The sequence below is a fragment of the Rheinheimera sp. genome (genome assembly GCF_037442345.1).
Classification (GTDB): domain Bacteria; phylum Pseudomonadota; class Gammaproteobacteria; order Enterobacterales; family Alteromonadaceae; genus Pararheinheimera.
In genome coordinates this window covers 114292-171962 of record NZ_JBBIQL010000004.1, presented here as the reverse complement: position 1 = coordinate 171962, position 57671 = coordinate 114292, and the positions used below count along the sequence as shown (strand labels likewise).

The window sequence follows — 57671 nt, the reverse complement described above, 5'->3', positions numbered from 1 at the left end:
GCGGCCATAGCCATGGCACTGACGCTGGCCTCGTGCGCTGGCACCAAAGACCCAGAAGAGCAACTGGTCAATACCAACCAAAGCGCCCAGCAACTTTATGATGAAGCCAAAAACGTGCTGGACTCCGGGTTATACAGCAGGGCCATTGAGCTGCTCAAAGCGATGGAGAGCCGTTATCCCTTTGGACCTTTGTCACGCCAGGTGCAGTTGGATCTGATTTACGCTTATTACCAGAGTGGCGACACCAAACAGGCGCTGGCCAGTATTGACCGTTTTATCCGCCTGAACCCGAATCACCCGGATCTGGATTATGTCTATTACATGCGGGGCCTGAGCAACTTAAAGGCTGATGAAAATTCGTTCCACGAGTTTGTCGGTATCGACAGAGCCGACCGTGATATGGCCAGTACCCGTCAGGCTTTTGATGATTTAAAAATTCTGGTCAGCACCTACCCCACCAGCAAATACGCTCAGGATGCCAAGCTGCGTATGCAGAGCATTAAAGAGAAACTGGTGCGGCATGAATTGATTATCGCTGATTATTACACCCGTCGTGGCGCCCACCTGGCTGCGGCCAACCGCGCCAAGTATGTGGTGGAATATTACCGGGATTCCCCTCAGGTCGAGCAGGCATTGCGGCTGATGGTGCAAAGTTACGATGAGCTGGGCCTGACGAAGCTGCGGGATGACGCCAAAGCCGTGCTGATGCTGAATTTCCCCAATACCGCTGAATTTTAAGCCTTGGGGTCAGAGTCAAGCTCTGACCCCATCCTTTTGTGGCTATAAAGCGTCCAGCGCTTCCGATAATTTCGTCACGCCAATCACTGTCATACCGGCAATAGGCTCTTTGGGGGCGTTGCCATGCGGCACTATAGCGCGCTTAAAGCCATGTTTGGCCGCTTCTTTCAAACGCTCCTGACCACTGGGCACAGGGCGGATTTCACCGGAAAGCCCGACTTCACCAAATACCACCAACTCATTGGGCAAGGCTTTGTTTTTAAAGCTGGAGACCAGTGCCAGCAGGGTTGCCAAATCTGCACCTGTTTCATTGACCCTGACGCCCCCCACCACATTGACAAAGACATCCTGGTCTACCATCTGAATACCAGCGTGACGGTGCATCACCGCCAGCAGCATGGAAATGCGGTTTTGTTCCATGCCCAAGGTAACGCGTCGCGGGTTGTTCAGGGGTGAATAATCCACCAGCCCCTGTATTTCCACCAACAAAGGCCGGGTGCCTTCCCAAAGCACCATCACAATGGAACCCGGAGTGTCTTCTTTACCGCGGCTTAAAAATATGGCTGAAGGGTTTTTCACTTCTTTCATGCCCTGCCCTGTCATCGCAAAAACCCCCAGCTCATTGACAGCACCAAAGCGGTTTTTATGGCTGCGCAGTGTGCGGTATCTGTTATCTGAATCACCGTCCAGCAACACTGAGCAGTCAATACAGTGCTCCAGCACCTTGGGCCCCGCCAGTGACCCGTCTTTGGTGACATGCCCCACCATAATGACGGCAATGTGGTTTTGTTTGGCAAAACGGGTCAGGTAAGCCGCACTTTCCCGCACCTGTGACACAGAGCCCGGTGCCGACTGAATGTCTGCCATCTGCATCACCTGAATGGAGTCAATCACCATAATGCGAGGCTTTTCCTGCTGTGCCAGCTGGCAGATAGTCTCAACACTGGTTTCCGCCAGCATCAGCAGTTGCTGGGTAGGTAAACCTAAACGGTGTGCCCGCATCGCCACTTGCTGCAGTGATTCCTCACCAGTGACATAAAGTGCTTTTCCTGATTGCGCCAGGCCACACATGATCTGCAACAACAAGGTACTTTTTCCGGCTCCGGGGCTGCCGCCAATCAGAATGGCTGAGCCTGGCACTATGCCGCCCCCCAAGACGCGGTCAAATTCCGCAAAACCCGAGCTGAACCGCGGGACTTCCTGCAAGTCCACTTGATCCAGCCGCACTACTTTAGCCACAGTGGCGCCGGCGTAGCCATCAAACCGGGCTGATTTGGTGGCGCTCGCCAGCCGCACTTCGCTGATGGTATTCCAGGCTCCGCACTCGGTACATTGTCCCTGCCAGCGCACAAAGTCTGCACCACAATCATTACAGACATAGGCGGTTTTGGTTTTTGCCATTTTTCTCTCTTTGCTATGAAGGCATGAATATTGCTTTTAAGCTTTAATATTCATAATGTACAACACTTTATTGACGAAGTGACATTCGAAACACGGATCAGAATACAGATGACAACTTCCGATTTAGCTGAACACTTAGGGGTGATCGAACGCTTAAAACCCCTGATCAACACACCTGATTTTGACCAGGTGTTTAAGCTATTGACCGAAGAGTTGCCAAAGTCCAAACAGTTTCTGATCAAAATGGAACTCAAACGCCTGGGTCAGCCTTGTTCTTATTATATTGATCTGCGAGGCCGGGTGGATGGTGAAGTCCGTCCTTACGAGTTTAACGGACAGACCCACTACATGGACGATGTAGCCATCCGGACCTTCGAAAAAGGTATAAAACAATACAGCCGTTACACTGTGGGTGTATTCGAAGACGTCAGTAACACCAGCAACAATCACCGGGTCCGTTACCAACAAGAGCAGGCACAACGCAAACAAAACCGGGGCCCGGCTGTCTCTCCTCTGCTGGCAACGGACGAAGAGGAAGAGACAGAACAGACAGAACAGAAAACCGTTCAGTTGATTAAGTTTGCTGAATATCAGAGCCGCGCTGAAGAGCGGATGAATTTTTCCATTGATATCGAGTTGGTGCTGGACAACCAGGACCGGCTTTTTGCCACCACCAGCGATTTATCAGTCTCAGGCTGCAAAATCAAGGTGCAAAGAGAACTCATCTTCCAGCCGGGGCAAAAAGTAGCCATCTTTTTCCGGGGCCTCGAGCAGGAATTTGCCTTGGGCCTGACCGAAGGTATTCCTTATCAGGTGATAGAACAGGAACCGGCCGATAAAGGGGTGTACCTGAGGTTAAAACGTTTACCGCTGGAGCATGAAAAAGGTTTTACCGACTTTCTGCAAAACTTTATCCATGGCAACAAACGCCGTTATAAAGTGAATCTCGACAACACTTACCAGGCCGTTTATGTCAAAGGCTACGAGCAGTTTTTTTTACCCCGGATGACCACATTACCGGTTTTTCTGGCTGTCAATGACGGCAAAGCGACACCACTCTGCGCTTTGACAACAGAAAACAACCGATCGGTCCTGCATTATTTTCAGGATGAACAACGTCAGAATGTGTTGTCCCAGTTGCTGTCAGCCCGGCGCCTGAAACAGTGTTTATCCAGTGCTGAACAAAGTACTGTTTTGTATACATTTACTCATGCGGCCAAAGGGCGGTTGTTTTTTTATTCAGCGACAGCAGATGAACTGGCGCAGTCCGCTGCGTTGCGTCAGGTATTTATTGGTTTTGGTTCACAAAAGCCCAGCTGGCGCGTCTTTCATTTGCATATCAGCCGAACCAATCCGGCTCATGCACACAGCAAACTGTCCTTACCCAGCAGCGCCAGTCAGGAAATTCAGAAGCTGAACCAACCACCCAGCCCCCTGATCGCCAATTTCATTAAAGAGCTGCGTTACGTCGCCAGCCTGACTGAACTCAACACCACCGAAAGTACCGCTCAGTACCAACGCACGGCCCTGGACCAAAGTTTGCTGAATCAGCTGAAAATCTTCGGCCATGCCAAGCTGGACAGCCTGCCCGCCATTGAAGCGGCGGCAGTACATTATGTCAATCTGCGTTCAGAAAGCCGCTTTCTGTACCGGACTGACGTGTTGGTTGGTGACGGAGAAATGGCCGATGTGCGGGGGTTCACCCGGGATTTCTCCAGTAAAGGCCTGCAAATTGAGTGTGTTGAGCCCGTTGATTTTGAACGCGGCGACCAGGTAGAAATTACCCTGCCACAAATGCAGAAAATTACCAATAAACACAAGCTGACCCAACTGCCTTATGAGGTGATGGCCGTCAGCAAAAATAAACTGATTATGAACCTGCGCATTATTGATAAAACGAATGACCATCAGGGCAAACAGTTTTTCCAGCAACTGATCGCCAATAATCGCAGCAAACTGACCATGGCAGAAGAAACACCTAAATTCCCTGGTTTAGGGCCTGCGCTGCGCAATATGTACCTCAAAGCCCTGAATTGCTTTGTGTTTTACATACATCGCCAGGGTATCCGCTACCATATGGATGTGGTGGCGCAAGGCGCAACGCCAAGCACCTTGCATCGGCTGTTGCAGCGTTTTACGCCAGCTGACGGTGAGCTTAACCTGCAACCTTTGCTAAAAAACAATGCAACAAACCTGCAGTTTGCCAACCAGTTGAAAAAGATGAAACGGCAGGAACTGCCTTTCCGCTACGAAGTGTATTTGCGTTACCTTCCTGAACAAGGCACAACAGAGCAGAGTCTGCTAACCGAATTTGACTTTGATTTGCCGACAGCCAATCAGCGTAAACTCTTTATTGAAGAAAGCCTGCAACAAGGCCTGCTGTTCGCCTACCGGATATTTTTGTCCCGCACAGGCCGACCTGACACAGAGCATATTGCCAAAGAACTGGGCTATGTCAGTACCTACGCCATTCACAAAGCCAAAGTGCTGGAAGAAGAGCTCTGGAGTGTGGTGGGTGTAGGTGAAGTGCAGGACATCACTGAAGAAGTCATGACACGTTATCAGGTGCCCACTGAGCTTGTTGAAAAGCAACGCCAGCAGCGCCAGCTGTTACTGGCGTCCAAGCCAGTCGGCTAACTGCACAAAGTGGTCCTCACGGGCTGTGGCCGCCGTCAACATTGAAATATGATCATAATCCATCTTATAGCCGGTCGCTTTGCCCAGCAGCGTAAAGCGGCCTGCATCCAGGCCTGTTTCAGCCAAAAACGCCAGCACATCCTGCGGATGCCCCAACAGCCGGTCATTCACCGCAGCCAAATGCCAGCTCGGCGGCCAGTTCAGATGTTTGCAGGCATTGGCATAATTGAAGCCATCACTGATATCTGTAAAGGCCTCACCACGGATCCAGGGAATAGTATCCAGCAAATACTGGGCCGGTTCATTGTCTGCACCAAAGCGCCATTGCCGGGCGGGCAAATACCCATAAACTTTGCATAACAGAGGCCCAAGCCGGTTCCAGACCCAGTCAATATGCAGCCGCCTTTGCCAGCCCTGTACGCTGATGCAACGTTTGCTGCCAAAGGTCAGCACAGAGCGTACCAAAGGCAGCAACTCAGGCTGACGCGCTAATGCCGCCGCCAGCACCACACCGGCCCAGGAGTGGGCGATCAGATGCACAGGCTCTGCCTGCGTCAGGTGACGGATCAAAGCCGGAATATCAGCTGTGATTAATTGATTCTGACTATGGTTAAAGTGGCGGCTGGCGACAGGAATGGACTGGCCACGTCCGGCGAAATCAGCACAATAGACTTCAAACCCCATATCTGCCAGAAAACAAGCGAAACCCCGGCCTTTTTCGTTGTAAAAAATCCGGCTGTTTTCGATAGCACCGTGCAGCATCAGCACTCTATGCCCGTTGGGCTGGGCAGGAATAAGCTGGCGCAGATGGAGCTGATAATGGCTGACCTTGAGCCAAAGGGACTGTTGCCTGTGCTGCATCTGTTAATCCAGTAAATACAGCAACTGCAGTAACGAGCCGTGCCGGATAGCGGCTTTGGCCTGCGCCTGCACTTTGGGTTTGGCATGAAACGCGACGCCCAATGCAGCTTGAGCCAGCATAGGTAAGTCGTTGGCACCGTCCCCAATAGCCACGGTCTGCTCAGGGGCAATGTCATATTGCTGCCGGATCAGTTCAACCACCCTGGCTTTGTACTGAGCATCCACTATGTCTCCCAGTACCAGGCCAGTTAAATGCCCATCCACAATGTCCAGTTGGTTGGCAAAAGTGGCGGTTAACTGCAGACGCTGTTTTAAGGCTTCGGTAAAAAAGGTAAAGCCACCCGAAGCGATCACCACCTGCCACTGTTGTTGCTGCAATTTGGTCACCAGAGTCTCCAACCCCGGCATCAGCGGAAGCGCATCCAGTACCTGCTGCAAAATACCGGATGACGCACCGGCTAAGGTCGCCACCCGCTCCCGTAAGCTTTGGGCGAAATCCAGCTCGCCGTTCATCGCGCGGGCTGTGACTGCGGCCACTTGTTCACCTGTGCCTGCCAATTTGGCAATCTCATCAATGCATTCAATCTGGATAGCGGTCGAATCCATATCCATAACCAGCACACCAGGCTTGCGTAAGGTGGGGAAGGTCGTTTGGCAGACCAATTCCAGCCCTGCAGCCAGTGCCCAATCCGACAAATGCTGCAGAAATTCTGGCGTTGGTATGCTGCTCAGGCTGAACTGATAAGCGGGTGTTAAATCCGGATGGGGTTGAACCAGGCTCAATACAACACTTTGCTCGCCCAACAAAACACCGAGTTCCGACAAATGACTGATGGTTATTGAACCACCAAAGAGCCGGATACGGGCCACCGCCTTGGTGGCAGCTGCTGCCGTACCAGTGACCCCGCCCAGTTGCAATTGTAAAGGGCCTTGCGAAAGCAACTGCACTAACTCATTGATAGACATCGCACTTACTTGTTTTGATTCTGAAAAGCTCAAACTGCCACCTGTACTTCAATCTGTTGCCATGGCATTCTACCGACATTTTTCGGCAGATGTCAGCGCAAAACTTAAGCCTACTTATGCAATTTCAGTTCGGTAATCAGGAAAAAAAATCCCGTTTGTACCGCCTGGCCCAGGTGGTGCTGGTGGCTTTGGGTATTCTGGTGCTGAGCCAGTGGTGGTGGACCAGCCATAAACAAGGGGAGCAGTTGTTTCAGCAGCAAAGTGAAGAGTTGATGCGCTCTACGCTGGTGGCCTTATCCCATACAGCGGCTTATTTAATAGTCAACGATCAGCTGGAAAGCCTGAACCAACTGACCACCCATATTGCCAATACCCCCTATTTGCAGGACGTCGTAGTATACGACGCCAACGGCGCCAAGTTATCCGCCTCAAAGTCCGCCTCTCCGGCTTTGGTGATGTATGCACCGCAGTTTCAACCCGAACTGCTGGCGTTGGTGCAGGAAATTGAGCAGGACGGCCGGGTCATTGGTTACATTAAGATCAGTATGAAACTGGATGCCAGCCTGCTGCCTGTCACTCAGGCCTGGCAACAACTGATGCAACAAGTGGTCTGGATGTTATGGGTAGCCGGCCTGGTTGCTTTTGTGGTCCGGGGCTTGTGGAGCCGCTTTTTGCACCTGCTGCAGCGGCTGTGGAAAAAGCGTCAGGCTGAACCCAGCAACCTGCTTTGAGCGTTCAACCGAAGCACCTGACAACTGTTTTGCCACAGCTGTGCGGCCAGCTGCGTGGCTGGCTCAGAACGTAACTCAAGCAATGCCTGAAACACCAACCGCAGCTGAGCCGGTGTATTCACCTGCCCCTGAAAACCAGATAGTGGCATCGCCGGTGCATCGGTTTCCAGCACCAGCGCATCTAACGGGAATTTCTTCACCGCCTTTTTCGTTTTTTCAGCTCTCTGATAACTGATGGTGCCGCCAATACCCAACTTAAAGCCTAAATCAATAAAGGCTTTGCCTTGCTGATAACTGCCAGAAAAGGCGTGTAATATGCCGCCTTCATTAAACTGCTGCAGTTTAATTTCCGCCAGTAACTGCACCATGGATTTGCGGTGATGCAACACCACTGGTTTTTTCAGTGCTTTGGCAATCGCCAGTTGCTGACTGAAAAACAGCGCTTGCGCAGCAAACGTCGCTTCGTCCAGTGCATAATCCAGCCCAATTTCACCAATAGCACAGACCTCTGGCTGCGCAGCCAGCTGCGGCAATTGCTCCAAGGCGTTCAGCTGTGCACTGGCCGCCCACCAGGGGTGAACCCCCAAGGCGACATCAAACTTAAACTGCTGCTGCAAGGCGAGCAGCGGGAGCCAGTTTTTTTGCTCTACAGCGGGCACCAGTACGGCCTGCACGCCAAGGGCGCATGCCTGCTGCAGATGAAACTCAAGCTGAGGCAGCAGCTCTGGCAAATCCAGATGACAATGGGTATCAAACAACAAAGGCAGGGTTGGGCCTGCCTCTGACGCTATTTTTATGGACATAACCTGTCGATGCTCCAATTCTGGCCATCGGTTTTGTTGTACATAAAACGGTCATGCAGCCTGTGTTCGCCTCCCTGCCAAAATTCAATCTGATGCGGACGTACCAGAAAGCCGCCCCAAAAGGATGGCAGTGGCACTTCGCCTTGTTCGAATTTGTGTTTTATCTCGGCAAACTTTTGCAACAAGGCCTGACGGGTTGACACAGGGCGGCTCTGTTCAGACGCCCAGGCTGCCAGTTGACTTTCTTTGGGCCTGGACAAAAAGTAGCTGAGCACCTGACTGGTTGGCACCTGCTCAGCCCTGCCATATACAATGACCTGCCGCTCCAGCGGATGCCAGGGGAAATGCAGACAGACTTTGGGGTTATGCGATAACTCTGTGGCTTTACGGCTGCCCAGGTTAGTGTAAAACACAAAACCTTCAGAGCTGACGTCTTTGAGCAGTACGAGGCGCTGCGATGGCTGGCCATCCGGGCTGACCGTTGCCACACACATAGCGGTCGGGTCCGGCAATTCGGCGGCGATCGCGTCTTTAAGCCACAACTCAAACTGAGCAATAGGATCCGGGTTCAGCTGCTCTGCATCCAGTTTATTTAAGGTGTAACTGCGACGGATATCATCAATTTTCATGGCCAGCTCCCAACTAGTGGGGTCAGAGTAGTACTCTGACCCCAGGTTTTGTTACATCTTCTCCATGACTTCAATGCCAAGCAGCTCCAGCCCCTGCTTTAAGGTCAGGGCTACCAGAATGCTCAGCATTAAGCGGCTTTGTTTCTGCTCTGGTGCAACGCCCTCTTTCAAAATAGGGCAAGCTTCATAGAAGCTCATAAACTGGCTGGCCAGTTCATACAGGTAGTTACACAGCAGGTTGGGCACTGCATCTTTCATCACCGCCTGCAGCGTTTCTTCAAAACGCAGCAGTTTCACCGCCAGTTGTTTTTCCTGCTCTTCCACCAACACCAGCGCCGCATCAAAGCTCAGATCCACGCCGGCTTTACGCAGAATACTGCTGATCCTGGTATAGGCATATTGCAGGTAAGGCGCGGTCGCGCCTTCAAAACTCAGCATGGCGTCCCAGCTGAACATGTAATCGCTGGTACGGTTTTTCGATAAATCGGCAAACTTTACTGCGCCAATACCGACTTTACGCGCCACTTCCGCCATTTCGTCCGATGTCAGTTCAGACGACTTCTGTTTCACCACCTCGGCGGCACGACTGACCGCTTCTTCCAGCAACTCAGCCAGTTTCACAGTGCCACCGGTACGGGTTTTAAACGGCTTGCCGTCCTCGCCCATCATGGTGCCAAAAGGCGCATGTTCATACGCCGTTTCATCCCGCAGCAAGCCAGCTTTACGGGCGACCAGCTCCACTTGTTTAAAATGCAAGGCCTGGCGGGCGTCGGTGAAAATCACAATACGGTCAACACCTAAGCCATGGCTGCGGTACTGGCAGGCCGCCAGGTCGGTGGTGGCATACAGGAAACCACCGCCGGTTTTCTGGATAATAAAAGGCGAAGGGTTGCCTTCTTTGTCTGCCAGCTCCTGCAAAAACACCACCAGCGCGCCTTGATCTTCCACCGCCAGACCTTTGGTTTTAAGATCATCAACAATAGGCTGCAGCATGTCGTTATATGCACTTTCCGGCTTAATATGCTCATGCCCCAGGGTCACATTCAGCGTGCGGTACACTTCTTCGCTGTGCTTGACCGAGGTGTCAATAAATAACTGCCACAACTTTTTACAGTGCGCATCACCACTTTGTAATTTCACCACATAATCACGGGATTTATCGGCAAAACCAGCTTCGTCATCAAAACGTTTTTTCGCTTCGCGATAGAACTCTTCCAGGTCAGCCAACGCCACCTGCTCTAAATCGACACCCGCCGCCAGTTTGTCTTCCAGATGCGCTATCAGCATGCCAAATTGCGTGCCCCAATCGCCCATATGGTTCTGACGAATGACCTTGTCGCCCCAGAACTCCAGGCAGCGTACTAAGGCGTCCCCAATAATGGTGGAGCGCAAGTGACCGACGTGCATCTCTTTGGCCAGGTTTGGCGCCGAATAATCCACCACCACTTTCTGTGGTGCCGGATTGCTGCTGACGGTTAAACGCGGATTTTGTGCAGCCCCCGCCAGTTGCCGGGCCAGCCAGTCTTTGTTTAACGTCACATTGATAAAACCCGGGCCGGCAATGTCCACTTTTTCGGCCATCTCGCCCAAATCGAGCAGCTCCACCAACTGCTGTGCTAACGCACGCGGATTGGTTTTCAGCAATTTAGCGGCTGCCATGGCGCCATTGATCTGGTAATCCCCAAACTCCACTTTCGTGCTTTGCGTCACCGCCGTATTGGTGTCGGCCGGCAAACCGACAGCCATCATGGCTGCCTGAGTTTTTGCCGATAATAATTCTTTGATATTCATAAAATTCTTAACCTGTTACGACTGCGTCGCCTGTTAATGTTCGCGGGTCTTATGGAACTTGATTTTCGGATAGCGTTCCATGGCCAGATTCAGGTTCACCATAGTGGGGGCTATATAAGCCAGCGCATCCCCACCGTCCAGCGCCAGGTTGGCACTGGCCTTATTTTTAAACTCATCCAGCGCTTTGGCATCATCTGAATAGACCCAGCGGGCCGTGTTGACGTTCACCGCTTCATAGATGGCGTCCACTCCGTATTCAGATTTTAAGCGGTGCACCACCACATCAAACTGCAGCACACCGACAGCACCGACAATCAAGTCGTTGTTATCCAGCGGACGGAATACCTGCACAGCGCCTTCTTCCGACAACTGCACCAGGCCTTTAAGCAATTGTTTTTGCTTTAACGGGTCACGCAGGCGGATACGGCGGAACAGCTCAGGCGCAAAGTTCGGAATACCGGTAAAACTGAATTTCTCGCCTGAACTGAAGGTGTCGCCAATTTTAATGGTGCCGTGGTTATGTAAACCAATGATGTCGCCTGGGTAAGCTTCTTCGACATGCTCACGATCGCCCGCCAGGAACGTCAGCGCCTGTGGCACCAGAATATCTTTCCCAATGCGTACATGGTGCATCTTCATGCCTTTTTCATACTTGCCGGAGCAAATACGCAAGAAGGCAACGCGGTCACGGTGTTTCGGGTCCATATTGGCCTGAATTTTAAAGACAAAACCAGTAAAGCCCGGCTCGTCCGGCTGCACGGTGCGGCTGGTGGTGGCACGGGGTTGTGGTGCCGGCGCCCAGTCGGTCAGGCCGTCCAGCATATGATCCACCCCAAAGTTACCCAACGCAGTACCGAAGAACACGGGTGTCAGTTCACCTTTAATAAAGGCGTCCTGATCAAACTCATGGCTGGCACCTTTCACCAGCTCCATCTGCTCCCGTAAATCGGCCGCAAAATAACCAATACGCGCATCCAGTTCCGGGTTGTCGATACCTTTAATAATATCGACTTCCTGAATGGTATGGCCCATACCCGACTGATAGAAAATCACTTCGTCACGCAAAATGTGGTACACGCCCTTAAACTCTTTGCCTGAACCTATAGGCCAGGTAATAGGCGCACAGGCGATTTTCAGTACACTTTCCACTTCGTCCAGCAGGTCGATTGGGTCGCGGATATCGCGGTCCATTTTGTTCATAAAGGTGACGATTGGGGTGTCGCGCAGCCGGGTGACTTCCATCAGTTTGATGGTGCGCTCTTCAACACCTTTAGCGCCATCGATCACCATCAGGCAGCTGTCTACGGCGGTCAGTGTGCGGTAGGTATCTTCCGAGAAGTCTTCGTGGCCTGGTGTATCCAGCAGGTTCACCAGACAATTGGCATAAGGAAATTGCATTACCGAGGTAGTGACCGAGATGCCCCGTTCTTTTTCCATTTCCATCCAGTCGGAGGTGGCAAACTGACCGGACTTTTTACCTTTGACGGTACCGGCTTTTTGGATCAATTGTCCGAACAACAACACCTTTTCGGTGATGGTGGTTTTACCGGCATCCGGGTGCGAAATAATCGCAAAAGTACGGCGCTTATTAATTTCCTGCAAAAACTGTTCAGTGCTCATAGATGGCTGTCTTCAATAGCAAAACCCCGCTTCCACACAGCGTGGCCGGGATAAATTGCAGAGTTAAAAAATTGGGCGGGATTATAGCAGCTTACCAACAGCAGGCCCAGAATTTCGCCATCTGAACCTGTGGCAACCTTAACCCAAAGGCAGCGCCATCAGGATAGCGTCTTCGCGACCTTGTTTGGTCGGGTAATAATTGGGCCTTAAGCCTGTTTGGATAAAACCGGCCGATTCATAAAGCGCAATGGCCGCTGTATTGGACTGGCGTACTTCCAACCAGACATCCAGCACAGATTGACTCTGGGCCTGCGCTAAAAAATGTTGCAGCAATAAACGACCATAGCCTTTCCCTTGCGCTGAAGGCATCACACCTATATCAAACAATGAGGCTTCGACGGCCACTTTCTCACCGACGTAAAACCCCAGGACTTCACCTTCCAGCTCCAGCACCGCATTAAAATAACGTTCGGAAAAGCAACTATTGAAATTGCCCTGGGTCCAGGGGTAAGCATTGGCGGCCTGTTCAACCGCCAACATGGCCGGAATATCGGCTTCAGTTGCGCTGCGGATCTGTGCTGTCATTGTGGTCCTCGTGATACTGGGTAATGAGCTGCCAGAGCTGGCGCTTTTGCCCGGCATCAAGCTTTGCCGGAGTCAGCAGCAGGCCGGAGTTTAATTGCATATCGGTTTCAGCAATACGCCACGTCAGGCTGGGCGCATAACACTGCAATGCTGTCTGAATATCCTGCGTCAGCCAAGATATCGTATCGGGCTCTGCAACAGCTAACTCAGCCACCAGTGGTGTTTCGGATGTTGCTGCCGCTGATGGCTGCTCATGGAGTCGTTGAGGCTGTAAATGTAAAAAATCAGCATGCAACTTCAATGGCAGAATACTGTTGTGCTGTAAGAACTGATGCTGTAGTGGTGATAACTTCATAGTGAAGTCTGTTTAGAAGTGGCAGGGGCAGAGGGATTCGAACCCCCAACCATCGGTTTTGGAGACCGCTGTTCTACCAATTGGAACTATGCCCCTAGCGTTGAGGCCGCCATTATACAAAACAGCTATGAAAGGTAAAGCAAAAACAACCTGCCTTTGCACTGACTGCACAGAATTCCGCCGTTTTCCTCTATTCACTCAGGACGCCTCGCTGTTTATTCACAATTCCAGATGCACACAAGCACTTTAATTCGTTTTAATTAATAACACTCGTTGCTTTACTCTGCCGCTATTCACAACGGGAGAAATTTTATGAGCTTAGTCAAAGACATCTATCAAACTGAACTGGTTCGCCTGCAACAAGACGATACGATAGTGCATGCTGTTGAGCAACTGCAAAAAGCCGGTGCCAGTGGTGCTACCGTATTTCATCAACAGCAATTAGTCGGCTTTTTGTCTGAACAGGATTGTCTGGGTTCCATGTTGCATGCCAGCTACTTTTGCAGCACTGAAAATAAAATTCAGGAGGTAATGACGAAAAAAGTCATCAGCGTCAAACTGACAGATAGCCTGATTGATGCCGCGATGATTTTTAACAACCTGGCGCTGCACCAATTGCCCGTGTTGGATCATGACGGCCAGGTTGTCGGCATGCTCTACCGCCATCAGGTGGTGAAAGCTCTGGTTGGGCAATTGCAGCAATGTTACCAGACAGCGTCCTGAGCTATGCCAAAGGACGAGGAACTCGAAGCTGCCTGCTCTTTAAGCAACCATCTGATAGCAAAAGGAAACACAAAAACGTCTGGAACGTTTTTGGACAGCCGGAGGCTGGTCCCGAAGGGATTTTTCGCAGGATGCGAAAAACAAAAAAACCTGCACTAAGCAGGTTTAATGGGTGAAAACAGAAACAGCTGAGCCAACAATCTGGCTCAGCTCGTTTTCACGCCTTTTGCTGCGCAAAAGGCCGGAGGACGCGGGAGGGTGATGTCGGGATCTCAGCATGCCAGCAATTTGGCATGCTGCCGACTGAACGCCCTGAGCTCTGCGAAGGGCCGGAGTCACGGGAGTATTGCGTTTGGCGTCTTGCCAATTGAACCCGACGAGCTCTGCGAGCAGGTAGGAGCGTCTCACCGCCCGCGTCTTCAGAGATCTTTTTTGCTGAATGCGAAAAACAAAAAAACCTGCACTAAGCAGGTTTAATGGCGGACGCGGGAGGATTCGAACCTCCGACCGCTCGGTTCGTAGCCGAGTACTCTATCCAGCTGAGCTACGCGTCCATAAACTTTGCATCTTACAATAACAGCGCTTCTTCTCTCGGATGGCGGACGCGGGAGGATTCGAACCTCCGACCGCTCGGTTCGTAGCCGAGTACTCTATCCAGCTGAGCTACGCGTCCAGCATGACACAAAATGGCGGAGAAGGAGGGATTCGAACCCTCGATACCCTTTTGAGGTATACACCCTTAGCAGGGGTGCGCCTTCAGCCTCTCGGCCACTTCTCCGCGCTACGTTGCGGTGCGTATATTAATGTTTCAGGAAAATAAGTCAAACAATTTTTGGGGCTGGAATTCTTGTTTGCTGAGCTTTTAAGCAATTCGCACAAATATTGACTCAAACTCGTTAAAAATCACAAAAAACCCGGCAAACCCCTGAATTTTCTTTATTCTGCGTCGTTGCCGCTATAACCGCCAGGAGTTCCCTTTTCGGCCTGAATTCGCATGTAAATTTCTTCTCTGTGCACAGAGACTTCTTTTGGCGCATTGACACCAATACGGACCTGGTTGCCTTTTACACCCAATACAGTCACAGTGACTTCGTCACCGATCATTAAAGTTTCACCCACACGACGCGTTAAAATAAGCATATTAAGCTCCTTTCCTGTGATTCCAGCTTCCCATGGCCGCCAGGGCGGACCTGTCGGTTAAATGATAACCCAGAGAACAAATTTATGAAAATCTTACACTTAATTTTCTGTAATTAATAAAAGCCGGTGCAGTTCATTCGCCAGACTGACCAAATGACGTTCCAGCAGCAACACCGACAATTTAATTTCACTGCATTGGATAGCCACAGGCTCTGCAGCAAGAAGTTGTAACTGTTCCAGAACCACCGCCATCACCTCAGGGTTGGCTTTCACACCCACCCCAACAACAGAGAGTTTCGCCAGCCCCGTGAACACCAGCCAGTCAAAGCGTTGTTTTTCTGCCAATTCACCACACAGGTCTTCGACCACTGTCAGGTCCGCACGGTTCAGGCTGAAACCAATTTGTTGTGGACCCAGCAAACTAAAAAGATCGGTTTCCACCGACTGCCGGGCAAACTCTTTAAATAACTGGGTTTGTTGTGCCGTGCTGATCCCACTCAGCTGCAACCAGACTTCATCTTTCTGACAAGCAATGCCGGTCAGTTTGGGTAAGCTCATACCTGCTCCCTGATAACAGATCAGACTGCCCTGATCCGGTTTAAAACTGGACAAGACCCGCAGTGGCACCTGATGAGTAGTGGCATATTCAATAGAACGGGAATGTAAAACTTTAGCCCCTAAACTCGCCAGCTCCAGCATACTGTCGCTGTCAACCACAGGTAAACGGTATGCTGCAGCACAAATTCTAGGGTCTATGCTGTAAATGCCATCAACATCAGTAAAAATCTGACATTCATCAGCCTTCAGTGCAGCCGCCAGCGCCACAGCCGTGGTATCCGAGCCCCCTCGGCCAAGGGTGGTGATATTGCCTTCGATATCCCGGCCCTGAAAGCCAGCAACAATCACAATATGGCCCTGCTCCAGTTCCTGCCACAACCGTTCTGTCGCCACCGACAAAATACGGGCCCGGCTGAATTTATTGTCGGTCAGAATGCCCACCTGATCGGCCAGCAATGACACAGCCGGGTAACCCCGTTTAATCAGTGCTATCGCCAGCAGCGCAATGCTGGCCTGCTCACCGCTGGCGGCCAGCATATCCAGTTCACGGGTCGAAGGCCGGCTGTCAATCTGATGCGCCAGCCCCAGCAGTCGGTTGGTTTCACCCGCCATCGCAGACACCACCACCACCACTTTATGACCGGCGCGTACAGTTTCCGTCAACTGCTCTGCCACCGCTTCGATACGCTCGGGGGTACCTACTGAGGTACCCCCGAATTTTTGCACATAAAGCGCCACTGAGAATTACAGCTTGGCAACGATCTGGGTTTTGGCTTCTGCCAGTACCCGAGGCAGTGCCGCTACATCGGTACCACCGGCCTGAGCCAGATCCGGCTTACCGCCACCTTTACCACCCAGTTCAGCAGCGGCCCAGCCAATCAACTGGCCGGCATTCACTTTGTCGGTTAAGTCTTTGGTCACACCGGCAATCAGGCTGACTTTATCATCAGCGGCAGTGGCCAGTAACACTACACCTGAACCAATTTTTACTTTCAGTTCATCCACTAACGTACGGAAGCCTTTCGGGTCAGCTCCAGGCAGTTCTGCTATCAATACTTTGACACCATTGACCTGCTCGGCTTTATCCAACAAGGACGCACCAGCGGCGCTGGCCAGTTTGGCTTTGGCCTGCTCCAGTTCTTTTTCGGTGGCTTTGCTCTTGTCCAGTGCTTGCTGCACTTTGTCTGCAATAGACAGCACATCACCTTTGAGCAGCGCAGCCACAGTTTGCGCCTGCTGCTCTAACTGATGCAGATAAGCCAAAGCGCCACTGGCAGTAACCGCCTCAATGCGGCGCACACCAGCGGCAATACCACCTTCAGCCACCACTTTAAACAAACCTATGTCGCCGGTACGGCTGACATGGGTCCCACCACACAATTCAATGCTGAACTCCCCCATCGACAATACGCGCACTTCGTCGTCGTATTTCTCGCCAAAAAGCGCCATAGCACCAGCGGCTTTGGCATCGTCAATTTTCATCAGACGGGTCAGCACTTCGTGGTTTTGCTGAATTTGTTCATTGACCAGCTGTTCAATACGACGGATTTCATCGGCTTTCACTGCTTCAAAATGCGAAAAGTCAAAACGCAGCCGGTCTGGCCCGACCAACGAGCCTTTTTGGGTGACATGCTCACCTAACACAGTTCGCAGTGCCGCATGCAATAAGTGAGTGGCGGAGTGGTTTTTACGAATGGCATCCCGACGGGCATGGTCGATGGCCGCATCGACCATGTCGCCAACGGCCAAAGCCCCTTTTAAGGTGCCTTTATGGGCAAAAGCTTTGCCCACTTTAATAGTGTCTGTCACTTCAAACACGGCACCATTGCTTAAGGTTAAACGGCCGGTATCCCCCGTCTGACCACCCGACTCGGCATAAAATGGTGTCTGATCCAACACCACCAGTGCTTCAGTAGCGTCAGTTAATGACTGCACCTGCTCGCCACCAAGCAAAATTTCCACCACTTTGGCCTGTGCTTTGACCTCGGTATAACCTTTGAAATCGGTGCACTGCGCCGAGCTCAGCGCCTGGTTGTAATCCGCGCCAAAGTTAGAGGCCTGCTGAGCCCGTTTACGCTGTTCTTCCATCGCCGCTTCAAAGCCTGCCTGATCAACAGTGAAACCGCGTTCGCGCGCCACGTCATTGGTTAAATCCAATGGGAAACCGTAGGTGTCGTACAACTTAAAGGCAACGTCGCCCGGGATCTCTGTATTGGAACCTAAAGCCGCCAGCGCGTCTTCCAGAATCACCAGACCACGTTCCAGCGTCTTGCCAAACTGTTCTTCCTCCAGGCGCAGCACTTTTTCAATCACGGCCTGACGTTCCACCAGCTCTGGGTACGCTTCCCCCATTTGTTCCACCAGGGCTGCGACCAGTTTGCTGAAGAACACGCCTTTGGCACCCAGCTTATTCCCATGACGCACAGCGCGGCGGATAATACGGCGCAGCACATAACCGCGGCCTTCATTGGATGGCATCACACCATCCGCCACCAGGAAAGAGCAGCTGCGGATATGGTCCGCCACGACGCGCAGCGATTTGTCCGTTAAGTCGGTCGCACCTGTCACTTGCGCTGTGGCTTTAATCAGCGCAGCAAAGGTATCAATTTCATAGTTGCTGTGTACGTTTTGCAAAATAGCAGCAATACGTTCCAGGCCCATGCCTGTATCAACACTGGGTTTTGGCAATGGGTCCATCCGGCCATCGGCATGGCGGTTGAACTGCATAAAAACGTTATTCCAGATCTCAATAAAACGGTCGCCGTCTTCTTCCGGCGAACCTGGCGGGCCCCCCCAGATATGGTCGCCGTGATCATAAAAAATTTCGGTACAAGGACCACAAGGGCCGGTATCGCCCATAGCCCAGAAGTTATCTGACGCGTAAGGCGCGCCTTTATTGTCACCGATACGGATAGCCCGCTCAGCCGGCACCCCAATTTCTTTGGTCCAGATATCAAAAGCTTCATCGTCTGTGGCGTACACAGTGATCCACAGTTTTTCTTTGGGCAGTTTCACCACTTCGGTTAAAAACTCCCAGGCAAAACGAATGGCGTCCTGCTTGAAGTAATCGCCAAAGCTAAAGTTGCCCAGCATTTCAAAGAAGGTATGGTGGCGGGCGGTGTAACCGACGTTTTCCAGGTCGTTGTGTTTGCCACCGGCCCGCACACAACGCTGCGCAGTCACGGCACGGCTGTACGGACGTTTATCCTGGCCTAAAAACACATCCTTAAACTGCACCATACCTGCGTTGGTGAACAGCAGCGTTGGGTCGTTGCCCGGAATAAGTGAGCTGCTTGGCACAATTTGGTGCCCTTTGCTGGCGAAAAAGTCCAGAAAAGCCCGGCGAAGTTGGGCAGACGTCATGTACATAACCACATCCTACTGTTAAAGCTGTTTAAATAACTGCTGTATCACCTGGCCGTCAAAACCACGGCTTTGCAGGTATCTCATGCGTTTTTGTTTGTCCTGATAATCCACTATGGGTTTATCTGCGTATTTTTTTTGGTAAGCGTCCAAAGCGATACTCAACCAGTCGACATTTAATTCGTCCAGCACGGCCTGGACCAGGCTTTTTTCCAGCCCCTGTTCGGCACAAAGCTGGTTAATGTAAAACCAGCCATAACCTTTATGCAACTTTGCCTGGATGAGCTGACGGGCATAACGGCCGTTGCTCTGGTAACCGCGCCCCTTTAACCACCGCAATAAAGCCTCGGCCTGTTCGGCCGCAACCTGCTTTTGCCGCAGTTTTTGTGTCAGCTCGCGTTCGCTGTAATCGCGCCTCGCTAACAGGCCCAGCAGATAACTTTTCAGTTCTGCGTCTGTCAGTTCAGTACCAGAAGGCTGCATTTACACCTCCAGCGTGCTTTGCTCCTGAGTAGGCCCGACCTGCAAGGCAAAAATACTGCTGAACGACAGAAAAAACGCCACTTGCAGCACAGGTAACACCACCACAAAACCAATAAAAAAGGTCACCACACCAAACATACCGAGCGCCACAGCCAAAAGCCCGAATAAGCTCAAGGCGGCCACATTGCGCCAGCAGGCGGTCAGGCTGGCATTTAAAATCACCAGCAGACGCTGTTCATTTAAGAAGTAGGCTATAGCCACAGCGTAAGCGAACAGCATAAAAATCAGACTGACCATGGCCACAGTGCCAAACATCAGCATGGGCTCAATCTGCCCCTGTTTCATCTGCTCAACCAGTTCGGTTGCCAGCAGTGTCAGGGGGATATTCATCAGGACATTGGCTGATGCCAGACGGAGAAATACCCGACGGTATTGCGCCTGGCTGAATACAATAAATAAATCGCTGAACCGCACCTGCTGTTCTTTCTGCAATTGCACTATGGCCCGGTAAAAACCTGCAGTTAAAAATGGATTGGCCAGCAGTAGCACAATCAGCAAAATGGGGCTGATATTGGCGGCAAGACTTAAACCAGCCATAAACATCACCATGCTGATTAACACGGCGTAATGGCGTTTGAATAATTGCCAGGCCTGAGAGATCCAGTCGATCCCGGATTGCAAGCTGACTCGGCGAATCACCAGTTGCAATTGTAATTTTGGTTCCACGTTTCACTACCTTCAGCACCGGCGGGCTTTGAAGCCCTCAGACCGGACCATAAAATGGCGATAGTGTACTGCAAACACCAGCCTGCCTGAATAGCTTTGCCTGAGACAGCCATAAAAAAGCCGGCCAAAGGCCGGCATTTTCACAAATTTCGCCTGATTTACTCAGTCACTATCGTCATTTCCTGCAGCAGATTCGCAGCGCCATCCACTTTTTCCATCTGCCACAGCATATAACGGCTGTCGACATGGATAGAGCGGTTGGTCGCCGGGTCATAATCCCAGTTGGCGATAATGCCTTCAATAACACCGTCAAACAACAAGCCCACCAGCTCCGCTTTGCCATTCAGGGTGGGTGAGCCTGAGTTGCCCCCTGTGGTGTCCACAGTGCTTAAGAAGTTCACCGGCAACTGACCTGCCGCATTTTTATAACTGCCAAAGTCGCCTTCTTTGATGGCTTCAAGCTGGGCTTTCGGTGCATCAAAAGGGTCCACCCCCGTGGCTTTTTGCAGAATACCTGCGGTGGTTGTGAACGGCTGGTAGGTCACAGCGTCTTTTGGTGAATAGCCTTGCACTGAGCCGTAAGTCACCCGAAGTGTGCTGTTCGCATCGGCGTACACAGGTTTGCCCTGGCTCTTGTTAAAGGCAATCACCGCTTCCATCACCAAAGGACGGGCGACCGCCATTAACCCCGCCTGTTCTTTTTGCTGTTGCTCTAAGGCCATCCGGCTGTCGTACATGGCCACGGCGAACTGGATTAACGGGTCGGTGCTGGCTTTAAACTCCTCCACCGATTTACCCATCCAGGCCAGGCGCTCTGCTTCGTCGCTTAATTGACTGCCCTGATAAATACCAGCCAGCTTTTGCCTGAGTGCAGCTTCATCCACCACACCATTGAGGCCAAAATACCCATCAAAAGCCTCCAGGCGCTGCGCCTGAGGTAAAGCGGCGTATTGCTTCAGGAAATGCAGTGCCAGCTCCTGCTCCACTGTGACATCGAAGCTGCGGCTTAAGCGTTTCATCGAGGCAGCAAAACGCTCCAGGTCACGCTGCTGATAACCAGTTTCACGTTCTGCATCCGGCTTTTGTTGTTCCTGCGCCAGCCGGTACAGCCGCTCGGCCGTGCTGAACAGCTGAGCATAACCGAAGTAATTCAGCACCAGGTCACGCTGCTGAGTTTCGGCCTGTTGTGCGACCAGTTGATTCAGCTGGCGCACCGCAGGGGCGTATTTCGCCTGACGGGCCGGGCTGGATTTAATCCAGCGGTTCAGTACTTTCTCAAACTCATCTTTACGCTGTTGCGTGCTGCCTGTCTGGTAGCTTTGGATCATGCCTTCAAAGTTTTTCGCATAGTTGGCCAAACCAGCCAGAATGCTTTCGTATTTGATCCGTGCTTCAGAGCCTTCAGGCGCATGTTGTTTAATCACCGCCATGGCTTGCTCGCGGTAAGCTTTGGACTGAGGTAACACTTGCGTAAACTGATTCCGTACATCTGCCGCACTGTTGTACCTGTTGGTACGGCCAGGGTAACCAATCACCATCACAAAATCGTTTTCCTGCACACCTTTGGCCGACACTTTCAGGTACGAAGGAGGCGTAAAAGGCACATTGTCCTGGCTGAAATCGGCCGGCTGACCGTCTTTGCCGACATAAGCCCGGTAGAACGAATAATCCCCGGTGTGGCGTGGCCACATCCAGTTATCGATATCACCACCAAACTTGCCCACACCACTGGCCGGGGCATGCACCAGCCGCACGTCACGGATTTCCATTTGTTTGATCAGGTAATACTCCAGACCGCCATGGAAGCTGTAGACGTCACAGCGGTAACCCGGAGTCTCGCAATCCGCGACCAGGCTTTTACGCAGTTCATCAATTTTGTCGAACCGGGCTTTGCCTTTTAATTGCGGGCTCAGTTCCTGATTAATGGCCGGCGTGACATTGGTCACTTCCTGAGTGACAAAAATCTTCGAACCAGGCGCAGCCGGTAATTCCTGTTCCAGCGATTGCGCTAAAAAGCCATTGGCCAGCAGGTTGTTGTCCGCTGTGCTGTTATGCTGAATACTGCCATATGCGCAGTGATGGTTGGTGACCACCAGGCCCTGAGGCGACACAAAAGAGGCAGTACAGCCGCCAAGGCTAATCACAGCATTCATCGGAAATGCCGTCAGCTGGGCAATACTTTTTGCGTCAATCTGCAAACCTTTGGCTTTTAATACAGCTTCCAGCTCAGGAAGCTGATGAGGTTGCCACATGCCTTCATCAGCCTGAACCACAGCGGCCAGGCTCAGTGCGAGAGTCAGAATAGTTTTTTTCATTGGGTATCCTTGGCTAGCGCCGGAATAAAGCGTATGTCACGCGGTTAACGTGCCCCATTCTGCGGTTTTTCTGCCAAAAGTAAACCCGGACTCTGCTTGAATTTCAGGGCTTTGACCTCATAATGCCCAAAGCTTTACCTGACAGGACAACCGCATGGAACCCGTACTGGAAAAATTGATCTACGCAACCCGCTGGCTGATGGCGCCGATTTACCTTGGTTTAAGCCTGGCCTCGCTGGCACTTGGCCTGAAGTTTTTTCAGGAGGTGTTCCATATTCTGCCGATCATCTTCAGTATGAAAGAGGTGGATTTAATTCTGGTGGTGTTGTCGCTGATTGACATTTCCCTGGTGGGTGGCCTGATTGTGATGGTGATGTTTTCCGGTTATGAAAACTTCGTGTCACGGCTGGATGTGGACGGCGACAGCGACAAACTGAGCTGGCTGGGCAAACTGGACTCCAACTCGCTGAAAAACAAGGTGGCCGCCTCTATTGTCGCCATCAGCTCCATTCATCTGTTGAAAATTTTTATGGACACCCAAAATATCGATAACGACAAAATCATGTGGTACCTGCTGATCCATATGACCTTTGTGGTGTCTGCCTTTGCGATGGGGTATCTGGACAAAATTACCAAAGAGTCTGGCCGTAAGGATAACTTCTGATCTGACTGAACGCAGGCACGAGCCCATCCGGCGCCTTGTCTGCATCCATCAGCCAATTGCAGCCAGGCCTGTTGCCAGCCAGTCCTGTACTTCAGGTGCCGCCCGCCTGAGCTCAATACGCTGGCACTGGTTAAAATCCGCATACTGTTTCAGTGCTTTTAACAACGCTTGTCTGAACCCCTCCGTCAGGCGGGTACCGGGCTCCAGCTGCAGATGTTGCAGTAATAACAGCCCTTCTTTTCGTTCTGCTTTCACATCCACCTGACCAACAAAGCGATCCCGGTACAAGACGGGCAAGCTGTAATAACCCACCTTACGTTGAGCCGCCGGCACATACACTTCCATCTGGTAATCAAAGCCAAATAACTGGCGCAACCGTTCGCGCTGGATCACCAGGTTGTCAAAAGGCGACAACAACCAGACTTTATCCGGTACTTTGTCAGTAAGCGCTAACTGGGGGGAATAAAAGTAAACCTGACCGTCTTTTGCGAAACTGCAGAGCCGCCCTTCTTGTACTGCACTGAACAGCTGCTGCTGAACTTGGGTTTTGCAGTTCTTTCGTAAGTAACAAATTTGCCCTACGGTGGCCACCGCCTGGCTTTGCAAAGTCCGTTCAATTAAATGGCGGGCAAATTCGGCAGCGGAAGGTGCTGTCAACTCAGTGCACTGCGGGTACAGTCGTTCCGTCAGCTCATAGAGTTTCTGAAAGTTGCCCTGACGCAACACCGACAAATGCCCTTGCATAAACAGCTGTTCCAGCGCCTGCTTGGCTGGCTGCCAGTTCCACCAGCCGCCCTGATTGCTGCCCGCTTCCGTAAAAAACCGGCCTGGCAAAGGCCCTTGTTGGCGAATTTGCTCCAGTACCTGCTGCATCAGTGGCTGCTCAGGGCTGAACCAATGGGTCTCGCCAGCCCGCAGTGGCAGTTTGCGCTGCAGACTGAAGCGAAAATCTTCCATAGGCAAAAATGCCGCCGCATGCGCCCAGTACTCAAACAGCTGCTGCTGTGCGACGGCTTGCTGCAGTAAATCAGGCTGGTAGCGCCGTACTCTGTTAAACAACACATGGTGATGGGCGCGTTCCACCACATTGATGGAATCCACCTGCACATAACCCAGTTGGCGGACCACCCGGGCCACAGCCCCCTGACCTTGTTGGGGCTTTAACAAGCCCTGTTGCTGCAACACCAGCTGGCGTAATTGAGTTGGGCTGAATGGGCTGGATTGCTGTTTCATTTAAAATTTCAGGTAAAAGTCGGCTAATAAACGTCGGTAGGCCTGACTGTACTGGCCTTGGGCATCCCGGATCAACAGCTCATTGCTTTCGCAAGGCCCGGGTTCGCGATTCAATTGCATCAGCCATAAGCGGGCGGCTTTGCCCTCCCGCTCGCTGACCCGGCATAACCGCTGCAAATGCCAGCCCTGCTGCAGAGCCTCCGGCACTAAGGTTTCAGCCACTGAGGCTGGCAATACCAGGGCGAGCGACGCTGAAGCCGTGGCTAAGCGGGCACTGACCTGCAGCAAAGACCCTAAAGGCAAGCTGTCGGTATGACGGGCCTGTGCCCGTCTGCTCTCTTCAGATTTAAGGCTGTTCTCAAAATAAGGTGGGTTGGAAACCAACAGCTGATACGCCGCAACATGGTGATCCGCTGTGGCATAGGTTAGAATATCCGCCTGAATCACCTGGATCTGAGGTGCCCAGGGGCTGGCCTGCACATTCTGCCCGGCCTGCATTGCCGCCATGCTGTCAATTTCAACCGCATCAATCTGATACTGCATTTGGGCTGCAGCCAGGCGCTGCGCCAGCATCAGCGACAGCAAACCGCTGCCACAGCCGATATCAAGCAGACGCAGGGATGGTGCGCTGGCGGGCAGCCGCAGCCAGGCGCCCAGCAGCAGTGAGTCTGTACTCACTTTCATGGCACACAGATCATGGGCAACAAAAAACTCTTTACAACGAAATCCCTGGTTCATCACAGGCCCTGCGCCGGAAAACGGCCAGTGTAAAAGAATCCGTAACGGCTGTCAGCTGACAGTCTGACACAGAAGGAACAGAGCTTGACTGATACACTTCCCACGCAGGAAAAAGTGCTTTTTTCTGCCTTTGATTTAGCACCCGAACTGGAGCTGGCCCTGCAAAAAGCCGGCTTTAAAGAAGCCACCAGTATTCAGCAACTGGCCATTCCCGGTGCTCTGGAAGGCCGGGATTTATTGGCCAGCGCACCAACAGGCACAGGCAAAACCCTGGCGTTTTTATTACCTGCTATTCAGTACCTGCTGGACTTTCCGCGCCGTGACCCAGGCTTTGCCCGGGTGCTTGTGATGACCCCAACCCGTGAGCTGGCTTATCAGGTGTTTGAACAGGCGCAGCAGCTGATTGCGGGGACCGACCTGCACGCCGGGGTAATCACAGGTGGCGTGAACTACGGCAGCCATAAAGAAACCCTGACCAAAAACAATGACATTCTGGTCGCCACCCCAGGGCGTTTGATTGAGTATCTCGACAACGAAACCTTTATGGCGGACGAAGTCGAAGTGCTGATCCTCGACGAAGCCGACCGGATGCTGGATATGGGTTTTGTTGGTGAAATGAACCGCATCATCGACGAAGCCAAACGCCGCCGTCAGACCTTATTATTTTCCGCCACCCTTGAAGGCATTGGCATTCGTCGTTTTGCCGAACGGGCACTGAAAGAACCACTGCAGTTGGAAGCCGACCCGCCACGCCGGGAGCGCGGTAAAATCACCCAGTGGATCCATCTGGCCGACGACGCCGCCCACAAGCTGGCCCTGTTAATCCATATTCTGCGGCAGGACGATGTGAAAAAAGCCATTGTCTTTGTGAAAACCCGCGAACGGCTGGCCACCTTAACAGGCCAGCTGCAAAGTGCAGAGCTGCGCTGTAACTGGCTGCAGGGCGAGATGCCACAAGACAAACGCCAGGCGGCCGTTGCGGCCTTCAGTGCCGGTAAAGTACGGATACTGGTCGCCACAGACGTGGCCGCACGGGGTCTGGATATCGACGATATTACCCATGTGATTAACTACGATATGCCCAGAACGGCCGATGTCTATGTGCATCGTATTGGCCGCACTGGCCGCGCCGGTAAAAAAGGCACCGCCATTTCACTGGTGGAAGCACACGATATTGCTGCTGTTGGTAAAATAGAACGTTACACCGAACAGGCGCTGAAGCGCCGGGTGATTGAAGGCTTACGACCCAAACACAAAGAAGCCAGCCCGCCGACCAAAAAGAAAAAGCCGAAAACAGCGGCCAAGAAAAAAGCGCTGAAAAAAGCGGCCAAAACCAACGCTTAACCGCTGAAAGAACAACGCAGCCAACAGGCTGCGTTGTTCTTTACTCCTCAGAGTAAAAAGGCGTAACTGAATTTCATAAAGACCGAACGGCTGTCCCGTTCCAGACTCGTCAGTTGGTCATCCTGCACCGCATTGTCACTGTAGCCGGCATACAATAAGGTCTGAGGATTTAACTTGTAGGAATACAGCAGCTGCGAGCCCAGACTGCGGTCGCGCTGTTGGGTTAAGCCTGGGTTGGTCTCCGGGTTTTGCTGCAGATCGTTGTAGATCAGGGTCAGACGCAACTGGCTCTGCACCGAAAACTGATAGCTGAACCGCAGGTCGGTCAGATTGGCGGTAAAGATTTCCGCACCGCCCGTTGTCATGGCTCTGTAGGTGTGACGTAAATCGATACGTAAGTGTGTACTGGCATTCCAGCCCAGCTCAGGCGCGATTTCACGCAAAGACGCCAGCCGGTTATTGCGGTAGTCAATGGCGTCGCCACCTTCCAGCCAGACACCACTGAACAGACTGGGCCAGGGTCTGAATTCCAGCCAGAGCCCCAGCAACTGTTCATTAAACAGGGTGGTATTGCCATCTATCGCCAAGGAATCTGCATTATGACGAGGACCTGCCTTGTCGCGGTCTATCAGTGACAGCTCCAGATAACTTTGTTGTGGCCCCCATAGTTCTGCCGCCATTTCCAGTTCTTTTTCCAGCAACTCGCCCTGGCTGTTATGGCTGATATCCCAGTCGCCCGCCAGACTGGCCCGGTTCCACCAGTGCTCAGCAGAGAACCAGTTGTAGCCAAGCCCCTGCACCGCCTTGCGATAATCAGTCTGCGGCATATAGCCCATATCGGCGCGGAACTCATTGTCCAGTTGTAACAGTTCGGTATACCAGAACCAGGCGCCATCGTCGTGTTCATAGTTCAGAAAAAATGCCGGATCGGATAACTCGTCCTGCAGACGCAAGCCGGCTTCAGAGCCGGCGTAACTGTCCCTGAGCACCTGCGGGTACGCAGAGTCGGCATGCAAATACTGCAGCTGGAGTTTGTCCTGCTCACTGAACTGATACTTCAGGTCAACCCCATGCAAATAGTTATGGTAATTGTCACTCTGACGCAGCGTGCTGATCCAGCCCAGCGACAATTCAGGGCTCAGGTCCTGTCGGTAGCGCAACACGGCATTTTTACTTTGCTCAGCCAGAATAGCCACATCAGAGCCCAAATTGCCGGGCACAAAAAAGGTGGTCTGACTGTCGTCTGTGGCAAAAAAGGCAAACGAATGTTGCCCCGCCCGGCCCGTTAATCGCGCCCCCAAATCCGGCGCTGCGATATTGCGGGTGTAGACCAAGTCCAGTGGCGAACTGAAATAATCCTGGTTGTCCAGAAAAAACGCCCGCTTTTCGGCATAAAACAATGCAAAAGGATCGTTGGCGGACAGCTGTGCCACGTCCGCCTCCACTTGGGAGAAATCAGGATTGAGGGTGGCGTTCAGGTTGATGTCCGGTGTAATCCCCCACTTCAAATCCAGGCTGGCCGCAGTATCCGATTCTCCTTGCCAGTCAGAGCGGCCCGCTGGGTCGCGCTGCTCAGACCGGCCCGTCACCAGCGACGGCACCAATGCCAGGTGATTGCCTTGTTTGGCACCGGCAAAACCTGAAGCCGGTGTCATCTGACAAATCCAGCAGGGGTTGCTGCGTTCAATCCTGTTGGTCGACAACCTGTGCTTCAGGTCACGTGGGTAATAACGCACCAGCTCAATCCGCCAGTTTTGCACCGCCAACTGGTCGTTAAAGTTCAGTAAGCGCAACGGTATGGCAATTTCTACCTGATACCCCTGCGTTGTCGCGTGACCCGCGCTGTACCAAATCGCATCCCAGCTGTCGCTTTCACTGCGGGTCATTTCGTTTTCGATGGCGTCGGCCTGCACCCCAAGCGGGTTGACAAAAAACTGGTAGGCCAGCTTGGAATCGTTGTAGGTATCTATTTTGACGCCAACCAGATCATGCTCCCACACTTTGTCCCTGTCGGTTAAATAGGCGCGGATTTGGCTGGGATCCGGGTCATTGGCGATAAAGGCCAGATAAAAATACTCCCCGTTTTCAATCAGCAGGGCATCTGTCTGCACAGGTGCAGGGCTGTTTTCAGAGGGCCAGCTGTTGATAGTAAGCTGCACTCTGTTGGCCTGTTGCCAGAGTGCTTCATCCAGCACACCATCGACCTGAACTTGTGCTGTTGTTTTCGGAATAGCCCACTGCGCCCAGACAGCGGCAGAACAGCACAAAGCCAAAACACAGGCGGAAATTTTTAACAACATAGGTCCTATCCTTCTGATTCTGCGGCCGATAGTAAAGAAAAAGGCCGGGAGTACCAGCCTTTTCTGCAGATTTTTTGTTACAGGAATTAACTGAACTTAACGCTCCCAGTAACTTTCTTCCAGACTGTCTTCTTTCTCCGGCAAACCTTTGGACAGCCGAGGTGCGTTTTGCACCAGAATTTCGTAGCTGACCCTGTTGGCATATTTGCAGATCTGTGCAAAAGACGAGTAGGCCAGATAAGGCAGCTCGTGTTTGCTGGACAAAGGTAAGGTCTGACGATGAAAATGATTGGCCGCAATATCATGCAGAATAGCGGCCAAAGCACCATCGCCGGCACCATTGGTGTTTTTAATACGCTCAGGCCCGCCAAGGTAAGGGTCTATATGTGAATACACCTTCACAGGTTCGACACAGTCTTTTTTCTGCATAGGGCGGCTGAATTCAAACTGGTTATAGTCCGCCAAAGCACCGGATTTAATCGGGTTGCTGGTTTCACGTTTCGACTGCACATCGGTGTAACCACAGAGATATAACCCTTCAGGGCCTGCGGTCAGCAGCACCATATCCACATAATCCAGCGCGGCTTCGGCCGCCAGCAGCGGGTCGGCAAACCCCGTCAGGGCTTCGGCTTCCTGTTCATTCATCGCCAGCATATTGACGTAGTTGGTCAGAGTGTCCAGGAGCAGTGTTTTATGTTCCTGCACCAGGTGTTTGGTGCCGAGGCTCATCACCACGGGCACATCAGCCGCTTTGGCATCCTTGAGCATTTTCAACATAGCCTGCTGAATAGGTTTGGCGGTGGCGCGCAGCGGATAAGCGCTGGCGACCACAGCAGCAGCTTTGCGGATAATGTCAGTTGGGATATGGCTGGGCGCCAGCTCATCCATATCACTGGGGTCAATCACAAAGGTGCGTTCACCATCAGGCGTGACCATGGTAATGCCACGGCCGACATCACCGGGAACCCCCTGCAAATGGTTCATATCCACTTTGCTGGAGGTATGGCAAAGGTAGTGGTAAGCCGGTGACCCCAGCCTGATATTGGCGGACATCACGCCCAACAATACCGATTTGTCGTCGGCCAGTACCGAATAGTTATGAATGGTATTGCCTATGGTACCACCGGCAAAATGATCCGAAATGGCATTGGACGCCACCAGCTCCTGATAAATCAGGTCGGCTTTGCCATGTTCAACCAGATTGGACAGGCCTTTGCCTATGCCGTATTTCTGCAGAAAGTCGTCGCTGACATTGGCTATGACATCCACTATGGTCTGGTCCAGACCCACTACATATGTATCCAGTTCAGGCCGGACTTCGTAGCTGGGCAACGTCAGCTTTGGCTGGGAGACAGGAAAATAGTGTTTAAGTTTACGACGACCCGGAAATTTCATAATGAACACGCTCTGATTCGAAGCCGCGCATTTTAGCAAAAAAACACCACAGAACTAGGCATTTTTATCTGCCCATTTTTCTGTGGTGTTTTCCGCTTTGCGGATTAAGCGGCGGGCATCTGTCGGGTAAACACAAACTGCTCAGGCGTCGATTGTTCAGCACTGAACCGATAGCCTTCGACATCAAAGTCTTTCATGCCTGCCACGCTGGTCAGTCGCTGCTCTGTGACAAAACGCGCCATCAGACCACGGGCCTTTTTGGCATAGAAGCTGATCACTTTATACTGGCCATTTTTAAAGTCCTTGAATTCCACATTGACCACACGGGCTTTCAGGGCTTTTTTATCCACCGCTTTAAAGTACTCCTGCGACGCCAGGTTCAGCAGGGTGTCACTTTGCAGCTGTTCCAGTTGCAGGTTCAAGGCCTCGCTAATCCGGCTGCCCCAGAACTGATACAGGTTTTTACCACGAGGATTGGCCAGACTGGTGCCCATTTCCAGCCGGTAAGGCTGCATCAGATCCAAGGGCCTTAACACACCATACAAACCACTTAAAATACGTAAATGCTGCTGCGCAAATGCCAGATCCTCTTTGCTCAGACTCTGGGCCTGCAAGCCCTGGTATACATCACCATTAAAGGCAAACACCGCCTGGCGGGCATTGTCCGGTGTAAAAGGTGTGGACCACTGGGCAAATCGGGCGGCATTCAGTCCGGCCAGCTTGTCGCTGATTCCCATCAGGCTGCTCAGCTGCTGCGGGCTTAAATCGCGGCACACCGGCATCAGGGCCTGTGCCTCGGCCAGCAAGGCCGGCTGGCTGTACTCTGACACAGCCACCGGGCTTTGGTAATCCAGGTCTTTGGCTGGTGAAATCACCATTAACATAACAACTTTCCTGTACTGCAAAAACGCGCCTAGTGTACCAAGTTACACCTGCCTGTGCAGACTGGTTCTGTGTTATAGCAAAAAGTTCAGACAGATTGCGGAGTTGCGGCCGCTTTTGGCTTTAAATCAAGCCACCTTATGGGTACCATGGAATTCTGTGGTCTTGCCCTGACTGACGCCGCCAGACCCAGCTGAATTCCAGGGTAGGAAAGTCACTGCATCAACCGGTTTTATGTTGTAATTTTCCTACATTTTATTAGTATGAATCACCCTCCAAGCCGGATGTGATCTAAATAACGGTAAGAAAACAATATGAGCAGCTTACTTGACCAGTTAAAACAAGTGACCACAGTGGTGGTCGACAGTGGCGACTTAGGTGCCATTGAACAATTTCGCCCTGTAGACGCCACCACCAACCCATCGCTGTTGCTGAACGCCAGTCAACTGGAGTTTGCCAAGCCATTATTGGCCACCGCCGCTTCTTATGCCAAAGCAAGAAGTAGCGACCTGGCCGAACAAATCAGTATTGCTGGTGACAAGTTTGCCGTCGATATCGGCACTAAAATCAGCCAATTGATCCCAGGCCGCATCTCAACCGAAGTGGATGCCCGTTTGTCTTTCGATAAAGCAGCCACTGTGGCCAAAGCCAAACAGCTGGTGGCGCTTTATCAAGAAAATGGCCTGGGTACAGACCGCATCCTGATCAAAATTGCATCCACCTGGGAAGGTATTCAGGCAGCGCGTGAGCTGGAGCAACAAGGTATTCAGTGTAACCTGACCCTGTTATTTCATATGGCACAGGCCCGTGCCTGTGCAGAAGCCGGCGTCTTTCTGATTTCGCCTTTCGTCGGCCGGATCCTCGACTGGTATAAAGCCAATACCAAACAGGATTACGATGCAGAAACAGACCCAGGCGTGGTGTCTGTGCGTGAAATCTACCGTTACTTCAAAGCCCATGGCCATAAAACTGTAGTGATGGGTGCCAGCTTCCGTAACACAGGTGAAGTGCTGGCGTTGGCAGGCTGCGACCGCCTGACTATCAGTCCGGCGTTGTTGCAGGAGCTGAGCGAGGCTCAGGGCCAGCTGCAGGTGCATCTGCAGGACCAGGGCGTGACTGAAAGCGCCAAAGCGGCCATGACAGAAACTGAATTCCGCTGGGCACTGAACGAAGATGCGATGGCCACTGAAAAACTGGCCGAAGGCATCCGCAAGTTTGCAGTCGATCAGCGCAAATTAGAAACATTGATCCAGGCGCAACTGCAGGCCTGAGGCTATTAAAGGGAGAAACTGAATGTCATCTAAGGTGTGGGCTTCGCTGAAGCAGCAAGCCAGTACAGCCATTTCGTTACGGCAGGAATTTGCTCAGGACCCGAAACGGGCCGAAAAATTCCAGGCCAGGGCTTGTGGTATTCATCTGGATTTTTCTAAAAATCTGATCACCGACAGTATCTGGCAAAGCCTGCTGGAGCTGGCAGGCGAAAGTGACATTCAGCGCAAAGCGCAGCAAATGCAACAAGGGGACAAAATCAACAACACCGAACAGCGAGCCGTCTGGCATATGGCGTTACGCGCCGAAGCCGGCCAGCCGCTGCGGCTGGATGGGGTTGATTTAGCACCGGACATTGCACAGTGCCGCACCCAAATGGCCAACCTGATAGAGCAACTGCACCAGGGGGAGTACCTGGGTTATCAGGGCCAGGCTATTACTGACCTCGTCTGGATTGGTATTGGTGGCTCTTTATTAGGCCCACAGATGGCCTGTGAAGCCTTGTTGCCTTATAACCAGAGCCCGGTGCGTATTCATTTTGCCGGCAACATTGACGGCGCTGTGGTCAGTGATGTGGTCAAAGGCTTAAACCCAGCCACCACCCTGGTCTTTGTTGCTTCCAAATCTTTTGGCACCGAAGAGACCAAACAGAATGCGCTGGCTGTGCGTCAGTGGTTTACCGACCAGGGCGCCGACAAAGCCGCTATTGCACTGCATTTCTGGGCCACCTCCTCCAATATCAAAGCGGCGGCTGAGTTTGGCATCAGCGCCGAACACATTCTGCCGATGTGGGATTGGGTCGGTGGTCGTTACTCCTTGTGGTCCGCCATCGGCTTTCCGGTGGCCCTGCAGCTGGGTATGGCACAGTTTGAACAGTTGCTGGCCGGTGCCCGCGCGATGGACCAGCATTTTTACGCCGCTCCTTTTGAGCAAAACCTGCCGGTGATTCTGGCGCTGTTAGGTGTCTGGTACATCAACGCCAAAGGCTGTCAGGCTCAGGCGTTATTGCCATACAGCCACTACCTGCGCCTGCTGCCATCCTATGTGCAGCAGTTGGATATGGAAAGTAATGGCAAAAGCGTCGATGCTGAGGGGAATCCACTGCAACTGGCCACAGCGCCGGTGATTTGGGGCGACGCTGGCACCAACGGCCAGCATGCCTATCACCAGTTGCTGCACCAAAGCGCTTTGGCCGTGCCATGCGACTTTATTCTGCCGGCCAGGGTCAGTCACAGCTTGACCGACCATCACCATCGTCTGGCGGCGCATTGCTTCGCTCAGACCCAGGCCTTGATGCAAGGCAAAACCTTTGACGAGGCCAAAGCCGAAGTACTGGCCAGCGGCGCCTCTGAGGCTGAAGCTATCGCCCTGGCGCCGCACAAGGTATCTCCAGGCAATAAACCAAGTAATACCCTGTTGCTGCCCGAGTTGTCCCCTTACTACTTAGGTGCACTGATCGCATTGTATGAACACAAGGTGTTTTGCCAGGGTGTACTGTGGAATATTAATTCCTTCGATCAGTGGGGTGTCGAGCTTGGCAAACAACTGTCCACACCTATTTATCAGGTACTGTCAGGGCAGAAAGAAAGCCGGTTTGACGCGTCTACAGAGGCACTCATCGCTCAATTTAACCAGTTCAGGAACAAGTAGCCGACAAAAAACATTCATTTTTCGTTCATTTTTGTGTCAAAAGGTTATTTTATTTTCATTCAGACTGTGGTACTAATTTGTTGAAAATAACAACAACTCAGAGGGGCAAAAATGGAAAGCTTCGAAGATTTACTGAACCTGTTGGAGCGTCCTGCAACGAAAAGCCGTGCGGTAAAACGTAAATGGCGTGAAATCGAAGCAGTAAAAGAACGTCAACGTCTGAAACGTGAACTGGAAGACATTGACTGGACCATCGAACCTGAGTTGAACGATTTGGAATTTAGTTAAGAAAAAGCCCCGTCCTGCTGGACGGGGCTTTTTTTCATTCCACAATTCAGGCCCCAAACCATCGCTTTCGCGATGGTTTGTTTTAGCTGACTTCTAAACCTGCCAACAGATTGGCGCCTTGCCCTGTTCTGTCAAGAGTGCATTGGCTTTGACAAAATGACCACATCCCAAAAAACCGCGATGTGCAGAAAGAGGCGATGGGTGAGGTGCGGTCAGAATATGGTGTTTTTGTTTATCCACCAGCTGACCCTTCTTAATTGCATGACTGCCCCAGAGCAAAAACACTATACCTTGTGCTTGTGCACTGATAGCCCGGATCACCTGGTCGGTAAATTGTTCCCAGCCCAATTGCCGGTGTGAATTGGCTTCGTTGGCCACAACGGTCAACACTGTGTTTAGCAACAACACGCCCTGCTGGGCCCAGTTTTCCAGACAACCATGGTCCGGATAGCGGAAATCTTCATACTCCAGCTGCAACTCTTTGTAGATATTGCGCAGCGAAGGTGGAATGGCCACTCCCTGGGGCACCGAAAAACTCAGGCCATGGGCCTGGTTTGGTCCATGGTAAGGGTCTTGCCCGATAATCACCACTTTCAGCTGGTCAAACGGAGTGTATTTAAAGGCGTTAAATACCATAGATTCAGGTGGATAGATCACCTGCCCTGCGGCCCGTTGTTGCTTCAGATAGTTGATGGTGTCGATAAAATAGGGCTGATTTTTCTCAGCCCCAATCACGTCTTGCCAGCTTACACTCACGCTTAATTGTCCAATGCCAATAATGCCTGGCGCAATTGTACATAATCAGCGTTCATCGCCACAGCCAAACTTGCCTCACTGGCGACAGCAGCCAGCTCAGCTGGCAGCGCAATAGGGCTGCCAAGAATGTTTTCCACCTGCTCTTTAAACTTGGCCGGATGAGCGGTGCCAAGGAAGATGCCATATTCACCAGGCTGCAGGCTGCGTTTCAGGGCTTTGTACGCCACCGCAGCGTGCGGCTCGCTGACATACCCCAACTGAGCGAGCTGACGCATCGACAGCTGGGTGTCTTCTTCATCCACCATCACGGCTTCCAGAGCCTCCCGCTCCACCAGCCCTTGCGCCAGCAAAGCTTCAACCCGGGGCCAATTATTGGGGGCACTGACATCCATTGCATTGGATAAAGTCGCCACTGTTTTATGCGGCGCCCAGTCGCCGTTTTTCCAGTAGCGGGGCACTGTATCGTTGGCGTTTGTGGCGGCGATCAGCCGTTTGATTGGCAGGCCTAAGACCCGGGCAATAAGCCCGGCGGTCAGGTTACCAAAATTACCGCTCGGCACAGCAATCACCACCTGATCTCGCTGATTGGCCGGAACCTGGGCGACCGCTTCAAAGTAATAACAAATTTGCGCAAACAAACGGCTGATATTGATGGAGTTGGCCGAGTTGATATTCAGTTGCTGCACCAAAGCTTTATCATTAAACACTTCTTTGACCAGCGCCTGACAGGCATCAAAATCAGCATTCACGGCCAGAGTGTGAATGTTCTTGCCAAGGGTGGTAAACAGCTTTTCCTGTAACGGGCTGATTTTGCCTTCCGGAAACAGGATCACCACCTCCACCCCAGGTTGCTGGTAAAAGGCATGGGCCACAGCGGCCCCTGTATCCCCCGAAGTTGCAGTGACTATAGTGGTTTTGCTGACGTTTTCGGCCTGCTGGGCTTTGAGCAGTGCCTGCGCCATAAAACGGCCACCAAAGTCTTTAAAGGCCAGTGTGGGCCCATGGAACAATTCCAGGCACGCCACCCCTTCTGCGACAGGCGCCAAAGGCGCAGGGAAGGCAAAGGCCGCTTCGACCATTTGCTGCACTTCTGCTGCCGTTAACTCATCCCCAATCAGGCTGGCCAGAATATGGCTGCTGCGTTCGACAAACGGCATGTCGAGCAAACGGGGCACATCCAGCTGCGGCCATTGTGTCGGGAAAAATAACCCCTGCTGTTCACCCAGCCCAATTCGAACGGCCTGCAGAAAACTCACTTGCTGCGAAGGAACTTTAATATTCGTTAATTGCATCTGCTTAATCCTGTGTTCTGATCCTGTAGCGCCCGTGCGCCTTGTTGCGCCAGACGGCACACCACCGTCATGGCATCCTGATTTTTTGCATACTGTGTTTGCAGATAACTGGCGGCAAACTGGGCTTGTTGCCCGGTACTGCAGATGGCAAAAATGGTCGGCCCGGCACCGGAAATACCGACATGGCCAACCCCTTCGGCCATTAAGGCTGCACGCAACGGCTCCAGCTCCGGCATCAGACGGCGCCGGGGCGGTTCCGCCACTAAATCCTGCAAGGCCGCTAAAGCGTCCTGTTCATCCCGGCTGTATAGGGCGGCAACAAAACGGCTGAGCATACCGGCAAAGGCAATGCTGTGTTGCAACGACAATTCTTTGGGCAAAACAGCCCGCGCAGCTTTGGTCGACAACACTGTGCCGGGGTAACACAGCACCACACGCCAGTGTTCAAACCAGGGCAAAGCCCGGCAAATTTGTGGGCTGTCCTGCAGCATTAACTGCAGGCCCCCATAAAAAGACGGCGCCACATTGTCGTAATGCACAGAACCGCTGACGCCCCCTTCCAGTTGGGCCATCAGTTGTAAAAGTTCTTTGTCAGACAGTGGCTGGCCAAAATGTTGATTAAAGGCATACAGAGCCACCACGATAGAACAGGCGCTGGACCCCAGCCCACTGCCGACAGGCAAATGCTTGACCAGCTCCAGCTGCAAAGGTGGCAGCGTGCAGCCAACGGCCTGCTCGAAGGCATAAAAGCATTTGATCACCAGGTTATCGTTCAGATCGCCCGGTAACTGGTGCACATAACGGCCTGACACACGCAGCTCCAGCGCGTCACTTTCACCCAGGATGATCAACTCATCCCCCAGCGCCTGCCCGTCTGTTGGCTCAAAAGCCGCTCCCAATAAATCAAAACCGACCGACAGATTGCCGGTGGAGGCGGGCGCAAAATAACGACTCATGTTACATCTCCTGCTGCCAGGACAAAGTCCGCATCACATCACTGAATACCCCGGCCGCAGTCACCGCAGCCCCAGCTCCGTAACCACGCAACACAAATGGAATAGGCTGGTAATAGCGGGTGTGGATGGCCAGCGCATTTTCACCGTCTTTGACTTTGGCCAATGGGTGATCCAGATCCAAAGCTTTAATGGCGACTTTACAGCGCCCGTCGCGGATTTCTGCTATGTAACGCAGAACCTGACCATTGGCTTTAGCGGCGGCCACTTTGTCGGCAAAAAGTGCATCCAGCTGGGGCAACTGCGCCATAAAATCCGGCACAGCGGTGCCTGCCGCAAAACCTGCAGGCAATACGCCTTCTACCTCCACATCGGCCAGGTCCAGCATCAGGCCTGACTCCCGCGCCATAATCAGCAGTTTGCGCGCCACGTCCATACCGGAAAGGTCATCGCGTGGATCAGGTTCTGTGAAGCCTAAATCCCGCGCTTTTTGTGTCACTTGTGACAGACTGACGCCTTGCTCCAGCAAGCCAAAAATATAAGAAAGCGAACCTGACAAAATCCCTTCAAAGGCCAGCAGTTCATCGCCGGCATTAAATAAGCCCTGCAGGGTGTCAATCACCGGCAGACCGGCCCCCACAGTGGTCTCGTACAGGAAACGCCGTCTGTGCTGCTGAGCCACCTGACGCAGCTGGCGGTAATAATCCAGAGACGCTGTGTTGGCCTTTTTGTTCGGCGTTACCACATGGAAGCCGGCCTTGAGGAAATCCACATACAGACCTGCCACAGGTTCGGCACTGGAACAGTCAATCAATACCGGGTTGGTCAGGTGTTGTTCAGTGACAAACTGGCTGAGCTGAGCCACGCTGAACTGTGCTTTGGCGTCCTGCATCTGCGCCTGCCAGTGCGCCAGGTCTATCCCTTTTGGGTCCAATAACAAGGCTTTGGAGTTGGCGATCCCATAGACGGTCAGGCGCACATTGCGCTGCTGCAAAAACGCCTGCTGACGCTGAAACTGCGCCAACAACTCGCCTCCGACCACACCACAGCCGACCAAAAACACATCAATGCTTGGGATATGGCTGAAGAAGTTTTCATGGCAGACTTTCACTGCATCCTGACAGGCTTTTTGCTCCACCACGGCCGAAATAGACCGCTCGCTGCTGTCCTGGGCAATAGCCACCACGTTGACTCTGGCCTGCGCCAAAGAAGCAAAAAACTTCGCGGCCACACCACGGTGCTGGCGCATGCCATCGCCGACCAGGCTGACAATGGCCATGTCCGATTGGATATGCAGAGGCCGTAACAGCTTATTCGCCAGTTCCAGTTCAAACTCCGCCGCCAGTGCCTGCTGAGCCACTTTCAGATCAGACTGGGCGACACAGAAGCTGATGGAAAACTCGGATGACGACTGAGTGATCAGGCTGACCGATACCTGTTCCCGCGCCATGGCGGCAAACACACGGGACGCCATGCCCACCACCCCTTTCAGGCCTGGGCCTGACACTGTGATCAGCGCCAGATGTTCCAGGCTGGAAATGCCTTTGACCAAGCTGTCGCCACTGCTGTGCTGATCAATACAGGAGCCCGGTGCCGACGGGTTTAAGGTGTTTTTGATGTAACAAGGAATTTGAAACCGTGCCAGCGGGCCTATGGTTTTTGGATGCAGCACTTTGGCACCGAAGTACGACAACTCCATCGCTTCGTCGTAGGATAAATGCGAAATCAGCTTGGCATTTTTTACCTGACGCGGGTCGGCACTGTAGACGCCGTCCACATCAGTCCAGATTTCACAGACTGAGGCTTTCACCGCGGCAGCCACTATGGCTGCTGAGTAATCAGAGCCGTTGCGCCCCAGCAGGCACAGTTCGCCCTGCACATTGCTGGAAACAAAACCGGCCATCACATACACCTGGGCCTGCTGTTTGGAAAGTGCCGCCGCAAAACTCTGCTCAGAGGCTGCAATATCTGCCACCGCATTCAGGTAATCGCCCTGACTCTTCACCAAGGCCACCGAATCCAGTAACACAGTTTTCAGCTGTTTGCCTTTGAGCAGTGCCGTCATCAGCGCCACACTGAATTGCTCCCCCATGCCAAGGATTTGCGCCTTAATATGATCAGGGCAATAACCCAATAACCGAATGCCTTGCAACTTTTCAGTCAACCGCTCGTCCTGAGCGGCTGCCAATTCACGAACAGCGTGCAGCTGATCAGCGCTGGTCCGCAGTGTTGCGTCTTCAATCAGCTGTGCCAGCCGCTGCCGCCATTGCTGCAACAACGGCAGGTAGTCTGAGCCTAAAAAAGCCAGGTCTGTCAGCTCCACCAGGGTATTGGTCACCCCTTGTGGTGCAGACAATACCAATCCAACCGGCTCTGTGCCGATTTGGCTTGCCACTATATCAGCGACCTCCGCAAACCTGACCACGGTGGCCAGCGATGAGCCGCCAAACTTCAGTACCCTCATGTTGCACTCCTTCTAAGCAAAAAGGCCCGAGACGGGGAGGTCTCGGGCCTTTTCTGGATGCAATACGCCGCCGACCTCCTACCCCGTGGGGCTGGTGGTTGTAATAATGGTGACGGTATTGCGATTTTTTATTCTCATAAAACCACTATGCTTGAACATTTAGACGTCTGTCAATCTAAATGTTCAGATCATTTTTGTTTAAATACTGGTCAGGCCGCTGTCGAAACACAAGACCCGGTTGCGGCCAGAGCGTTTGGCTTGATACAAGGCCTGATCAGCCGCTGCGATCAGTTGCTCTGCAGCGCGTTCATCAAAGTTCTGCAATACCGCCACGCCAATACTCAGCGTGACCTGTATTTTGTGTTGCTGATAGTGAAAGCTGGTCGCTGCGATTTGCTGGCATAAACGCTGAGCCACCTCAAAAGCACCGGCTTTGTCTGTGTTGGTCAGCACAATGCCAAACTCTTCACCACCATAACGGCCAAACCAGTCGCTGTCGCGCAGCAGCTGTTTGACCTGAGCGGCCAGTTCCACCAGCACAAAATCGCCACCCTGATGACCATACCTGTCATTCAGCTGTTTAAACCTGTCCAGGTCAAACAGCAGCAGCGACAAAGGTGTCTGATAACGTTCAGCGCGTTGAACTTCCAGTTTGAGCTGTTGCTCCCAGAAACGCCGGTTCAGGCATTGGGTCAGGCCATCGAGTCTGTTGCTTTGCTCCAGCTGTGCCATGGCCTGTTGCAGATGCTGCTGGTAGACAAAAGCGTCCGTCGCATCTTCAATCAGCAGGCAGACATACTGGCCACCTTCCGGATCGGTCAGCGGCAACATGGTGCAGTTTTGCGCCATGTACTGACTGCTGCTGGTGACCGGGCGCAAATGCGGCAATTTCACAATATACTGACGCTGCTCCCAGGTACTGAATGCCGGCGTTTGCAGGCTGAATACCGTTTCGAATTTACGTCGCAGCCAGCTTTCAGGCAGATCGGTGAACACCTCAAACAAGGATTTGTTTTTTACATCCTGCAACTGCAGTTTGGCATGCCGTTCCAGAAAATGATTCAGGTAAACCAGCCTGAAGGCTGGGTCCACGACCAACACCCCGCTGTTGAGCTGATTCAACACAGGGCCAAATAACCAGGTTTCATTCATTAATATTGTTCCAGAATACAGCTCAGAATACGCTGCAGCGGCACCACAGCGTCTCCCGGTATCAACAGCAACATATCACAGTCAAAGGCATAGTCTGTCAGTTGATACCGAATATCCACCTTTAGCGCCAGTTGTGCGTTTTGCAAGGAGAAAACGAATGCCTCCTTGACGCCGGCGCTGTTCGTCGCCACAGTTTTTGGCGCACTGTAGGTTAGCTGCAGCATCATTTGACTGGCGAGACTGTTCAGAAAGGTGCTGTTTAAAATGGTGCTGATATCCATCAGCATTTCAAGGTCGGAGCTGGTGCCTTGCTCGTAGTCAAACAAGGATGCCAGAGTGTGAGCGCTTTCCAGTTGATACAGCAAAATAGCTTCGCCGCGAATGCCATCATTGCCTAAAAAACCCTGGCTGATCATGGCCTGCTCTGAGCTGCACACATGTTGATCAAAGTGCTCCGCAATATCGCAGGACTGAATAAATTCAATGGCAGGCACCTGCAGGTGAACAAAAGTGCCGAGAAAGCGAGCCAGTTTATCGCTGGCCAGCCCCATCGCAACATTGATCAGCTCCTGCAGACAGTCCTTTTGTTCGGCACTGAAGTTCATTCAGACCAGCCCATATTGCTTGAGTAGACCAGATAATTTATCTGCGCTGACGGGCTTTTGCACAAAAGCCAAAGCACCTAACTCATTGACTCTGCGTTGCATTTCAGGCTGGATATCTGCCGATACCACCACGACAAAACAATCCAGTTGCCGCAAGCGGATCTGCTCCAGCACACCAATACCGTCCAGTTCAGGCATGGTCAGATCCAAAAACACCAAACCTATCTCTTGTTGTTGCAGAACTTCGAGTGCCTCGCGGCCATTAGAAGCGGTAAAAAATTCGGCATCCAGATCGTCGGGTAAAGATTTACGAACCTGTTTACGCGCCAGAAGTGAATCATCACAAATCAGCACTGACAGTGCCATACCACATTACTCCATAGGGGTTCTTGTCATTGTCCAAGACTTGTTTTTCATTTTTATGAACGCCTGCCTACCTTAACTGAAACCTGGCAGATTTGCCCACACGATCACCGCGAAAATTTAATTTTTTCAGTCAATTGCCACACTTTTGTTGCGAAAGGATCCTCTGTTGCCTAGTCTCACAGATATTTCTGGGCACTGGTGTTTTCATTTTTAACAAACTTGTTTAACTTAGTGACAGACTCCTGAACCCGTATCTCCTTGCAAGGTAACCGGATGCAGCAAAAAAGTTTATCCCGCAAGCTGCTGACTAAAGTGTTGTCAGTGTATTTTATTCTGACTTTTGTCGTCACTTTGGGTCAGATTGTCGCGGAGTATTTCAATACCAAAGACCATATCAATGGTGAGCTGGCAACCTTACAACAAACCTTTGCCGGCAGCCTCACCCGTGCGATTTGGGAGCTGAATACTCAGCAGGCCATGATTATTGCCGACGGCCTGCTGGCTATTCCGGCCATTGAAGGCATTATAGTGCGGGACGACAGTGGTGCCGTCATAACCCAATTGGGCCGTTATGTTGATATCAGCGAGCGTTATGGCAATTCCCTGGTGCAGGAAGGTGTGCGGTTAACCGAACAAAACTCCGGCCTCTTTGGGTATACCTTTCCATTAATTTTTGAGTTCTCCGGCCGCGCCACCCAGGTCGGCGATGTCACCTTGTTTTCCAGCCGGGCCGTGGTACTGGACCGGATCAAAATTGGTATTTATTTTCTGGTCGGCAACGCGGTGTTGAAAACCACTTTCCTGATCATTTTGTTTTTATTGGCGTTTCGCAGCCAGCTCACCTTGCCTCTGAATGAACTGACTCAACAAATTGAAGATTTAGAGTTGGACCACCTGGAAGGCACCCGGGTCGAGATCCAGCACAATGAAAGCAATGAACTGTCGGTTATGGCCGATGCCTTTAACCGGCTGATTGCCCGGGTACAGGATTACAAGTCTCAGCTTGAAAGCACACAAAAGCAGTTGCTGCAGTCCAACGAAAAACTGGATCAGCACAACTTGCTGCTGGAGCAGGAAGTGGCCCGCAAAACCTCAGGCCTGAGCCAGGCCATGATGGACCTGCAGCAGCAAAAGCAAGAACTGGAAGTGAAACAACAGGCATTGCGCGAAGAAATCGAGCGTCGCCGCCACAGTGAAGAAGCCTTAAGGCAAAAACAAGCGGAGCTGGAAAAGTCGGTCGATGATTTAAAGCAGGCACAGGATCGTCTGGTGCAATCAGAAAAAATGGCGGCTCTGGGCGGTTTTGTCGCAGGTATCACTCATGAAGTGAATACCCCTGTTGGCATAGGCGTCACTGCCACCAGTTTCCTGGCGGAAAAGCTGGCCACACTGGAAAGCCAGTACAAAGACAAAACCCTGACACCAAAGATGTTGGAGCATTTTATTGAAGAGGCCAAACAAAGCACTACCTTGCTGCAGTCGAACCTGACCCGCGCATCCGAACTGATTGCCAGCTTTAAACAAATTGCCGTTGACCAGACCAGTGACGCGCTGCGCACCATCAATCTGGCGGATTACCTGAGTGAAGTGATTCGTTCGCTTCAACCCAATTTTAAAAAGACCCGCCATCATATCGATGTGAACTGCCCGGAAAATATGATTCTGAGCTGTCCGGCTGGTGCTATTTCGCAAATTTTTACCAATCTGCTGATGAATTCGTTGATCCATGGTTTTGAAGAAATGGACGAAGGCCATATTCGTATTACTGTGCTGGATGAAGGATCCATGGTCGATATTACCTATTCAGACGATGGTCGCGGTCTGACACAGGAACAGCTGGAAAAACTGTTCCACCCGTTTTTCACCACCAAACGTGATCAGGGGGGCAGTGGTTTAGGCACCCATATCACTTACAACCTGGTCCGCCAGACACTGGGCGGCAGTATTCAGGTCAGCAGCGAACCTGGTCAGGGATTAAGCTACCATATCCGCTTTCCAAAAAACCTGAAACGCAATGTCTGAACTATGGCTGTGCGCTGACATCTCGCACTGAGATTTTCAGCCAAAATACCCCTGAAAGGTCAACCGCCTCATGTATACTCTGGCCTTTGTTTAAAGCGTCAGAGTTAAGTTATGTGGTTTAAAAATTTACGCCTTTACAAAGTGAATGAAGCGGTGAGCGGCGATCAGGAGCAACTTGAACGTCAGTTGGCCGAATTCAAGTTCAGCCCCTGCATGGCGCAGGAGGCCATGAAAATAGGTTTCACCAGCCCGCTGCATCCCAGTTTCAAGTCTTTTTGTCACCTGACGTCAGACTTGATGCTGGTGGCCGTCAAACGTCAGGAAAAAGTGCTGCCTGGTGCTGTAGTCCAGGAAGAACTGGAACCGAAAATTGCCGCCGCTGAACAGGAGAAAGGCCGCCCGCTCAGCCGCAAAGAAAAGCAGGCGCTCAAAGAAGAGCTGGTTCAGGCATTGCTGCCACGCGCTTTCAGTCGCTCCAGTGTCACTCGAGCCTTGTACGACCGTGAACAACAGTGGTTACTGGTTGATACCAGCAGCAGCTCCAAAGCTGAAGAAGTGCTGGCATTGATGCGTAAGGCCTTCGGATCTTTACCTGCTTTGCCTCTGCTGGACAATCACAAACTCAATCAGCAGCTGCATTTCTGGTTGCAAGGCAAAGAACTGCCTGCTGGTTTTGAATTAGGCCATGAAGCAGAACTGAAAGCTCCGGATGAAGAAGGTGCCAAGGTTCGTTTTAGCAATCACGTGTTGAGCACAACCGAAGTACAAAGTCATCTGGAAGATAAACTGGTAACCCGGCTGGCTCTGGAGTTACCTGAGCAACTCAGTCTGCTGGTCTGTGAAGACAGCAGCATTAAACGGCTGAAATTCCATGACGTGGTTTGCCAGCAGAATGATGAAATGGGCTGGGACGACCTGGCGGCCCGACTGGATGCCGATTTGCTGCTGATGCATCAATTATTGCGCGCGGCTTTACAACCTTTACTGCAGAACCTGGAGCAGTAACCACAGAGACAAAAAGGAGGCTAAGCCTCCTTTTTGTTGTGATACCAGCCCCATACTGATTAGCTCAGCACAGCTCTGATTTCCTCAGACACTCCACCGATTTCCGGCAGCTTCATAAAGTGCAGTTCTGGCAGCAATCCCCGTTCCACGTATGGTTGCAGCAACGCAAACCGCTGACCATCATCCGCCACAGTCCGGCTGATCACGCCAATTCGGACAAAATCAATATAACCGGCTTCAGCAGTCAAGTAAGAGGGGTTATTCCAGTTTTGCACTATTTCAGGGTATGGTTCTGCAAAGTCCCAGGCCCGCATAATGGCAGCCCCTATCTGACCGGTCAGACTGTTCAGTGCCTGATCGAGAAAACGCGGATCTCCGAATACCGTCTGATAACGCTCTGCTTCGGTCAGAATAGGCAAAGCGCCGATCTGATGCATCAAACCCGCCAGCGTCATCACATCCAGGTTCAGGCCGCATTGTCGGTTGTTTTCCATATAGAACTTCAGACAGGCAATAGCCACGCTGGTGACATGCACACTGTCGCTCCACACCTGCGCCATGCGCTCTTTAATTTGTTCATGCTGAGAGATAAACAGCTGTTCCATCGCCATGGCTGTGGCAATATTTTTTACCTGGCTGAACCCAATACGGGTCACCGCCTGGTTCAGTGAGGTCACCCGGATTGAACGGCCCATAAAAGCACTGTTGGCAATTTTGATCATCCGGGCCGCCAATGCCGGATCCTGCGCAATCACGTCCGTCATGCTCTGCAGTGTACTGTTTGCATCGTCGGCTGTGCGGCGCACCTGGATGGCAATTTCTGGCAACGTAGGCAGCACCAGTAAGTCGGTTCGAATTTTTTCAATCAGAATAGTAAGCAAGGCATTTTCAGCCGACATATCAAAATTCCTCTGTGCCAAAGCAGCAGGTTAACACTCAGAACATTTTGTCAGGCGCACCCAGGCCTTCCAGTTTTTGCATCATTCTGGCCAGCTCCACTTCATTGTAGGGCCGGGCCTGGTGCTTACCCCAAACGGGAGCAGGCCAGGCCAGATCGTCTTCGTAGCGCACAATATGATGAATGTGCAGCTGGGGCACCATATTACCAAGGGCAGCAATATTAAGCTTTTTTGCAGAAAATTTCTCTCGTAAAAAACGAGCCAGATGAGCACTTTCAACACAAAGCTGCTGCTGATCAGCTGCAGATAAATCAATAATTTCAACTAAGTCAGGCCGTCTGGGGATTAGGATCAGCCAGGGGTAATTGGCATCATTTTGTAATCTGAGCTGGCATAAAGGCCAATCGGCCAGCCACAGGCTGTCCCGACTGAATTCAGAGGCCAAATGAAAGTCTTCAGGCATCCAGAGGTGCTCCTGTTGTTGCCACTATACTGGCTATCTGATGATGTAATCTGTCAAGCAGCGGACGAACTTGCTGGTACTGCTGTTGCTTGACGGCCTGCTCGATCTGAGCGGTAAGCTCTGTCAGTTCAGGGAAGCCCATACTGCCGGCACTGCCTTTGATGCTATGCGCTTCATACTCCAGCCGGGACCAGTTTTTCTGAGTCCAGAATAATTCCAGTTGCTGTTCCAAGTGTGGCAGCTGCATTCTGAACTGCAGTTTTAGTTGCTGGATCACAGGGTCCTGCTCCAGTTGCTCTTTCAGCTGCTGCATGTCATCCGTTACTGTACTGTTCGATACCTGTTGGATCAACCGGACAAACTCATGATGCACAATAGGTTTTGCCAACACCGCCTGACACCCCGCTTTCAGGTAACGGGCTTTGTCTTCAGCCATCACATTGGCTGTCAACGCGATAACAGGGATCTGACAGCCCGCATGGCGCAACAACATAGTGGCTTCTTCCCCCCCCATTTTGGGCATCTGCATATCCATCAGTACCAAATCGAAATGCTCGGACAAGATCCGTTCTACCGCTTTGTGGCCATTGTCGACGATTTCACTTTGCAGCCCCATTTTTTGTAACAACAGCTGAATCAGCAACTGGTTATCCGGATTATCCTCCGCAACAAGGATACGCAAAGCACCGAGATGAACGGGCAGGCCTGGTTCTGCAGGCTCAGCCGGTTTTTGGGTAAATTCAGACACCAGACTCAGATGCTGATGTTCGCAGTTCATCCTGATTTCAAAACAACTGCCGACCCCTTTGACACTTTCCACCAGAATATCACCATGCATTTGCTGCATCAGGCGTTTGGAAATACAGAGGCCCAACCCTGAACCGCCAAAATGTCGGGTAACAGCGGCATCGGCCTGCACAAAAGGCTGAAACAAACGATTCATTTCCTGCTGGGTCATACCAATACCTGTATCTCGAACCCGGATCGATAACTGTTCCTGCGGCACCAAATAACTGACACTGATCACCACCTTCCCCTGCCGGGTAAACTTCACTGCATTGCTGGTCAGGTTTATCAGTACCTGGCGGAACCTCAGGCTGTCGACCTTCAGTATTTCAGGTAAGGGGAAATTGAGGTTCAGTTCAGCCTGCAAGCCTTTTTGTTCCGACTGCTGCCTGACAAGTTGAAAGGTATCGTCCAACAACGATGCTAAAGAGCATGGCTCTGTCAGCAGCTCCAGTTTGTCCGCCTCAATTTTAGACAAGTCCAGTACATCATTGATTAAAGCCAGCAGATGGTCGCCACTGCTACGAACCCGTTGCAGGTAATCACGTTGACGCTGAGGGTCCGTCTCTTGCAACGCTTGTTCGCTAAAACCAAGGATGGCGGTGAGTGGAGTGCGGATCTCATGGCTCATATTGGCCAGAAAAGCACTTTTCAGCCTGCTGGCCTGTTCCGCCACTTCCCGAGCCTGCACCAGTTGATGGTTGGTTTCTTCCAACTGACTATTGGCTTTGGCCAGATCCTGAGTCCGGCTGATCACTTTATCTTCCAGCTGTTGCTGATAAGCCCGTTCCCGCTCCCGATAGACCCGCAGCTGCCTGACCATCACGTTAAACGCGGCGAACATGTCCCCCATTTCATCCTGTTTTTGCACCGGTAGCAGAACCGTCAAATCCCCGCGCCCCACTGTGGTCTTTGCATTGGTCAGTTGTTGAATGGGGGTCAGAATAAAACGTGCCAGTACATAATAAAAAAACAGTGGCAGCCCTATCACAAAAATAAGGCTGAATACCGCAAATAACAGGGGTTTGTAACCCAGGTGCTGCCGCACCAGCTCTGGTGTTAAACCAAGCAGCAACTGATAAGGGCCATCCAGTTCGATGCCGGTGACGTACATACGTTGCCCTAACAGCAGGCTTTGTTCGTATTCAGAATGCCCTACACTCTGCTGCAATTGCTGAAAATTGGCGGGCCCAAATACACTGCCAATCAGCAACGGATTTTCTGCAAAGGCAATATTGGCCGAATTGCTGATAAACAGCGGCACCTGCTGCGGGGATTTCAGCTGCAGCAGCACTTGACGAAACAGGTTGGGTTTAATGACCAGCACCAGATAACCCCAGACCTTTTTAATATCATTGCCACTGTATCTGGCCTGATACAGTTTCTGCGCCACAAAAAGATTGATTTGATCCGAGCCGTACTCAGTCGACAAAAAAAAGCTCTGATCGCCAATCATCGATTGCAATGAGGAGAAATATTGGTTGCGCAGCCGGTTGGCGTCCTTCAGTTGCTGATCCAAAGGTAAACGCAGTTGGTAATCGCCATTCAGACGAACAAACTTGACACCAGCAACATCAGGGTTCACCGAACGAAACTGCTCAAACATGTCGATCACTGCCGTTTCGGTGTCTGCGTCCCCGGCCAGATAACGGCTGACAGTTTGTTGCTGGCTCAGCAACGCCAGTGCATCCTGATAATGTTTTAACCCAAGCACCCAGTGTTGCCGGGCAGCATTGAGCTGTTTTTGACTTTGGGCAAACAACTGCTGCTCATAGTAGCGGCTGCTGTAGTGGTAAGACAAATAGCCCAGAAATAACAAAGGCACGACCATCACTGGCAGCATATACACCACTAATGTTTCGCGTAACCTCATGAATACCCTGGGTAGTTCAACCGTCGTCCTGAAAGAAGACAATCAGCATACAAAGAGCCTGCTGGAACTACAAGCAAATAAGGCCTGATACAAGTACAGACGCCATCTGACTGCAGTTCCTGCACAATCAGGAAAACACAAACTTAGCGACAAACACCGCCGTTAATACCCAGACACTCAGGCTGGTTTGTGACCAACGGCCGGTCATGGCACACAGCAGTGTGTAGCTGATAAACCCCATACCTATGCCATCTGCAATGGAAAAAGTCAGTGGCATCATCACCAACACCACCACTACAGGTACAGCTTCTGTGATCTCATCCCAACGCACATGCTGCAAACTGCTGAGCATCAGGGTCGCCACATAAAACAAAGCTCCTGCCGTGGCATAAGCAGGCACCATAGCGGCCAGCGGTGACAACCAGAGCGCGGCCAGAAAACAGGCCGCCGTCACTACCGCTGTCAAACCTGTGCGGCCACCGGCAGCCACACCAGCTGTGCTTTCGACATAACTGGTTGTCGTGGATGTGCCCAGCAGCGAGCCGGCTATAGTGGCAGAGCTGTCTGCCAATAAAGCCTTATCCAGCTGCGGGATCTGGCCATTGGCTTTCATCAGCCCGGCACGCTGACTGACAGCCACCAGAGTGCCTGACGTATCAAACAGATCCAAAAATAACAAACTGAGGATCAGCGGGATCATCGCCCATTGCAGCGCAGCGACGAAATCCAGCTGCAGAAAAGTCGGTGTCAGACTTGGCGGCATCGCGACCAGACCGTGGAACTCCACATCACCACGCCATAAGCCAATCAGACTGATCAGCAAAATGCTGATAAAGACCGCCGCCTGTTGTTTACGATGCGCCAACGCAAAAATCAGGAAGAACCCAAAAATAGCCAGCAGCACCCGAGGGTCATGTAAATCCCCCAATTTCACCAGGGTCGCTGGGCTTGCCACTATCACTGCCGCCGTCTTTAATGCGATCAGCGCGAGAAACATGCCAATACCGGCGGCAATGCCCATCTTCAGCGCAAAAGGAATACTCTGAATAATCCACTCCCGGATGCGGAAAATACTGAGCAATAAAAACAACACCCCAGAGCAGAACACGGCCGCCAGCGCGGTCTGCCAGGCATACCCCTGCTCCAGCACTATCACATAGGTAAAAAATGCATTCAGCCCCATACCTGGTGCCAAAGCCACCGGCAAATTCGCCAGCAACCCCATCAGGATAGAACCAAAAGCAGCAGCCAGACAGGTGGCCACAAAAACAGCCCCAGCATCCATACCGGCTTGCGCCAACATACTGGGGTTAACAAACAGGATGTAACTCATGGCCATAAAGGTGGTCAGACCCGCAACCAGCTCTTTTTTTAATGAGCTTTGGCGCTCACTGATACGAAACCAGCGGTCCAGCAAAGATTTCATTGAACTTTCTCACTATCTTCAAAGGGTTATAGCATAGCAGCCTGGACGGCGACTGCAGCATCAGAAATGCAAAACCCGGAGTCAGAGCTCCGGGTTTTGTATGCCTTCGATTAACGGCAGTACAGCGCTGCCAGTGCCTGCACCGGTGCCGCTGAAGGTTTGCTGTGTTGCCAGTCGCCCCCATCCACGCCACTGCCAGCAATATCAATATGGCAATAAGGCACTGGCTGCTCTGATGCCAGCGCATGCTGATCCAAGCCTGAGGCCGCCACTAAAAATGCCATAGGGAACTGATGACCCCGTGGTGTCACGGAGGAAGGTGCGTTGTTGCAGCTTAAAATATCGTCGGCACAGCTGCGGCCTTTGATAAAGCTGAAGTCTTCGCGGCGGCTGCGTGAGATTTCACTTGGGTCTGCCCACACATCCCCCACCTGCGCCAACTGAGCCGACAACTGTTGCTGCCGCGCGGCACCGTTTTCAACCAATGCACTGTAAGGCCCGACAGCGCGGGCCGCATGACCTGTTAACGTCGCGATGGAAAACAAAACCGGATTCACAGCCGTTTTGGCCTCTTCCCGCAAATGGGATAGCAGGTCGGCCAGCACCAGGCGGCCTTCCGCATCCGTATTGCCAATACGGACCCGTACACCTGCATGGCTTTGGATAATTTCGTCCGGCACAAAGGCATCTGCCCCAATGCTGTTGCGCACAGCACCAATTTCAGCAACGACTTTTAAGCCTTTTGGCCTGAGCAAGGCGACAGTCTTTAAAAAGCCTGCCACTGCAGCGGCGCCACCTTTATCCCGGCTCATACCCGCCATGGCACCGCCGGTTTTTAAATCGGCGCCCCCTGTGTCATACACCAGGCCTTTTCCGGCAAACAACAAGGTCTGTTCGATTGGACCTTCCCCTTGGTATTCCAGACGGATCACTGCAGGTTTATGGCGTTCCACCTGCAATGAACAGCGGGCCACCGCCATCAGCAGCGGATAATCCTGGTTCAGCTGCATCACATCCGTTTGCACTGTCACCGACACTGCAGTGCCGGCAAACGCCTCGACGCAATAATCAGCAAAGCGGCGTGGTGCCATACGCTCAGGCTCAGTACCACACAAGTCGCGCGCCAGACGTTTACCTGCTTCCACTGCATTCAGGTAGTCAGCCTCTGCGCTGCTGATGCCCACCACACCAATCTGGTGCACAGGTTCCACTTTACTTTCACCCAGCGCCTCACGGCCTTCCAGCGGCTGCCATAAGGCCTGGCAAGCCCCAAGGTAAGCAACAGCCTGAGCCTGTGCGAACTCCTTTGTTTGCGGCGCCAGCACCAGTAATAAAGGCGAACGGGCGCCTGCAGCTTTGGCCTGAGTCACAGCTTGCTTCGCGGCATCCGCAAAAGCACGTACGTCATCGTAATCCCGGTGCAGTGGTCCTGTCGCTGCTAAAACCAGCCGCCCGCCCGGTGCTACATCGGTCTGACACAACACAGTTTCTTTGCCAATACGCCGGTCAATCTGTTGCAAAGCAGTCACAGCGGCCTGCAGTTTTTCCGTAGCTAATGCGGAGAAGTCTTCAGCCACCACTAACAATGCGTCCCACTGCGGCTCTGTCAGGGCTGACGTTAAATCAGCAACCGCCACTGGAATTGGAAATGCCATAATTCGATACCCCATAAATAAAAAGACCTGCAAGCAGGCAGGTCATTCAGAAAAAACACCGGTGATGTTCTGTAAGCAGACCATCACTGCAGTATCAGATAATTTTGTTTTGCTGCCACTCTTGTTCTTTACGTAAACGCTCTTTGCGTCGTTCGCACGGCGTATCGCAGTCGCAGGCTTTTTCAATCCCTAAAGCACCTAAGCCACCACAGCTACCCGCTATGGTTTTTTGTTGCAGTATATAACCCACCGCCATGGCAAGGATCACCACCAGCAGCACCACAAAGGTCAGAATATAAATTTCCATACCACACCTGAAGGGAGATAAAACTGGCGCGCAGTGTAACACAATTCAGCCGGCTGATCTGCCGCCTTTGTTTGCGCTGCCCGCACCAGCCGCCGTCAAACAGATAAACAAAAGCCAGCATCACGCTGGCTTTTGCAGAGGTCGCTGTGGCTTTAACCGCCGAAGTCATCCAACAGAATGTTGTCGTCTTCTACGCCTAAATCTTTCAGCATATTGATCACCGCTTTGTTCATCATTGGAGGACCACACATGTAGAACTCACAATCTTCTGGCGCTTTGTGGTTCTTCAGGTAGTTCTCATAAATAACGTTGTGAATAAAGCCGGTGTAACCCGTCCAGTTGTCCTCTGGCTGAGGATCAGACAAGGCCACATGCCACTGGAAGTTGTCGTTTTCCGCCTGCAGCATATCGAAATCTTCCACGTAGAACATTTCACGTTTGGAACGGGCACCGTACCAGAAGGTGATCTTACGTTTGGATTTCAGGCGACGCAGCTGGTCGAAAATATGCGAACGCATCGGTGCCATACCAGCACCACCACCGATAAATACCATTTCTGCGTCGGTGTCTTTGGCGAAGAACTCACCAAATGGGCCAGAAATAGTTACTTTATCACCGGCTTTCAGACTCCAGATGTACGACGACATCTTACCGCATGGCAACGTCAGGTTGTTTGGTGGCGGCGTCGCGATACGCACGTTCAGCATGATAATGCCTTCTTCTTCCGGATAGTTCGCCATGGAGTAAGCACGAATGGTCGGCTCATCCACTTTTGATTCCAGCGTGAAGAACTTAAAGCGCTCCCAGTCACCGCGGTATTGTTCAGGAATATCGAAGTCCGCATACTTCACATGGTGAGCAGGAGCTTCGATTTGAATATAACCACCGGCACGGAACGGCACAGACTCACCGTCCGGAATAGCCAGCTTCAGTTCTTTAATAAAAGTGGCTTTGTTATCGTTAGAAATAACAGTACAGGCCCACTTTTTAATACCGAAGATTTCCGGCTCCACTTCGATGTCCATGTCAGTTTTTACACTGACCTGGCAAGCCAGACGACAACCTTCACGGCGTTCTGTTTTGTTCAGGTGGCCCATTTCGACAGGCAATACGTCACCACCACCGGCGTGAACGTGCACGCGGCATTGACCGCATGAACCACCACCACCACAGGCTGATGACAGGAAAATTCCTCTGTCGGCCAGAGCGCCAAGTAATTTGCCGCCGGCTTTGGTTTTGAGCGCCAGACTCGGATCACCATTAATGTTGATGGTAATGTCACCTGAAGATACCAGTTTGGCTTTGGCAGCCAGGATCATAACGACCAGGGCTACAACCAACAGGGTGAACATTCCAACGCCAAGATATATCTCTTGCATTGATCTTTCCTTTTACAGCAATTACTTACAGCGATACGCCAGAGAAGGACATAAAGCCCAGTCCCATCAGGCCTACCATGATAAAACGTGAACCCAAACCACGCAGACCCGCAGGGATATCCGCGTACTTCAGTTTTTCACTCACAGCCGCCATCAGGGTAATAGCCAGAGTCCAGCCAATACCACTACCTAAACCAAACACCACACTTTCACCGAAGGCATAATCACGCTCAACCATAAAGGCCACAGCACCGAAAATTGCACAGTTTACTGTGATCAGAGGCAAGAAAATCCCTAAGGCGTTGTAAAGCGCAGGTACGTATTTGTCGAGGAACATCTCAACAATCTGTACCAATGCTGCAATCACACCGATATAAGTAATAAAGCCAAGGAAGCTTAAATCCGCTTCTGGCAAACCAGCCCAAGCCAAAGCACCAGGAGCCAGCAGGTTGTGATACACCAACTGGTTTACAGGGACAGATAACCCGAGAACGAAGGTCACCGCTATACCTAAACTGAAGGCCGTTTTAATCTGCTTGGATACGGCGATAAAGGTACACATACCCAAAAAGAAGGCCAACGCCAGGTTGTCAATAAAGACAGCGCGAACGAATAAACTTAAATAATGTTCCATGTCAGCCCCTCTTACTTCTCTTGCTGTTCAGGGCGGAAGGTCCGCAGAACCCAAATAAACAGGCCGATGATGAAAAATGCACTTGGCGGCATTAACAACAGACCCATTGGCTGATACCAGCCACCAGCACTGATGAGTGGCAGAATTTCTACGCCGAACACAGTGCCTGAACCAAAGAGTTCACGGATAAAAGCAACGATCAGCAACAGCACACTGTAGCCCAGACCATTACCAATACCGTCCAGGAAACTCATGCCAGGACCTGTTTTCATCGCATAGGCTTCAGCACGCCCCATCACGATACAGTTGGTAATAATCAGACCAACGAATACCGACAGCTCTTTGGCCACATTGTAGGCAAAGGCTTTCAGGATTTGATCGACCACAATCACCAAAGACGCGATGATGGTCATTTGCACGATAATACGCACACTTGAAGGTATGTGATTACGGATCAATGAGATAAACAGGTTAGAGAATGCAGTTACCAAAGTAAGCGCAATCCCCATTACCAAAGCTTTATCCATTTTGGTTGTTACAGCCAGGGCTGAACAAATACCTAACACCTGCAATGCAATTGGGTTATTCGCAAAAACAGGCCCAAACAGGACGGTTTTAATTTCTTTTGCACTAGCCATTGTTTAATGCTCCATCACGAACTTTCGCCAGGAACGGGGCAAAGCCCTTGGCACCAGTCCAGAAATCAAAGGTATGTTGCACACCATTACTGGTCAGAGTGGCGCCAGACAGACCATCCACTTCAGAGGCTGAAGCTGGGTTGGCATTGCCTGGTTTCAGTACTTTGATTGCTGGCTGACCTGCGTCATCCAACAGTTTTTTACCAACAAATTGAGCCACCCATTTCGGGTTCTGAATTTCGCCACCCAAACCCGGCGTTTCGCCATGTTCGTAGTAATTCAACCCTTTAATGGTATTGCCGTCTTTGTCCAACGCCAGAAAGGCATGCATGGTTGACCATAAACCGTAACCATGAATAGGCAGAACGATGGCAGACAATTCACCTGAATCCACACCGTTGTTATAGGCAAAATACACAGGTGCTATATTGGCGCGGGATTTGATAGACGCCAGATCTTCAGCCCCCTCCAGCTTAACGCTGCTAGCCGGGTCTTTCATCGCTTTGCGGTATTCATAACCAGCTGGCTTTTCAACAAAGTCACCCGTATTCAGGTCTACATAACGTTCCTGAATATGCTTGCTGTACAGATCTTTGATATCAGTGCCAGACAACAGGCCGGTCGCAATCAGAATATTCTTCTGGGAATCCAGCAACTTGTTTTCAGCTTGCTTCGGACGCAGCTGGACAGCCGCCGTCGCTACAAAAATAGCGCAAACCAGACACAGGGCAATCACCACAAAAAAGGTTTTGCCGATAGAATCGTTATTGCTAGACATTACGAGCAAGCCTCCGTTTGATGTTCGCCTGAGCAACCATGTAATCGAATAAAGGAGCAAACAGGTTAGCGAATAAAATCGCCAGCATCATGCCCTCTGGATAGGCAGGGTTCACCACACGGATCATCACAACCATAAAACCAATCAGAATGCCGTACGCCCACTTCCCTTTGTCAGTAAATGAGGCTGATACAGGGTCGGTGGCCATAAAGAACATACCAATGGCAAAACCACCCAACACGATATGCCAGTACCAGGGCATGGCAAACATGGGGTTAGTTTCAGAACCAATCAGGTTAAACAGGGTAGAGAACAGAATGGTACCAATCATGACACCGGCCACAATGCGCCAGGACGCGATGCGGAAGTAGATCAACGCCAGACCACCGATCATCAGCGCAAGGAATGAGGTTTCACCGACTGAACCCGGAATAAAACCGTAGAATGCGTCCCACCACTGTGCATTGATAGACCAGTCAGACACCTGACCATTGGCCGCATTAGACAACCAGGTAGCGCCTGCATAACCGTCTGCCACAGTCCATACTTTGTCGCCTGAAATTTCAGCCGGGTAAGCAAAGAACAGGAAAGCACGGCCAGCCAGAGCCGGATTTAAGAAGTTGCGGCCAGTACCGCCAAACACTTCTTTCGCCACAACCACACCGAAGGTGATACCTAAAGCAGCTTGCCACAACGGAATAGAAGCAGGCAGAATTAGCGCAAACAGAATAGAAGTGACGAAGAACCCTTCATTGACTTCATGTTTACGGATAGAAGCAAACAGAACTTCCCAGAAACCACCGACAATAAACACAGTAGCGTAAATCGGCAGGAACCAGCAGGCCCCGTACCACATTTTGCTGCCCCAACCCGATTCAGCAGTTAATTCACCACCAAAGGCCTGGAACAATGCAACCTGCCAGGTATCAGGCATACCAAAACCGGCCTGCAGCGCCAGAACGGACTGGTGGCCAATATTAAACATGCCAAAGAACAAAGCCGGGAATAACATCAACCAGACGAAAATCATGATCCGTTTCAGGTCAATACTGTCACGCACATGAGTACCGGTTTTATTCACCAGTCCAGGGGTATACAGAATGGTAGCCACAGCTTCATACAGGGCATACCACTTCTCATGTTTGCCGCCTTTTTCGAACTGCGGCTCAATCTTTTCTAAGAAATGCTTCAGACTCATTATATGCCTTCCTTCTGGATGCTGGTCAGGCAGCTACGCAGTGCTGAGGCGTAGTCGTATTTGCCTGGGCAGACAAAGCTGCACAACGCCAGATCTTCTTCATCCAGTTCCAAACAACCCAAGGCGACCGCCTCATCCACATCGCCAACCAACAGGTCGCGTAACAGCAGCGTCGGCAGAATATCCAGTGGCATCACCCGCTCGTAGTTACCGATAGGTACCATGGCGCGATCTGAACCGTTGGTCGAGGTCGTCATATTAAACAAACGTTTTGGATTCAAATGAGATAAATAAGCACGGGTGATGGAGAACTTGTCAGAACCAGGCATAGCCCAACCGATAAACTCTTTCTCATAACCTTCAGCCAGCACTGACACCTGAACATGGTAACGGCCGACATAGCCATGCACGCCCACCGCAGTTTTACCAGACAGCACTGACCCTGAAATAACCCGGTTTTGGCCTTCAGTCAGTTCACCTTGAGTCAGCTCAGCCAAAGATGCGCCAAGTAACGTGCTGATTAAGCGAGGATTTTTTACAACCGGCCCGCCTAAAGCAATCACACGGCTGCTATCCAGTTGGCCAGTTGCAAACAAATGGCCAATGGCGATCACGTCCTGATAACCGATATGCCACACCACTTTGGTGTAACTGGCCGCATCAAGGAAGTGAATATGAGTACCAGGCAAACCAGCCGGGTGCGGGCCATCAAACTCAGCCACCTGTACAGAAGGCACAGCAGGCACTGAACTGCCCGCTTTTTTGCACAGATACACTTTGCTGTTCAGGCGGGACAACACTGCCAGACCACGGCTAAAGTCATCGGCACGGC

General features: G+C 51.8%; 50 protein-coding genes and 4 tRNA genes (2 of these 54 only partly in view). 11 read left to right on the top strand and 43 right to left on the bottom strand.

Annotation, left to right across the window (positions count from 1 at the left end):
• A protein-coding gene (locus WKJ04_RS03670) for an outer membrane protein assembly factor BamD (protein ID WP_337843275.1) crosses the window boundary here: on the top strand, window positions 1-738 show its 3' portion. Its footprint begins 18 nt before the window's first position; the window shows 738 of its 756 coding nt (coding positions 19-756); the start codon falls outside the window, past its left edge; it ends in the stop codon at window positions 736-738.
• A 42-nt stretch (window positions 739-780) separates the two neighbouring features.
• On the opposite strand, the gene radA is transcribed toward WKJ04_RS03670, so the two are convergent.
• Window positions 781-2139 carry a DNA repair protein RadA gene (radA, locus tag WKJ04_RS03665; RefSeq protein ID WP_337879164.1) on the bottom strand — a complete coding sequence of 453 codons (1359 nt, stop codon included), beginning with the start codon at window positions 2137-2139 and terminating at the stop codon, window positions 781-783.
• Window positions 2140-2247: 108 nt separating this feature from the next.
• Here radA and WKJ04_RS03660 point away from each other — a divergent pair, with 108 nt between their 5' ends.
• On the top strand, window positions 2248-4776 hold the full coding sequence (locus tag WKJ04_RS03660) for a PilZ domain-containing protein (protein ID WP_337879163.1): 2529 nt from the start codon (window positions 2248-2250) through the stop codon (window positions 4774-4776).
• On the opposite strand, the gene WKJ04_RS03655 is transcribed toward WKJ04_RS03660, so the two are convergent.
• Together WKJ04_RS03655 and serB are read right to left on the bottom strand one after the other, a co-directional pair.
• Window positions 4750-5637, bottom strand: coding sequence for an alpha/beta fold hydrolase (locus WKJ04_RS03655; protein WP_337879162.1), 888 nt, complete (start codon window positions 5635-5637; stop codon window positions 4750-4752). The two genes, WKJ04_RS03660 and WKJ04_RS03655, sit on opposite strands and share 27 nt — an antisense overlap.
• Before the next feature lie 3 nt (window positions 5638-5640).
• The gene (gene serB, locus WKJ04_RS03650; RefSeq protein ID WP_337879161.1) at window positions 5641-6603 is read right to left on the bottom strand and encodes a phosphoserine phosphatase SerB; all 963 of its coding nucleotides are present in this window, start codon (window positions 6601-6603) and stop codon (window positions 5641-5643) included.
• Between the two features lie 116 nt (window positions 6604-6719).
• On the opposite strand from serB, the gene WKJ04_RS03645 reads away from it, so the two are divergent.
• Window positions 6720-7334 carry a hypothetical protein gene (locus tag WKJ04_RS03645; protein WP_337843270.1) on the top strand — a complete coding sequence of 205 codons (615 nt, stop codon included), beginning with the start codon at window positions 6720-6722 and terminating at the stop codon, window positions 7332-7334.
• Here WKJ04_RS03645 and WKJ04_RS03640 read toward each other — a convergent pair.
• From WKJ04_RS03640 to WKJ04_RS03610, 7 genes are all read right to left on the bottom strand, one after another.
• Window positions 7307-8137 carry a TatD family hydrolase gene (locus WKJ04_RS03640; protein ID WP_337879160.1) on the bottom strand — a complete coding sequence of 277 codons (831 nt, stop codon included), beginning with the start codon at window positions 8135-8137 and terminating at the stop codon, window positions 7307-7309. The genes WKJ04_RS03645 and WKJ04_RS03640 overlap by 28 nt on opposite strands.
• Entirely contained in the window at window positions 8128-8766 is a 639-nt protein-coding gene (gene pdxH / locus WKJ04_RS03635; protein ID WP_337879159.1) for a pyridoxamine 5'-phosphate oxidase, read from the bottom strand. Before pdxH ends, WKJ04_RS03640 begins: the two co-directional genes overlap by 10 nt.
• A gap of 51 nt (window positions 8767-8817) precedes the next feature.
• Window positions 8818-10557 (bottom strand): arginine--tRNA ligase, encoded by a 1740-nt coding sequence (gene argS / locus WKJ04_RS03630; RefSeq protein ID WP_337879158.1) that lies wholly within the window; start codon window positions 10555-10557, stop codon window positions 8818-8820.
• 33 nt (window positions 10558-10590) lie between these two features.
• Entirely contained in the window at window positions 10591-12177 is a 1587-nt protein-coding gene (prfC, locus tag WKJ04_RS03625; RefSeq protein ID WP_337879157.1) for a peptide chain release factor 3, read from the bottom strand.
• A 138-nt stretch (window positions 12178-12315) separates the two neighbouring features.
• The gene (gene rimI, locus WKJ04_RS03620; protein WP_337879156.1) at window positions 12316-12762 is read right to left on the bottom strand and encodes a ribosomal protein S18-alanine N-acetyltransferase; all 447 of its coding nucleotides are present in this window, start codon (window positions 12760-12762) and stop codon (window positions 12316-12318) included.
• The gene (locus WKJ04_RS03615; protein WP_337879155.1) at window positions 12734-13117 is read right to left on the bottom strand and encodes a hypothetical protein; all 384 of its coding nucleotides are present in this window, start codon (window positions 13115-13117) and stop codon (window positions 12734-12736) included. The genes rimI and WKJ04_RS03615 overlap by 29 nt, the downstream gene beginning before the upstream one ends.
• A gap of 19 nt (window positions 13118-13136) precedes the next feature.
• A tRNA-Trp gene (locus WKJ04_RS03610) sits at window positions 13137-13213 on the bottom strand.
• Between the two features lie 216 nt (window positions 13214-13429).
• On the opposite strand from WKJ04_RS03610, the gene WKJ04_RS03605 reads away from it, so the two are divergent.
• Entirely contained in the window at window positions 13430-13840 is a 411-nt protein-coding gene (locus WKJ04_RS03605; protein ID WP_337879154.1) for a CBS domain-containing protein, read from the top strand.
• Between the two features lie 477 nt (window positions 13841-14317).
• Here WKJ04_RS03605 and WKJ04_RS03600 read toward each other — a convergent pair.
• The 9 genes from WKJ04_RS03600 to WKJ04_RS03560 form a co-directional block, all read right to left on the bottom strand.
• Window positions 14318-14394 (bottom strand) — tRNA-Arg (locus WKJ04_RS03600).
• A 42-nt stretch (window positions 14395-14436) separates the two neighbouring features.
• Window positions 14437-14513 (bottom strand) — tRNA-Arg (locus WKJ04_RS03595).
• Between the two features lie 14 nt (window positions 14514-14527).
• Window positions 14528-14618 (bottom strand) — tRNA-Ser (locus WKJ04_RS03590).
• Between the two features lie 158 nt (window positions 14619-14776).
• Window positions 14777-14980 (bottom strand): carbon storage regulator CsrA, encoded by a 204-nt coding sequence (gene csrA / locus WKJ04_RS03585; protein WP_337843262.1) that lies wholly within the window; start codon window positions 14978-14980, stop codon window positions 14777-14779.
• Window positions 14981-15079: 99 nt separating this feature from the next.
• Window positions 15080-16264 carry an aspartate kinase gene (locus WKJ04_RS03580; RefSeq protein ID WP_337879153.1) on the bottom strand — a complete coding sequence of 395 codons (1185 nt, stop codon included), beginning with the start codon at window positions 16262-16264 and terminating at the stop codon, window positions 15080-15082.
• An 18-nt stretch (window positions 16265-16282) separates the two neighbouring features.
• A complete protein-coding gene (gene alaS, locus WKJ04_RS03575; protein ID WP_337879152.1) occupies window positions 16283-18907 on the bottom strand; it encodes an alanine--tRNA ligase in 2625 nt (874 codons plus the stop codon).
• Between the two features lie 15 nt (window positions 18908-18922).
• A complete protein-coding gene (locus tag WKJ04_RS03570; RefSeq protein ID WP_337879151.1) occupies window positions 18923-19384 on the bottom strand; it encodes a regulatory protein RecX in 462 nt (153 codons plus the stop codon).
• Window positions 19385-20110: a hypothetical protein gene (locus WKJ04_RS03565; RefSeq protein WP_337879150.1), complete on the bottom strand. Its 726-nt coding sequence runs from the start codon at window positions 20108-20110 to the stop codon at window positions 19385-19387.
• A gap of 158 nt (window positions 20111-20268) precedes the next feature.
• Window positions 20269-22425 (bottom strand): S46 family peptidase, encoded by a 2157-nt coding sequence (locus tag WKJ04_RS03560; RefSeq protein ID WP_337879149.1) that lies wholly within the window; start codon window positions 22423-22425, stop codon window positions 20269-20271.
• A 154-nt stretch (window positions 22426-22579) separates the two neighbouring features.
• Between WKJ04_RS03560 and WKJ04_RS03555 the strand changes: the two genes are divergently transcribed.
• Window positions 22580-23089: a TIGR00645 family protein gene (locus tag WKJ04_RS03555; RefSeq protein WP_337879148.1), complete on the top strand. Its 510-nt coding sequence runs from the start codon at window positions 22580-22582 to the stop codon at window positions 23087-23089.
• Between the two features lie 48 nt (window positions 23090-23137).
• Here WKJ04_RS03555 and WKJ04_RS03550 read toward each other — a convergent pair whose 3' ends face one another.
• Window positions 23138-24322 carry a crosslink repair DNA glycosylase YcaQ family protein gene (locus WKJ04_RS03550; RefSeq protein WP_337879147.1) on the bottom strand — a complete coding sequence of 395 codons (1185 nt, stop codon included), beginning with the start codon at window positions 24320-24322 and terminating at the stop codon, window positions 23138-23140.
• Window positions 24323-25060 (bottom strand): methyltransferase, encoded by a 738-nt coding sequence (locus WKJ04_RS03545; protein WP_337879146.1) that lies wholly within the window; start codon window positions 25058-25060, stop codon window positions 24323-24325.
• Window positions 25061-25144: 84 nt separating this feature from the next.
• Between WKJ04_RS03545 and srmB the strand changes: the two genes are divergently transcribed.
• A complete protein-coding gene (gene srmB / locus WKJ04_RS03540) occupies window positions 25145-26404 on the top strand; it encodes an ATP-dependent RNA helicase SrmB (RefSeq protein WP_337879145.1) in 1260 nt (419 codons plus the stop codon).
• A gap of 47 nt (window positions 26405-26451) precedes the next feature.
• Here srmB and WKJ04_RS03535 read toward each other — a convergent pair whose 3' ends face one another.
• From WKJ04_RS03535 to yaaA, 3 genes are all read right to left on the bottom strand, one after another.
• Entirely contained in the window at window positions 26452-28704 is a 2253-nt protein-coding gene (locus WKJ04_RS03535) for a DUF5916 domain-containing protein (protein ID WP_337879144.1), read from the bottom strand.
• A gap of 96 nt (window positions 28705-28800) precedes the next feature.
• On the bottom strand, window positions 28801-30099 hold the full coding sequence (locus WKJ04_RS03530; protein ID WP_337879143.1) for an inosine/guanosine kinase: 1299 nt from the start codon (window positions 30097-30099) through the stop codon (window positions 28801-28803).
• Window positions 30100-30203: 104 nt separating this feature from the next.
• The gene (gene yaaA / locus WKJ04_RS03525) at window positions 30204-30983 is read right to left on the bottom strand and encodes a peroxide stress protein YaaA (protein WP_337879142.1); all 780 of its coding nucleotides are present in this window, start codon (window positions 30981-30983) and stop codon (window positions 30204-30206) included.
• A gap of 312 nt (window positions 30984-31295) precedes the next feature.
• Between yaaA and tal the strand changes: the two genes are divergently transcribed.
• From tal to WKJ04_RS03510, 3 genes are all read left to right on the top strand, one after another.
• Window positions 31296-32252 (top strand): transaldolase, encoded by a 957-nt coding sequence (gene tal, locus WKJ04_RS03520; protein WP_337879141.1) that lies wholly within the window; start codon window positions 31296-31298, stop codon window positions 32250-32252.
• A 22-nt stretch (window positions 32253-32274) separates the two neighbouring features.
• On the top strand, window positions 32275-33900 hold the full coding sequence (pgi, locus tag WKJ04_RS03515; protein ID WP_337879140.1) for a glucose-6-phosphate isomerase: 1626 nt from the start codon (window positions 32275-32277) through the stop codon (window positions 33898-33900).
• A 111-nt stretch (window positions 33901-34011) separates the two neighbouring features.
• The gene (locus WKJ04_RS03510) at window positions 34012-34188 is read left to right on the top strand and encodes a DUF3545 family protein (protein ID WP_337843246.1); all 177 of its coding nucleotides are present in this window, start codon (window positions 34012-34014) and stop codon (window positions 34186-34188) included.
• A 93-nt stretch (window positions 34189-34281) separates the two neighbouring features.
• On the opposite strand, the gene ung is transcribed toward WKJ04_RS03510, so the two are convergent.
• The 7 genes from ung to WKJ04_RS03475 all read right to left on the bottom strand — a co-directional run bounded on the left by ung (window position 34282) and on the right by WKJ04_RS03475 (window position 41776).
• Window positions 34282-34944 (bottom strand): uracil-DNA glycosylase, encoded by a 663-nt coding sequence (ung, locus tag WKJ04_RS03505; RefSeq protein ID WP_337843245.1) that lies wholly within the window; start codon window positions 34942-34944, stop codon window positions 34282-34284.
• 2 nt (window positions 34945-34946) lie between these two features.
• On the bottom strand, window positions 34947-36236 hold the full coding sequence (thrC, locus tag WKJ04_RS03500; protein ID WP_337879139.1) for a threonine synthase: 1290 nt from the start codon (window positions 36234-36236) through the stop codon (window positions 34947-34949).
• Entirely contained in the window at window positions 36227-37192 is a 966-nt protein-coding gene (gene thrB, locus WKJ04_RS03495; RefSeq protein ID WP_337879138.1) for a homoserine kinase, read from the bottom strand. Before thrB ends, thrC begins: the two co-directional genes overlap by 10 nt.
• A 1-nt stretch (window position 37193) precedes the next feature.
• On the bottom strand, window positions 37194-39653 hold the full coding sequence (thrA, locus tag WKJ04_RS03490; protein ID WP_337879137.1) for a bifunctional aspartate kinase/homoserine dehydrogenase I: 2460 nt from the start codon (window positions 39651-39653) through the stop codon (window positions 37194-37196).
• Between the two features lie 198 nt (window positions 39654-39851).
• Window positions 39852-40805, bottom strand: coding sequence for a diguanylate cyclase (locus WKJ04_RS03485; protein ID WP_337879136.1), 954 nt, complete (start codon window positions 40803-40805; stop codon window positions 39852-39854).
• Window positions 40805-41410 carry a chemotaxis protein gene (locus tag WKJ04_RS03480; protein ID WP_337879135.1) on the bottom strand — a complete coding sequence of 202 codons (606 nt, stop codon included), beginning with the start codon at window positions 41408-41410 and terminating at the stop codon, window positions 40805-40807. The genes WKJ04_RS03485 and WKJ04_RS03480 overlap by 1 nt, the downstream gene beginning before the upstream one ends.
• Window positions 41411-41776: a response regulator gene (locus tag WKJ04_RS03475; RefSeq protein WP_337879134.1), complete on the bottom strand. Its 366-nt coding sequence runs from the start codon at window positions 41774-41776 to the stop codon at window positions 41411-41413. It lies immediately after the preceding gene.
• A 273-nt stretch (window positions 41777-42049) separates the two neighbouring features.
• Between WKJ04_RS03475 and WKJ04_RS03470 the strand changes: the two genes are divergently transcribed.
• Both WKJ04_RS03470 and rdgC read left to right on the top strand, forming a co-directional pair.
• A complete protein-coding gene (locus tag WKJ04_RS03470) occupies window positions 42050-43798 on the top strand; it encodes an ATP-binding protein (RefSeq protein WP_337879133.1) in 1749 nt (582 codons plus the stop codon).
• A gap of 111 nt (window positions 43799-43909) precedes the next feature.
• Window positions 43910-44803, top strand: coding sequence for a recombination-associated protein RdgC (gene rdgC / locus WKJ04_RS03465; RefSeq protein WP_337879132.1), 894 nt, complete (start codon window positions 43910-43912; stop codon window positions 44801-44803).
• Window positions 44804-44862: 59 nt separating this feature from the next.
• Here rdgC and WKJ04_RS03460 read toward each other — a convergent pair whose 3' ends face one another.
• The 12 genes from WKJ04_RS03460 to WKJ04_RS03405 all read right to left on the bottom strand — a co-directional run.
• Window positions 44863-45702 (bottom strand): HDOD domain-containing protein, encoded by an 840-nt coding sequence (locus WKJ04_RS03460; RefSeq protein WP_337879131.1) that lies wholly within the window; start codon window positions 45700-45702, stop codon window positions 44863-44865.
• Window positions 45703-45739: 37 nt separating this feature from the next.
• Window positions 45740-46165, bottom strand: coding sequence for an HIT domain-containing protein (locus WKJ04_RS03455; protein ID WP_337879130.1), 426 nt, complete (start codon window positions 46163-46165; stop codon window positions 45740-45742).
• The gene (locus WKJ04_RS03450) at window positions 46158-48824 is read right to left on the bottom strand and encodes an ATP-binding protein (RefSeq protein WP_337879129.1); all 2667 of its coding nucleotides are present in this window, start codon (window positions 48822-48824) and stop codon (window positions 46158-46160) included. The genes WKJ04_RS03455 and WKJ04_RS03450 overlap by 8 nt, the downstream gene beginning before the upstream one ends.
• 127 nt (window positions 48825-48951) lie before the next feature.
• On the bottom strand, window positions 48952-50250 hold the full coding sequence (locus tag WKJ04_RS03445; RefSeq protein ID WP_337879128.1) for an NCS2 family permease: 1299 nt from the start codon (window positions 50248-50250) through the stop codon (window positions 48952-48954).
• Window positions 50251-50360: 110 nt separating this feature from the next.
• Window positions 50361-51905, bottom strand: a complete 1545-nt coding sequence (locus WKJ04_RS03440) for a leucyl aminopeptidase family protein (RefSeq protein ID WP_337879127.1) — start codon at window positions 51903-51905, stop codon at window positions 50361-50363.
• A 94-nt stretch (window positions 51906-51999) separates the two neighbouring features.
• Window positions 52000-52212, bottom strand: coding sequence for a (Na+)-NQR maturation NqrM (gene nqrM, locus WKJ04_RS03435; protein ID WP_337843062.1), 213 nt, complete (start codon window positions 52210-52212; stop codon window positions 52000-52002).
• Window positions 52213-52364: 152 nt separating this feature from the next.
• Window positions 52365-53591 (bottom strand): NADH:ubiquinone reductase (Na(+)-transporting) subunit F, encoded by a 1227-nt coding sequence (nqrF, locus tag WKJ04_RS03430; RefSeq protein WP_337843061.1) that lies wholly within the window; start codon window positions 53589-53591, stop codon window positions 52365-52367.
• Between the two features lie 25 nt (window positions 53592-53616).
• Complete coding sequence (gene nqrE, locus WKJ04_RS03425) at window positions 53617-54225, bottom strand: NADH:ubiquinone reductase (Na(+)-transporting) subunit E (protein ID WP_337843060.1); 609 nt, start codon at window positions 54223-54225, stop codon at window positions 53617-53619.
• An 11-nt stretch (window positions 54226-54236) separates the two neighbouring features.
• A complete protein-coding gene (locus tag WKJ04_RS03420) occupies window positions 54237-54863 on the bottom strand; it encodes an NADH:ubiquinone reductase (Na(+)-transporting) subunit D (RefSeq protein ID WP_337843059.1) in 627 nt (208 codons plus the stop codon).
• Window positions 54856-55641 carry a Na(+)-translocating NADH-quinone reductase subunit C gene (locus WKJ04_RS03415; RefSeq protein ID WP_337879126.1) on the bottom strand — a complete coding sequence of 262 codons (786 nt, stop codon included), beginning with the start codon at window positions 55639-55641 and terminating at the stop codon, window positions 54856-54858. The genes WKJ04_RS03420 and WKJ04_RS03415 overlap by 8 nt, the downstream gene beginning before the upstream one ends.
• On the bottom strand, window positions 55634-56839 hold the full coding sequence (locus tag WKJ04_RS03410; protein ID WP_337879125.1) for an NADH:ubiquinone reductase (Na(+)-transporting) subunit B: 1206 nt from the start codon (window positions 56837-56839) through the stop codon (window positions 55634-55636). Before WKJ04_RS03410 ends, WKJ04_RS03415 begins: the two co-directional genes overlap by 8 nt.
• Window positions 56839-57671 carry the 3' portion of a Na(+)-translocating NADH-quinone reductase subunit A gene (locus WKJ04_RS03405; RefSeq protein ID WP_337879124.1) on the bottom strand. It continues 505 nt past the right edge of the window, so 833 of the gene's 1338 nt are visible here — the last part of the coding sequence; its start codon lies off the right edge, out of view — the gene reads right to left on this strand; its stop codon occupies window positions 56839-56841. The genes WKJ04_RS03410 and WKJ04_RS03405 overlap by 1 nt, the downstream gene beginning before the upstream one ends.

Bases quoted from the DNA above. Each gene is read 5' to 3' on its own strand.
- WKJ04_RS03530 (WP_337879143.1), bottom strand. From the start codon at position 30,099: ATGAAATTTCCGGGTCGTCGTAAACTTAAACACTATTTTCCTGTCTCC.
- thrB (WP_337879138.1), bottom strand. From the start codon at position 37,192: ATGAGTCGTTATTTTGCGCCCGCCTCCACCGGCAATCTGTCGGTCGGT.
- WKJ04_RS03615 (WP_337879155.1), bottom strand. From the start codon at position 13,117: ATGAAGTTATCACCACTACAGCATCAGTTCTTACAGCACAACAGTATT.
- WKJ04_RS03410 (WP_337879125.1), bottom strand. From the start codon at position 56,839: ATGAGTCTGAAGCATTTCTTAGAAAAGATTGAGCCGCAGTTCGAAAAA.
- WKJ04_RS03605 (WP_337879154.1), top strand. From the start codon at position 13,430: ATGAGCTTAGTCAAAGACATCTATCAAACTGAACTGGTTCGCCTGCAA.
- alaS (WP_337879152.1), bottom strand. From the start codon at position 18,907: ATGTACATGACGTCTGCCCAACTTCGCCGGGCTTTTCTGGACTTTTTC.
- nqrF (WP_337843061.1), bottom strand. From the start codon at position 53,591: ATGCAAGAGATATATCTTGGCGTTGGAATGTTCACCCTGTTGGTTGTA.
- prfC (WP_337879157.1), bottom strand. From the start codon at position 12,177: ATGAGCACTGAACAGTTTTTGCAGGAAATTAATAAGCGCCGTACTTTT.
- thrC (WP_337879139.1), bottom strand. From the start codon at position 36,236: ATGCAATTAACGAATATTAAAGTTCCTTCGCAGCAAGTGAGTTTTCTG.
- WKJ04_RS03460 (WP_337879131.1), bottom strand. From the start codon at position 45,702: ATGTCGGCTGAAAATGCCTTGCTTACTATTCTGATTGAAAAAATTCGA.
- pgi (WP_337879140.1), top strand. From the start codon at position 32,275: ATGTCATCTAAGGTGTGGGCTTCGCTGAAGCAGCAAGCCAGTACAGCC.
- serB (WP_337879161.1), bottom strand. From the start codon at position 6,603: ATGTCTATCAATGAGTTAGTGCAGTTGCTTTCGCAAGGCCCTTTACAA.
- WKJ04_RS03550 (WP_337879147.1), bottom strand. From the start codon at position 24,322: ATGAAACAGCAATCCAGCCCATTCAGCCCAACTCAATTACGCCAGCTG.
- WKJ04_RS03415 (WP_337879126.1), bottom strand. From the start codon at position 55,641: ATGTCTAGCAATAACGATTCTATCGGCAAAACCTTTTTTGTGGTGATT.
- radA (WP_337879164.1), bottom strand. From the start codon at position 2,139: ATGGCAAAAACCAAAACCGCCTATGTCTGTAATGATTGTGGTGCAGAC.
- rimI (WP_337879156.1), bottom strand. From the start codon at position 12,762: ATGACAGCACAGATCCGCAGCGCAACTGAAGCCGATATTCCGGCCATG.
- thrA (WP_337879137.1), bottom strand. From the start codon at position 39,653: ATGAGGGTACTGAAGTTTGGCGGCTCATCGCTGGCCACCGTGGTCAGG.
- WKJ04_RS03545 (WP_337879146.1), bottom strand. From the start codon at position 25,060: ATGAACCAGGGATTTCGTTGTAAAGAGTTTTTTGTTGCCCATGATCTG.
- rdgC (WP_337879132.1), top strand. From the start codon at position 43,910: ATGTGGTTTAAAAATTTACGCCTTTACAAAGTGAATGAAGCGGTGAGC.
- tal (WP_337879141.1), top strand. From the start codon at position 31,296: ATGAGCAGCTTACTTGACCAGTTAAAACAAGTGACCACAGTGGTGGTC.
- WKJ04_RS03655 (WP_337879162.1), bottom strand. From the start codon at position 5,637: ATGCAGCACAGGCAACAGTCCCTTTGGCTCAAGGTCAGCCATTATCAG.
- nqrM (WP_337843062.1), bottom strand. From the start codon at position 52,212: ATGGAAATTTATATTCTGACCTTTGTGGTGCTGCTGGTGGTGATCCTT.
- WKJ04_RS03640 (WP_337879160.1), bottom strand. From the start codon at position 8,137: ATGTCCATAAAAATAGCGTCAGAGGCAGGCCCAACCCTGCCTTTGTTG.
- WKJ04_RS03535 (WP_337879144.1), bottom strand. From the start codon at position 28,704: ATGTTGTTAAAAATTTCCGCCTGTGTTTTGGCTTTGTGCTGTTCTGCC.
- WKJ04_RS03445 (WP_337879128.1), bottom strand. From the start codon at position 50,250: ATGAAATCTTTGCTGGACCGCTGGTTTCGTATCAGTGAGCGCCAAAGC.
- WKJ04_RS03480 (WP_337879135.1), bottom strand. From the start codon at position 41,410: ATGAACTTCAGTGCCGAACAAAAGGACTGTCTGCAGGAGCTGATCAAT.
- WKJ04_RS03555 (WP_337879148.1), top strand. From the start codon at position 22,580: ATGGAACCCGTACTGGAAAAATTGATCTACGCAACCCGCTGGCTGATG.
- WKJ04_RS03475 (WP_337879134.1), bottom strand. From the start codon at position 41,776: ATGGCACTGTCAGTGCTGATTTGTGATGATTCACTTCTGGCGCGTAAA.
- WKJ04_RS03560 (WP_337879149.1), bottom strand. From the start codon at position 22,425: ATGAAAAAAACTATTCTGACTCTCGCACTGAGCCTGGCCGCTGTGGTT.
- WKJ04_RS03485 (WP_337879136.1), bottom strand. From the start codon at position 40,805: ATGAATGAAACCTGGTTATTTGGCCCTGTGTTGAATCAGCTCAACAGC.
- WKJ04_RS03645 (WP_337843270.1), top strand. From the start codon at position 6,720: ATGCAATTTCAGTTCGGTAATCAGGAAAAAAAATCCCGTTTGTACCGC.
- WKJ04_RS03470 (WP_337879133.1), top strand. From the start codon at position 42,050: ATGCAGCAAAAAAGTTTATCCCGCAAGCTGCTGACTAAAGTGTTGTCA.
- yaaA (WP_337879142.1), bottom strand. From the start codon at position 30,983: ATGTTAATGGTGATTTCACCAGCCAAAGACCTGGATTACCAAAGCCCG.
- WKJ04_RS03455 (WP_337879130.1), bottom strand. From the start codon at position 46,165: ATGCCTGAAGACTTTCATTTGGCCTCTGAATTCAGTCGGGACAGCCTG.
- pdxH (WP_337879159.1), bottom strand. From the start codon at position 8,766: ATGAAAATTGATGATATCCGTCGCAGTTACACCTTAAATAAACTGGAT.
- WKJ04_RS03420 (WP_337843059.1), bottom strand. From the start codon at position 54,863: ATGGCTAGTGCAAAAGAAATTAAAACCGTCCTGTTTGGGCCTGTTTTT.
- nqrE (WP_337843060.1), bottom strand. From the start codon at position 54,225: ATGGAACATTATTTAAGTTTATTCGTTCGCGCTGTCTTTATTGACAAC.
- WKJ04_RS03440 (WP_337879127.1), bottom strand. From the start codon at position 51,905: ATGGCATTTCCAATTCCAGTGGCGGTTGCTGATTTAACGTCAGCCCTG.
- WKJ04_RS03510 (WP_337843246.1), top strand. From the start codon at position 34,012: ATGGAAAGCTTCGAAGATTTACTGAACCTGTTGGAGCGTCCTGCAACG.
- csrA (WP_337843262.1), bottom strand. From the start codon at position 14,980: ATGCTTATTTTAACGCGTCGTGTGGGTGAAACTTTAATGATCGGTGAC.
- WKJ04_RS03660 (WP_337879163.1), top strand. From the start codon at position 2,248: ATGACAACTTCCGATTTAGCTGAACACTTAGGGGTGATCGAACGCTTA.
- WKJ04_RS03450 (WP_337879129.1), bottom strand. From the start codon at position 48,824: ATGAGGTTACGCGAAACATTAGTGGTGTATATGCTGCCAGTGATGGTC.
- WKJ04_RS03570 (WP_337879151.1), bottom strand. From the start codon at position 19,384: ATGCAGCCTTCTGGTACTGAACTGACAGACGCAGAACTGAAAAGTTAT.
- argS (WP_337879158.1), bottom strand. From the start codon at position 10,557: ATGAATATCAAAGAATTATTATCGGCAAAAACTCAGGCAGCCATGATG.